Genomic DNA, 57,114 nt, shown 5'->3' with positions numbered 1-57,114 from the left:
AAGCCAATGGCGGTCCAAACCCATCCACCTGTGCGGCGCTTGTGGAAAAGTTGCCGCACTGCTTGCACGGTATCTGCGTGTGTATAAGTAGCTTTGGAAGGTGTGCCGACAACTGCAGTGCTTGCAGCAGGTTGTTGTGCAAGGGCGCTAGTGCCTAGTCCTAGAGCTAGGCAAGTAATAAGTACTTGTTTTTTCATGCTAATGACGCAGCGCTAAGACAGCCACTGCGCAGTGTGCTTAAATAATTGGAAAAAAGGACAAAATTCAGATCAAATCTACTATATACCGCCGACTTTATACTATTCTAATTTAATTGTCCTATTTATTTAAGTATAGCAGTCGTCTTGTATAAGATCTTGTCAAAATCTAACTCATCAGTGCGGAAGAAAATCAATCTGGGTTGCTCATAAAGGCTGTTAAGCGCACTCTCATTAGCTAACTGCCGTAGTATGAGCGCAGTGAATAGGTAAGCAGTGGCTCAAACCTGTCAACTGGTTCCGAGTTTAGGAGTACTATTACACACGCAGATAGTGCCATTCTTGTTTGGTTACTTCCTGCTGATGCGCGTATAGGTAGCAGTCTGATTTGTTGGCCCTTAACCTCCCCTTCTATGTCCCACTCTTTCTCTTTCAACCCAATTAAACGGTTTGCGCTGCCCCGAATCATTCGCTTAGCAGTTGTAGCAGTAGGTATTGGTGGTTTGCTGCCCGGTTGCGTTGACGATGATGGCAACATTTCCTTCCCTATTGCACCTTCCAGAATCAGAGTAGCGCAAGCTGGCGTATCGCCTGAAGGAGTGCAGTACGATGAGTTAAACCGGCGCTTTCTGGTTAGCTCTCGCACCCGCGGACGTATTGGCGCCGTGAAAGACGATAGTACCTATACCGTGTTTGCAGATGATCCGCGGCTGGTTTCTACCATCGGCCTGAACCTCGACCTCACACGTAATCGGCTGCTGGCGGCGGTGTCCGACAATGGAGCTAACACCACCCGCTCCACCCCTGCCACTCTTCGTCGTTTGGCAGGCCTGGCTATTTTCAACTCCAACAATGGCAACCTCACTCGGTACGTGGATCTTGGCGCGTTGCGGCCCAACCAGAACCACTTCGCCAATGACATAACCGTCGACTTGGAAGGCAACGCGTACATCACCGACAGTGCTTCGCCTATTATTTACAAGGTTGATCCGCAGGGAAATGCAACGGTGTTTCTGGAAGACCCACAGTTGAGCGGCGGCACTGGTTTCGGCTTGAATGGCATTGTGTTTCACCCGGCGGGTTTCTTACTAGTGGCCAAGTCCAACGACGGCACCCTCTTCAAGGTACCACTCAACAACCCTGGCGGCTTCACCCGGGTAACCAGCAACCAGAATTTGGTAGGCGCGGATGGCCTATTGCTGCTTGCTCCGCAAACGCTGCTAGTGGTATCGGGTAGCCAAACCAGCGTGTTCCGGTTGGTTAGCAACGATAACTGGGCTTCGTCTTACAACTCGGGCACTTTCGCTACGGGTCCCGTCAGCCCAACTACCATCACGCGCCGCAACCTGACGGATGCCTACGTGCTGTATCCTTACCAAAGCACCTCCCCTTTCTTCGAAATTGTCAAAGCCCGCTTCTAGTCAACCTTCTTTTTCGGCCTGATATACTAGAAAGCTTAGCCGACTACTTCTTTCGTACTAGTCATAGCTAACACCGAGAAGCCTCTTCAGTTACCTACTGAAGAGGCTTCTGCTTTTGATTTCTGCTGCCGCTTGGTGGAATACTATCTGCGTTCATGACAACGCACTCTGCACAGTTGGGCATATGAAATCAAGCCAACCCTACTTGCTTGGTCTAAACTCACTAATTGCAATCAGCAAAAGGGCTGACGGCTAGCTCTGCCGGGGCTTTATTATTTCAACCTAAGAATGCTTGCCACTGCGGCGTCCGTAGCTCGACCTAAGTGAACTTGCTTGGCTTGTGTAGATTTGCGCCATGTCGGTATTTCAAACCTACCTCCAGCTCGGCTTCTACCACATCTTCAATTTGCGGGCCCACGACCACATCGTGTTTCTGCTAGCGCTGTGCGCACCATACGTACTGCGCGACTGGCGGCGGGTGGTGGCGCTGGTTACGAGCTTCACGGTTGGCCATTCGCTCACGCTGGCGTTGGCTACTATGGGTTTCGTGCAGTACAACCCCAAGCTGATCGAGATATTGATACCGGTGACCATTCTGCTCACCTGCCTGCTGAACACCACAGAGCTGGGCCGCACTGGGGAGCGGTTGCCTACCCGCCGGCGGCCGGAGCCTATCGTACTGGCGTGGCCTAACCTACTGGCAGCTGTATTTGGGTTGATTCATGGCTTAGGTTTCTCTAGCTATCTGCGCGAGTTGCTGGGTCGGCAGAGCCGGCCGGTGCTGGAGCTTCTGGCATTCAATGTGGGCGTGGAGCTAGGGCAACTACTCATTGTCAGCATCATCTTGTTGCTAGGCTTTGTGGTGTTGCGCATTGTCGGGGCGGCCCGCCGCGACTGGCTGCTGTTCGTGACCGGTGCTGCCGCCGGCATTGCCACCGTGCTGCTGCTAGAGCAACTAACGTCGTGATGCCGGGCGTCAGTTTATTATGCTGGCGAAGTGAATTCCTAGGCGCACGCTACTGTTGCTCCCAGCAATACGCACTGAGTTGGGTACCAAGCTAGTGCATCCAACCATGATACTCTTGTGCAACGCCAAGCTTGGCGTTGAGTCCTTGACGAATCGGGTGGTAGATTTCTCGTAAATTTACTTTTCGGTCACTTGCACTACCGTCTTCTGCAACTACACTTAACTTATGACCAAAATCTTACTGCCAGCCGCCAGCCTTGCTTTGTTGCTGGCCGGGCCGGCACTGGCTCAGACCACCAACTCCGGCACCGATAAGTTCGCGCAGCTTGGCACTGAGTTGCCTACGCCCAACTCGTATCGTACGGCTTCGGGCGCACCTGGCGTCGATTACTGGCAGCAGCGCGCCGACTACAACATCCGCGTAAAGCTCGACGACAACACCCAGTCTATTACGGGTTCCGAGGATATCACCTACACCAACCTCTCGCCGGATGTACTGACTTACCTGTGGGTGCAGCTCGATCAGAACATCATGGACAAAAACTCCATCACCACGGCCACGCAGGTCGGGCAGATTCAGGAGCGGATGTCATTTCAGGCACTGGATTACTTGCAGCGCAGCGAGTTTGACGGCGGCTTCAAGATCACGAAGGTGGAGTTGAAAGGTGGCAAGGCGCTACCGCACGTTATCAACCACACCATGATGCGGGTGGACTTGCCCACGCCCTTGCGGCCCCGGCAGTCGGTTACGTTCAGCTTGGCGTGGAACTACAACATCAACGACCAAACCAAAATCAACCAACGTAGCGGCTACGAATTTTTCCCCGAGGACAAAAACTACCTCTACGAAATAGCGCAGTTCTACCCGCGCATGGCTGTCTACTCCGACAATCAGGGCTGGCAGCACAAGCAGTTCCTTGGCAACGGCGAATTTGCCTTGCCCTTCGGCGACTACCGCGTGAGCATTACGGCCCCTGCCGACCACATAGTGGGTGCTACGGGTACGCTGCAAAACGCCTCGGAAGTGTTGTCAGCACGGCAGCGGCAGCGGCTGGCCCAAGCGGCAAACGCCAAGAAGCCAGTGCTGATTGTGACGCCGATGGAAGCCGAGCAGGCCGAGCAGAGGCGCGCCGGTGGCACCAAGACTTGGACCTACACTGCCAAAAACGTGCGCGACTTTGCCTGGGCTTCGTCGCGGAAGTTCATCTGGGATGCCATGGGCATCAAGCAGGAAGGCGTGCCCGTGATGTGTATGAGCTACTACCCGAAAGAGGGCAACCCGCTGTGGGGCAAGTACTCGACGGAGGTAGTGGCGCACACCATCAAAACCTACTCGAAATTCACGATTCCCTACGCTTACCCCGTGGCTATTTCGGTGCACGGGCCAGTGGGCGGCATGGAGTACCCCATGATTTGCTTTAACGGCGGCCGCCCCGAAAAAGACGGCACCTACACCGCCGACCGGAAATACGGAATGATTTCGGTGATTATCCACGAAGTGGGCCACAACTTCTTTCCGATGATTGTGAACTCCGACGAGCGGCAGTGGACCTGGATGGACGAAGGCCTGAACACCTTTGTGCAGTTCCTTACCGAGCAGGAATGGGAGCGCAACTATCCTTCGCGCCGCGGCGAGCCCAAGAACATTGTGGACTACATGCGCACCGGCAAAAACCTGCAAACCCCGATTATGACCAACTCGGAATCGGTGTTGCAGTTCGGACCAAACGCCTATGCCAAGCCCGCTACTGGCCTCAACATTCTGCGCGAGACCATCATGGGTCGTCAGCTTTTCGACTATGCGTTCAAAGAGTATGCGCGCCGCTGGGCCTACAAGCACCCTGAGCCCGCCGACTTCTTCCGCACCATGGAAGACGCCTCCGGCACCGACCTCGACTGGTTCTGGCGCGGTTGGTTCTACACCACCGACCATACCGACCTGGCCCTGGAAGCTGTGAAGTGGTATAAAGTTGATTCCAAGAACCCGGAGCTGGAAAACACTGCCAAGCGCCAACAGCTCAACAGCGCGCCGCAAACTCTCTCGCAGCAGCGCAACCTTCAAGACATCAAGAAAACCTTGGTGGACGAGAAGCCCGACCTGAAGGACTTCTACAACAACTACGATCCGCTGGCCACCACCGATGCCGACAAGCAGCGTTACCAGCAATTTGTGAAGGCTCTCTCGCCCGAGCAGCAGCAGCGCCTGAACGCTGGTCTAAATTTCTATGAGCTAAGCCTGAAGAACTTAGGCGGCCTCACGATGCCTGTCATCGTGCAGATGACCTACGAAGATGGCAAGCAGGAAGTGGTAAATATTCCGGCCGAAATCTGGCGCAAAAACAACGCCGAGGTAACCAAGGTCTTCATCACCGATAAGCCTGTAGTAAGCTTCGCGCTGGACCCCTACCTGGAAACTGCTGACACCGACCTAAGCAACAACTCCTGGCCGCAGAAAGCCTCGCCTTCGCGCTTCGAGTTGTTCGAACAGCAGCAGCGCAGTCAGCCAAACCCGATGCAGCAGCAAACCTCTATGCAGCAAAAGGAGCAGAAGCCCGGCAGCAGCACCAGCGGTGCCGGTGGCACCAACTAAGCAAACGAATTTCAAGATTCGAGCTAAAAGCGCCTGACCGTGGTCAGGCGCTTTTTTATTGTCTGTATTGCAACCTTACTGTGCGTGCACTGCTCTCCACATAGAGTCCTGAACTTACTTATCCCATGAAAAAAGCTCTCCTCATTATAAGTACGGTGCTTCTTGCGCTTGGCAATCAAAGCTGTGAAAAGGAGGTCGATACGCCCTGTGTGGCAGGCACACTGCTAGGCACTACTTGCACTGGCGGATATTTAATCCAAGTAGACACCACTTCTCAGCATACTATCGGTGAGGCAGTTGCCTTCCAGGGCGATTCAGGAAGTAAGCTACCAGGACCGGCAGCCAAGTTTAGAGTTTATAATAACGTGATTGTGACGCACACCGCTTTGCCGGCGAATATGCAACGTGGACAAAGGTTTTACTTTCAGTACGAGCCTGGTTCAGATGCGAATTTTGGAGTCTGCACAGCCAACGTCTATTGGTACCAAGCCCCTCAATACAATGTGCTTGGCATCTCAGATACGTCTTGCTCAGGGCTTCTGCCAGAATAACTTTTATTGTAGCTTGTCGCCTCCAACAAACCTCTTTCAGTATGGGACTACTCGACGGCTTACTCGGCAACGCGTCTGAAAACGACGCCCAAGAAATTCAGCAAGAATTGACGCACCTATTGGCCAATGGCGAGCGAGTGGAGAAAGCCTACTCCGTTATCCGCGACTTGCTGGTGTTCACCAACAAACGCCTGATTCTGGTAGACAAACAGGGCGTAACCGGCAAAAAGGTGGAGTATCTCAGCGTACCCTACCGTAGCGTAGAGCGGTTCTCGATGGAAACCACCGGCCACTTCGACCTGGAGTCGGAGTTGAAAATATGGGTCCGCGGTCAAACCGACCCCATCAGCAAAAACTTCCGCGACGACAAGAGCATCCGTGACGTGAACCGTACTTTGGCCGACTACGCTTTGTAATTGCTGGAATAGGCTTGCAACTTTTGAGGCCAGAGCGGCATCTTCCAAGTAAATGCCGCTCCCTCTTTTCAAGCTTATTTATGCTATTCCATCGTATTAGCAGCTATCTATTCTGCACCCTGCTTTTGTGTGCTTGGCAGTGCGAAGACTCCGAGCCGGAACCGACGCCTGACTGCATTCAAGCAAACGTAATAGGACCCGATTGCCATGCTGCCAGCGGCCGTATGGGCTACTATCTGCGCTTGGAGCGTCCTGTGGCGGAATCGACTACGCAGGTCAACCCCACAACTGGTGCTACGGAGTACATTATCAAGGCTATCAATGTGCCTGCTACCTATCAGCAAGCCGGCGCTACCTTTTTCTGCACGGTACGCCAAGCCACAGATACGGAGTTGGCGGCTATAGGACCCCGAACTGCCATTTGCTCGCAAGCTGGCCCGTTTGCGTATCTGGAAAACGTCAGTAATACTGCTTGCACTACCAAATAGTTACTTCCTGTTCAGCAAAAAGCGCCGCAGTTGAAGTCAACTGCGGCGCTTTTGTTTTTGGTGTTTCAAGATCATCCGACTACTTGCGCGTCCGGAGCAGGTACGGAAGGATTGTACTGCGGAGTTTGGGCGTTTTGCTCGGCCGTGACTTTGCCTTTATCTTCTTTGAAGTCGGAACGCTTGTATGGACGGATAATCAGACGCAGAGCCCGGTCGGAGCTGGCATAGCTGAAGGCCCAGTCGATAAGCGTCACAACTTTGTTGCGGAAACCAACCAGCGTCATCAAGTGCACAAACAACCAGGTCAACCAGCCCAAAAACCCACTGAAGTGCTTGCTACCGGGCAAGTCAACGACGGCGCGGTTGCGGCCCACAATGGCCATACTGCCTTTGTTGAAGTACTTGAAATCCACGGGTGCTTCGCCGCGGAGCAGCCGCTTGAAGTTGTCGGCTAGCTGCTCGGCTTGCTGGATGGCTACGGGCGCAAGCATGGGGAAGCCACGAGGCATGTCGTCGGTGACCATGCTAGCCACGTCGCCGATGGCGTACACGTTGGTTTGGCCTTCCACGCGGTTCCAGCGGTTCACCTTGATGCACTTGTTGCGGGCAATAACGTCGCCCGGCAGGCCGGGCACTTCGTTGCCGTTCACACCGGCGGCCCAAATCAGGTTTTCGGTTCGAATGAACTCCGTGTCGGATATATAGGCCTTGCAATCCTCGAAACGCTTCACGGGTGTGTTGAGGCGTACGTGCACGTTCATGCTGTCGAGGTAGCGCTTGGCTTTATCCTGCGCAAACTTCGACATGGGCCCTAGCACCGCCGGGCCTGCTTCCATCAGATAGATTTCCATCTGCTTCAGGTCCAGCTCCGGATAGTCCTTGGGCAGCACATCCTTGCGCATCTCGGCCAACGAACCTGCAATTTCAACACCGGTCGGGCCACCGCCCACAATCACCACGTTGAGCAGCGCCTGCCGCTCTTCAGGATTTTCCTTCAGCAGCGCTTTTTCGAAGTTTTGGAACAGATAGCTGCGCAAGTTCAGCGCGTTCGGAATGCTCTTAATCTGCATGGCATTCCGCTCGATGCTCTCAATACCAAAGAAGTTGGTGAGCGAGCCGGTAGCCAGCACGAGGTGGTCGTATTGTATCTCGCCGATGCTAGTCACCACGATGTTACGGGCCGTATCGACGCGTTGCACCGATGTCATGCGGAAAAAGAAATTCTTCTGGGCCGCAAAAATCTTCCGGATTGGGTAGGCAATACTATCGGCCTCCAAGGCACCGGTGGCTACCTGGTAGAGCAACGGCTGGAAGTTGTGGTAGTTGTTGCGGTCGATGACCACTACTTGTACGGGGGCATCCGCGAGGTCTTTGGCGAGCCGCAGCCCGGCAAAGCCGCAACCCACAATAACAATGCGCGGCTGCGAGGTCTGAGGTATGTTAGTATCCATTTCGAGTAGACAAAGTCAAACACTTGCTTTACCGCGAAACGGAGCTTGGGGTTGCCTAAAGTGTGTAGCTGAACAGCTGAGTATCTGCACGAAATAGCCCCTGGCCCGGATGCATGTTTCGTCCGAGCCAGGGGCTATTTCGTGCAGATGCGAAGCGGCTACCTAATAATCCTCGCCTTCCTTCTTCTTGAATTCGCCGTCCTTCACCTGCTTAATGAGTTGCAACCAGCTAAAGGGGTTCAGCAGCGGGTTGTTGCTTTGCAGCGAAGGCCCCAAGCCCATGCGCCGCTGCTGCTCTAGCTGCTGCATCTGCATGGTCTGGCGGTAGTTGCCCATGCTCGTAACCGGGGCGTTATTGAAGATACGGCGCAGGATGTCTTCGTTCAGGTTTTCGGCGGCACTGGTGCCCCGCTCTTTCGGCAGCTTCAGCGCTAGAAAAGCCTCCTTAAAGGCTTTTTCGGTGGTATAAGGGAAGATGCGGACTTCGGGCAGTACGGTGGCGTCTTCGCGCAGCGTCACAATAATAGAGTAACTATCGCGCTGGTAATCGGGCGGAATAACCACGTACTGATTGCGGTAGCCCAAGCTGCGAATGATGATGCTGTCGCCCGTTAGCACGGGTATCGAAAAGTAGCCGTACGCGTTAGTGGCGGTACCACGACCGGCTTTGGGTACAAATATGGTGGCACCGGGCACACCCAGCAGCGAATCGCCGGTGGCCACAATGCCCGTGAACTGCACCACGCGCGCCTGGCCCTGGGCCCGCGCAGCTGTCGGGGCTAGTCCGGCTAGGAGCAACAAGCAGATAGCCAGTGAAAAATAAAAGCGAACTACTACAGACATACAACGAATTACAGACTACAAGTATACGGCTTCTTTGGGGGTCGCTGCCGCGTTTACCGTAAATTTGCTACGGCCCACGACGGGCCGCTTCCCCTGCCCCTCGTCTAAAGATGCGCCTCAAACACTTCAGCGTTGCATTTGGCCACCAACTATTTAAAGCTTTTGGCGACGAAAGCCGGGTGCGCATTCTGCACTTGCTTTGGCGCAACCAAGAAATGTGCATCTCCGACCTGGAACAGGTGCTTGACTTCACCCAAACCAAAACGTCGCGTCAATTATTGTACCTCAAAAATGCAGGTTTGGTGAACTTCCGGCGTCTCGACAATTGGATATTCTACTTCATTGAGGGCGAAGGCACCGAACTGGTGCAGCAACTGTTAGGCTACATGGAGCGCGACCCCCAGCTCGTGCGCGACCAGCAGATTTATCAAACGCTCTGGTCGAACCGGGAGTTGGCTGCGTATAAGTTGCAAAACCGCCGCTGGACTGGTACTCCGACTGAACACTAACTGCTCTAGGTGGTTTGTCTAGGCATCTGTTCTACCAAATTTCGGCCGGTTCCGTTCCCACCATCCGTTGCTTACCCGTTAGATGTCAGTGATTCATTTGTTTGTGTGCAATGCCCAAAAAACCGAAGTCGGCAAAGAAGTAGCTCGGGCCCTAAAGATTGAGCTGAAGAAGCAGGACCTGAAGTCGGTGGTGCGCAAGGGCGAGAAGCACAAAACCCGCGTGCAAACCTGCAGTTGTCTCGACCAGTGCAAACACTGCAAAAAGGGCTCCGGCGCGGCCATGGTCATCTACCCGGAGGGCATTTGGTACGGCGTCGTAAAGCCCAAAGATGCCGCCGACATTGTGCGCGAACACCTCGGCGAAAACCACCCCGTCAAGCGTTTGTTGCTAGACGGGATATAGGCTAAGTCAAGCAAGCGACGTATCGCCCACTCTTTTATTAATACCTCTGCCACGTGAAACCGTACCGCCACCTCTTCTTCGACCTCGACCATACGCTGTGGGACTTTGAAACCAATGCCAACGAAACGCTACGGCATTTGTACGAGCACCACGACATGGCTCGTTTCGGTGCGTTCACGGTAGACGAGTTCATCCGGGTGTATAGTGACATCAACCACGGCTTGTGGCGGTTGTATCAGAGCAACAAAATCACGCAGCAGCAACTGCGCGCCACCCGCTTCCCGCGCACCTTCGTGAAACTAGGTTTGCAGGAAGCCGATGCGCCGACGGGACTTTCCGAGCAGTTCACCGATATTTTGCCGCAGAAGTCGGCTGTGTTTCCGTTCACGTTTGAAGTGCTTGACTATTTGAAGCCGAAGTACGCGCTACACCTGATTACCAACGGTTTCCGCGACATGCAGTACACCAAGCTCGATTCGGCGGGCCTCACCAGTTACTTCAAAGAAATTATTACCTCGGAGTGCTGCGGCCACCTCAAGCCTGACTGCCGCATTTTCGAGCACGCTTTGGAGCGGACCGGCGCCAAAGCCACCGAGAGCTTGATGATAGGTGACAACCTGGAGTGCGACGTGCTGGGCGCCCACAACGCTGGCATCGACCAAGTATACTTCAACCCTGAAAAGCGCCGCCACTTCGCCCAAACCACCTATGAAATAAGCTGTCTAAGTGAGTTAAAGTCGTTTTTGTAAGGGTTGCAATGCGCTTAGCCAATTGAAATCTGCTGACTTTTGCCGCCGATGATACAGTTGATTGGCTTTTCGGGTCGCCGGGGTAGCGGCAAAGACACAGTAGCACACCTGATACAACAGTTGCAACCGGAGCGGCAGTGGCACATTCGCTCGGTAGGCGAGCCAATCAAGGCGGTTTGTGCTGCTCTGGCGGGCGAAGAGGTAGCGCCTTACTTCTCCCAACAAGGTAAAACGGAGCTTCTTCCTGCTTTCGGCCGTACCCGCGGCGAGATGCTCCAACAAGTAGGCCTGGCCCTACGGCAATGGGAGCCCGATATTTGGGTGCAAGCCTTCTTCTCGCAATTGCCTCCCAATCAGTACATTCTTATCCCGGATGTGCGCTTTCCCAACGAAGCAGACCTAATCCGTAGTCGTGGCGGCCTGATGGTTCGTGTTGAAGGCGACCCACTGCAACAGCGTGGCGACGGCACCCGCGACGACAGCCACCCAAGCGAAACAGCGCTGGACCATTACCCATACTTTGCCGCTTCCTTGCACAACACAGGTTCGTTTACCGACTTAGAGCAGCAAGTAAAGGAATTGTTAAATCTTTTATAGGTTAAATCGAGCGGTTCGCAGTACATGCCGGCCGGCTTAGATTTCACCCAAAAGTCTCGTTAAGCACTATAGCTGATATAATAAGCTGATTTTGTAATTCTTATAGAGGAGCCGCATCCTGCTTTTCACTCTATTATCCACTGTATTTCCTTATAAAGCACTTTGAGGCTTTCATCAAAGCTATTGGTTATGGATTCCAAAAAGTGAGCATTTTCCTTAATAGGTAGGGAAAGGAAGCTTTGCTCCTACTTGTTTGCTTGATTTTGATAATTTCTATAAAAAATATGGCCCATTAATTGAGGGCATTCTATTCATGCTACTATTAGTTCTCTGCAAACTCAAGAGTAGTTGCATTTTTCATATTGCTTACTTCTACTAAGAGCAACTTATCGAAGTAGATAGTAAGATGCGTTTTCAAGTGAAATGCGTTTGTTAAATTTCTTAGATCAGATATACTTTTCATGCAGCTTTTTATATGTAAAACATTGTATGTCAAATTATAGGATTTAGCTTTCCTACCAACAAATAGTATTCTTGCACTTCTATGATATAACATAAAGAGTATTCATTAAATCTTCATAAAAGCGTTTCGATATAGCAAACCCTTAATAGCTCCACGATATATGTATAATTATTTTAATAATATTGATATTTTTGGCAATGAGTACTTGAAATCTCACAAATTATCTTCTATTTTTAATAAAAATTAAACCGTGTTACATAATAGCTCTTATCTACGTATTAGCACTGTTTGCTTCCTACTACCAACACGAACTTCCTAATACCACACTTTCCTACTTCTACACCTGTTGCCATGGTATCATCCCTTTTAGCGGGCGAATCCACTGCCCGCGTTCGGAAGAAACGCAGTGCTATTATCTCCTCACCTGTAGAAAAATCTCTTGTAACCATTGTTATTCCTATCCATAAGGAAGAGCCGTCGGAACTAGAAAAGATTTCACTGGCGCAGGCGTTGTCTGTGTTATCGCAGTATCATATCACGTTCATGGCCCCTACCTGGCTCAACACAAGCTGGTACGAGGCCTACTGCGAGGGCAAAGCACAAGTGTTTTTTGAGCGATTCGAGTGGCGCGGCTGGCAGGCTTTCGCTGAACTGATGGTTGCCCCAGTATTCTACCAGCGTTTCCTAGCTTACGAGTATATGTTGCTTTACCACCTCGATGCCTTCGTCTTCCGCGACGAGCTCGAGGAATGGTGTGCCCTCGACCACGATTATATCGGGGCCGTTATTTACAATGAAGGTTATATCCGACCTAAAACGTTTCTGCGGGGCATTATCGGCTATAATTGCCCAAGTTATGTGGGGGCTGGTGGCTTCTGCCTGAAGAAAACGAGTACGTTCTACCGCATCACCTCCGAGCACAAACGCTACATCGATTTTTTCCTCTGGCTCAACAAGAAGCGTAACCGCATCTTCCTCGACGACTTGTTCGTCTCGATGCACTTCCCTAAGCTCGAGGCTAATTTCAGCATTCCTTCCAACGAAGTAGCCGAGCACTTCGGGGCCGACTACAACAACTGGGAAGAAGACAAGCTGCCGTTTTCTAACCAAGACAACAGCACCCTGCCCTTCGGCGTGCACGCCTGGATTCAGTACAACCCTGAGTTCTGGAAGCCTTGCATCCGTCGCTACGGCCATGTGCTATAAGTGACTTTTATAGGAAACCGGCTTGCTAAGATTGAGAGGATATTAGACAGCAACTAGTATAAATTTCTAAGTACCTATCAGATTAACTTTACCCACAGCGATACGCACAGCATCTATTCTTAGCCGTGTATACATGATTATGGCATAGCAGACAGCGCTATATATACTGTCTGCTATGCCATAATCATGTATACACGACAATACGTATTGCTCTCACTGCTTCTTGTTAGCCAAAACAATAGCTGAGTTACCGCTCCACTACGCCCTATTACCAGCAACAGGAGCTACTTGCGGCTCGAAAGAGGGAGTACCACCACTTACTAATCGAGGCCAGCCATCCACATACTCTAGGCGGTCCAGCAGCATGATTCGGCGAGAATATCCTTGGTCTGCATCAATTGCATCGAACTTGGGCTGCCGGGGATCAATAGCGTGGTAAGCCAGCCAGTCCTGCCCGGCATCGTCCGTTACGACACAGTTGTGCCCTGGGGCGTGCCAATGTTCGTTGCCTTCGAGTAGCATAGCGTAAGGATCATCGAGAGCTTCGGCTAGAGTCTCGAAGGGCCCGGTGGCAGCGCGGGAGCGAGCTACTAGCACCCCATAATGGGCATCGTCGCCGCAGCAGTTGTTGCCGGAGTAAAAGAGGTAGTACCACCCGTCGCGCAATACCACCCAACTCCCCTCTATCAATTGGTCATAGCGTTTGGGGTCGCCGGCACCGGCTGGCTGTATCAGGATATGCGTTTCACTGTTGGCAGCAAAAGAAATTCGGTCTTCCGCTAGCTCACGCACCATCAACGGCCCGAAGCCGGAGCCCCAATACAGCAGCCGCTTACCGGTTGCCGGGTCGTCTAAGGCCATGGGGTCGATGTTGAGGAAGCTAAGACCACAATGCAGCGGGTGGCCAATGTCGGTGAAGGGACCAGCCGGCGAATCGGCGGTAGCTACGGCTAAGCAAAGGCCCTCATCGGCATCGGGCAGAGCAGAGTAGTATAGGTAGTAGCGGCCTTCATGCTCGCTTACATGCGGGGCCCAAAGTTTTTGAGTGGTGCTGGCCCATGCGGGCTTTACCGGCAATGCATCATTTAGATACTCCCACAACACCAAATCAGCGGAGCGGGCTACTTGCATGTTGATGATGGCCCCTTGGCGCTTAGTTTGGGTACCATAGGCGTAGTACCAGCCGTCGGAAGCACGAATGATGGTAGGGTCTGGAAAATCGTCGTCCCAAATAGGATTGGTATAAGTGGCTGTGGGCATACTGGCTATTGTGGTGTCAGGTATGCTGAAGAGTACGGATAGTGTATTGCCTAAGGTTGAGACAAACGATAAGCACAGGTTGAAATACACATCATAGCTTGCTGCGCGTATCATTTCTGCTAGGTGGCTACCTTTGCTGCCCCCTCCTTGTCAGAAACCACAAATCAGCAACTAGCAACACCACCCATGTCGAACGCCTTTTTCAACGTCCCCGCGCCCGTCAATGAACCCGTTAAAGGGTACGCGCCCAACTCGCCGGAGCGCCTAGAGCTACTCAAAGCCATAAAGGAGCTCAAACAGGTGCAGCGCGACATACCCATGTACATTGGTGGACAGGAAGTCCGCACTGGCAACACCAAAGACATCAACCCGCCTCACGACCACCAGCATCTGCTCGGTCAGTTTCATGAAGGCGACGCCTCGCACGTGACGCAAGCCATTGACGCTGCTCTAGCTGCCCGCGCCAATTGGGCAGAGATGCCGTGGGAGCATCGGGCTTCTATTTTCTTGAAAGCGGCTGAATTGTTGGCAGGTCCTTACCGGGCCCGCATCAACGCGGCTACCATGTTAGGGCAAAGCAAGAATGCCTACCAGGCAGAAATTGACGCGGCTTGCGAGCTGATCGACTTTTTCCGCTTCAACGTGCATTACATGCAGGAGATTTACAAGCAGCAACCCGCTTCGGCGCCGGGCATGTGGAACCGCCTGGAGCACCGGCCGCTGGAAGGGTTTGTATTCGCCCTCACCCCTTTCAACTTCACGTCTATTGCCGGCAACCTGCCTACTTCGGTGGCTATGATGGGCAACGTGGTGGTATGGAAGCCTGCGTACACGCAAATCTATTCGGCGCAGGTACTGATGGAGCTGTTCAAAGAAGCGGGCGTGCCCGATGGCGTTATCAACCTAATTTATGTGGACGGCCCCGTAGCTGGCGACGTTATCTTCTCTCACCCCGATTTCGCCGGCATTCACTTCACGGGCTCGACGGGTGTGTTCCAGCAAATCTGGAAAACCATCGGCCAGAACATCAGTACTTACAAGACCTACCCGCGCATCGTGGGTGAAACGGGCGGCAAAGACTTCATCTTGGCTCACCACTCGGCTCATCCGCGCCAAGTAGCCACTGCCATTACCCGCGGCGCTTTCGAGTTTCAGGGGCAGAAATGTTCGGCCGCCAGCCGGGCCTACATCCCGAGCAATATGTGGGATGAGGTGAAAGGCTACCTGCAGGAAGATTTGAAGTCCTTCAAAATGGGCGACGTCGAAGACTTCTCAAACTTCATCAATGCCGTTATTAGCGAAGCGTCCTTCGATAAGCTAGCTCGTTACATTGATGCCGCCAAGCAAGACGAAAGCCTCGACATTATTGCCGGCGGCAACTACGATAAGTCGAAAGGCTACTTTATCGAGCCCACAATCATCGTGACCAAAAACCCGCAGTACGTGACCATGTGCGAAGAGCTATTTGGCCCCGTCCTCACGCTCTACGTCTACGACTCGCAAGACTTCGAGAAGACACTGGACCTGGTGGATGGCACTTCACCGTATGCCCTGACCGGCGCCGTCTTCTCGCAAGACCGCTATGCCATCGACCTAGCGTCGAAGCGCCTTGTGAATGCAGCCGGCAACTTCTACATCAACGACAAGCCAACCGGCGCAGTAGTTGGCCAACAGCCCTTCGGTGGCGCCCGCGCTTCCGGCACCAACGACAAAGCTGGCTCTATCCTGAACCTGCTGCGTTGGGTGTCGCCGCGCGCTATCAAAGAAACCTTCGTGCCACCCGTTGATTACCGCTATCCTTTCATGGGTGTGGAAACTGGCGAAAACCTGAACGTCACGGGTCAAGGCGGATTCTAAGTTGTGAGTTGATAGGTAGAGAAAGCCGCTTCAGATTCCTGAAGCGGCTTTTTTCTTTATGTCATTTCTCCAAAAACTGGCGGCGGTGCTTCTAATTGAACCTCTATTGGTTTGCTGGCGTCAGGTATTCACCGACTAGTTAACGGCATGTTCAGGCCCGAACTTGTTCTATAGCAAACTGACTAGGTTTCACTGTAGAAAGCATCCTTTCCGTTGCTGCCTGATTTCACCTTTGTTCCGCCCGCTTTTCGCGTTACCTTTGCCCTTCAACGCCGTTCTCGAACGGCCTTTTCCCGTTGATGTCTATGCTTCTCGCTGTAACTACCAATTATCAGCCGCAGGACTTTCTGCCCATCATCGTGCAGTTTGGGCTAGCGGTTGCTTTCGTGGCCTTTGCCATGATTACGTCTCACCTGTTAGGTCCGCGCCGCAAGAGCGTGGTGAAGGATGAAGCGTTTGAGTGCGGTATCGAATCGGTGGGCAATGCCCGCACCCCGATTTCGGTGAAGTACTTCCTTACAGCCATCCTGTTTGTACTCTTCGATGTGGAGGTCATCTTCATGTATCCTTGGGCGGTGAACTTCCGGGCCTTGGGTTCCGACGGCTTCATTGAAATGGTGGTGTTCCTGGCACTGCTATTGGCGGGCTTCGGCTACGTCATCAAAAAAGGTATTTTACGCTGGAACGAGGCGTAAGCAAGCAAACCTTTATTGGCTGGCTGGTGTTGGCAAAGAGAGGTTTATGCTCCTTTAATCTGACTTTCACTCATGGATAATAGAGTTCCTGAAATCAAAATGACGGATGCGCCGGATGGTCTCGAAGGAGCCGGCTTTTTCGCTACGTCGCTGGAGAAAGTAGTGGGTATTGCCCGCGCCAACTCGCTCTGGCCCCTGCCCTTTGCTACCTCATGCTGCGGCATCGAGTTCATGGCCACTATGGGTGCCCGCTACGACATTTCACGCTTCGGTTCGGAGCGTCCAAGCTTCTCCCCCCGGCAGGCTGACCTGCTGATGGTGATGGGTACGATTGCCAAGAAAATGGCGCCCATCGTGAAGCAGGTGTACGAGCAGATGGCCGAGCCCCGGTGGGTACTGGCTATGGGTGCTTGCGCTTCCTCAGGTGGTATCTTCGATACCTACTCAGTGCTGCAAGGCATCGACCGGATCATTCCGGTTGACGTGTACGTGCCCGGTTGCCCACCCCGCCCCGAGCAAGTGCTCGACGGCTTGATGCGTGTGCAGGACTTGGCTAAGAACGAATCTATCCGCCGCCGCAACTCGCCTGAATATCAAGCCCTCCTGGCTTCTTACAACATCAAATAGACCACAGACATTGCGCATAGAAAGGCGAGACGCTTGCAATCCTTTGCTTACCCTCGCCTTTCTGTGCTCACTTCTACCGCTAAATGGCTGACCCAACCGTAGAATCACCCGACGCTCAGGAAACCGCTGCCGAACTTGATCCGGCTGCGCAGAAGAACAAGCAGTTGCTTGACCTTCTGTATCGTTTGTTTGGACAAGACGCTTTCACTGATGTGGAAGAGCCCTACGGCTTCCTGACCGTCACGACCGCGCGGGAGCGAATTCACGACATCATTGCCGGCCTACAGCAAGACCAGGAGTTGCAGCTCAACTTCTTGACTACCATGTGTGGCATGCATTGGCCGGAACGCAAAGACCAGGAACTAGGCATGGTGTACATGCTGCACAGCTTGGTGCACAATATCCGCCTGCGGTTGAAGATCTTCTTCCCTATCGGCGACCCGCACGTGCCCACTATGACCGACCTCTACTCCACCGCCAACTGGATGGAGCGCGAGGCCTTCGACTTCTTCGGCATTATTGCGGTTGGACACCCCAACCTAATCCGCATTCTGAATGTGGAAGACATGGACTACCACCCCATGCGCAAGCAATACGCGCTAGAGGATGGTACCCGTGAAGACAAAACCGACTTATTCTTCGGCCGCTAGGCCCCGGATACCTATATCATGGCAGTAAACGACACGCTGGAAGGCACCCGCAAGATTGTTGAAGAGGCCGAAGAGCAACGGCCCAATCTTCATCCGCTTGCCCCAACTGTTAACGATTTCAACCAAGAGCTAACCACGCTCAACCTAGGGCCTACCCACCCTGCTACCCACGGCATCTTCCAGAACATTCTGCAGATGGACGGGGAGCGGATTGTGTCGGGGGTGCCTACCATCGGCTATATCCACCGCGCTTTCGAGAAGATTGCGGAGCGTCGGCCGTTCTACCAGATTACTCCCCTCACCGACCGGATGAACTACTGTTCGTCGCCCATCAACAACATGGGTTGGCACATGACAGTGGAGAAACTGCTCGGCGTGACCGTTCCGAAGCGTGCGCAGTACATGCGCGTGATTCTGATGGAACTGGCCCGCATCACCGACCACCTCATCTGCAATGGCATTTTGGGCGTGGACACGGGCGCTTTCACTGGCTTCCTCTACCTGATGGACGAGCGGGAGAAAGTGTATGAGATTTACGAAGAGGTAAGCGGCGCCCGCCTGACCACCAACATGGGCCGCGTAGGCGGTATGGAGCGCGACTTTACGCCGGTAGCTATTCAGAAGCTACGGGCTTGGTTGAAGTCGTTCCCGGCCGTGATGCGCGAGTTCGAGAAGATGTTCAACCGCAACCGCATCTTCATGGATCGGGTAGTGGATGTAGGCGGTATTTCTGCCGAGCGCGCCCTCAACTACGGCTTCACGGGCCCCAACCTACGCGCTGCCGGCGTCGACTACGACGTGCGGGTGATGAACCCCTACTCCAGTTACCAGGATTTCGACTTCGAAATTCCGGTAGGCACCAAGGGCGACACCTACGACCGGTTTATGGTGCGCAACGAGGAAATCTGGCAGAGCTTGCGCATTATCGAGCAGGCCTTAGAGAACTTGCCCGAAGGCCCATACCACGCTGATGCGCCGCACTTCTACCTGCCTCCCAAGCAGGCCGTGTACAAGAACATGGAGGCGCTGATTTATCACTTCAAGATCATCATGGGCGAAATTGACGCCCCAGTTGGTGAAGTGTATCACAGCGTGGAAGGTGGCAATGGCGAGTTGGGCTTCTACCTGGTTTCTGATGGAGGCCGCACGCCCTACCGCCTGCACTTCCGCCGTCCGTGCTTTATCTACTACCAAGCTTACACAGAAATGGTAGTGGGCCAGACCCTCTCCGACGCCATCGTGACCTTGTCGTCGATGAACGTAATTGCTGGCGAGCTGGACGCGTAGTTTTTGTTGATTTCAAGTAAGTACATGGAGACGACGAGCGTTAAGCCGCAATTTTCCGAAGCCGCTAAAGCGGAGATTGAGCGCATTTGTAAGCAGTACCCACCGGAGCGCCGCAAGTCGGCGTTGCTGCCGGTATTGCACATTGCGCAGGCCGAATTTGGCGGGTGGGTAAGCCCCGAGGTGCAGGATTTAGTGGCCGAGGTTATCGGCATCAAGCCGATTGAGGTGTACGAGGTGTCATCTTTCTACACCATGTTCAACCTCAAGCCAGTGGGCAAGCACGTGCTGGAAATCTGCCGTACGGGTCCCTGCATGCTACGTGGCTCCGACGAGCTGACGGCTCACTTGGAGCGCATCACCGGTGCCAAAGTGAACGGTGCTACTTCTCCCGATGGCCTCTTCACGCTTAAAGAAGTGGAGTGCTTGGCTGCTTGCGGCTTTGCCCCCATTGTGCAGGTTCGGGAGAAGTACTACGAGCAGCTTGATACTCCGGCCGCAGTAGATGCTATGCTCACTGAGCTGCGCAACCAGGTGCATCGCCCGGCCTTGCCGTGGGAAGAAACCGGCTTGCCGAACGCCCTGGCTAACAATTAACGTCTTTCAGCCAACCGCTACAACCTATGGGACGCAAACTGCTGACCGAACATATTAACGTTGAAGGCATCGACACCTTGGAGGTGTACCGCAAACATGGCGGGTACCGCTCGGTGGAGAAGGCGCTGAAGACGATGACCCCCGATGAGGTGGTGGAAGAAGTGAAGAAGTCGGGCCTACGTGGGCGCGGCGGCGCTGGCTTCCCTACCGGTATGAAGTGGAGCTTCCTGGCCAAGCCAGAAGGCGTGCCGCGTTACCTCGTCTGCAACGCCGACGAATCGGAGCCCGGTACTTTCAAAGACCGTCAGCTGATGTCGAAACTGCCGCACTTGCTGGTGGAAGGCATGATTACGAGTTCGTACGCGCTTGGCGCAAACACCTCGTACATCTACATCCGTGGCGAATTGTTGTACGTGCTGCGCATTCTGGAGAAAGCCATTGCAGAAGCCTATGCAGCTGGCTTCCTCGGCAAGAACATCTTGGGCTCGGGCTACGACCTAGATTTGCACGTGCACCCCGGTGGCGGCGCGTATATCTGCGGTGAAGAAACTGCCCTGCTGGAATCCTTGGAAGGCAAACGCGGCAACCCACGCAACAAGCCACCATTTCCGGCTGTGCAGGGCCTCTATGCCCGCCCGACGGTAGTAAACAACGTGGAATCCATTGCTGCTGTCGTACCTATCATTAATGATGGTGGTGAGGAATACGCCAAGATTGGCGTGGGCCGGAGCACCGGCACCAAGCTGTTCTCGGCTTGCGGCCACCTCAACAAGCCAGGTATCTACGAAATCGAGTTGGGTTTGCCGGTTGAAGAATTCATCTATTCTGATGAGTACTGCGGTGGCATCTGGAAAGGCCGCGACCTGAAGGCAGTTGTAGCGGGCGGCTCGTCTGTTCCGATTCTGCCGAAGGACTTGATTCTGAAAACCGCTGCTGGTGAGCAGCGTCTCATGACGTATGAGTCGCTTTCGGATGGTGGTTTCGTAACCGGTACCATGCTGGGCTCGGGTGGCTTTATTGCCATGGACGAGACGACCTGCATCGTGCGCAACACCTGGAGTTTCTCCCGCTTCTATCACCATGAGTCGTGTGGGCAATGCTCGCCTTGCCGTGAAGGTACGGGCTGGTTGGAAAAAGTGCTACACCGCTTGGAGCACGGCCACGGCCACATGGAAGACATCGACCTGCTGGTGAGCGTGGCCAAGCAAATTGAGGGCAACACTATTTGCCCGCTTGGCGAAGCCGCTGCCTGGCCAGTGGCCGCCGCCGTGCGTCACTTCCGCGACGAGTTCGAGTGGCACGTAACGCACGCTAAGGAAGCCGCCCAACCCGGCGCGGTCTACCAAAGCAAGTCCGTGCTGGTATAGGTTTTATCTGTCATGCTGAGGAACGAAGCATACTATCACCGCTGCATTCCTCAGGTTTCATAAACAATGTGGCGCGAGTGTGACAAGGTGCTTTTACCTCGCTTGATTCGCGACATGCTCAGGATGACAAATCTGAATAATGGCTAAAATAACTTTCGACGGCATCGAGGTGGAAGTTCCAGATGGAACAACCATCCTCAACGCAGCCCGCCAAATCGGTGGTAGCATTGTGCCTCCGGCCATGTGCTACTACACGCCGCTGAAGGGCTCGGGCGGCAAATGCCGCGCTTGCTTGGTGCGTGTAGCCGCTGGCTCCACCAAAGACCCACGCCCGATGCCTAAACTGGTGGCTTCGTGCGTAACGCCGGTACAAGACGGTATGGTGGTTGAAAACACCAAATCCGAACAGGTACTTGATGTGCGCAAAGGTATTGTGGAGATGCTGCTCATCAACCACCCACTGGATTGCCCTGTGTGCGACCAGGCCGGGGAGTGCGACTTGCAGAACTTCGCCTTCGAGCACGGTGTATCTACTACCCGCTATCAGGAAGAGCGCCGCACGTTCGAGAAAATCGACATTGGGCCGCTAATCCAGCTGCATATGACGCGGTGCATCCTGTGCTACCGTTGCGTGTACACCGCCGACCAGATTGCCAAAGGCGACCGGGTACACGGTGTACTAGGCCGCGGTGACGCAGCTGAAATTGGCACTTACATCGAGAACATCATCGACAACGACTTCTCTGGCAACGTCATCGACGTATGCCCGGTAGGCGCCCTCACCGACAAAACCTTCCGCTTCAAGCAGCGCGTGTGGTTCACGAAGCCCGTAAATGCGCACCGCGACTGCCCCAAGTGCGCTGGCAATGTAACACTCTGGTATAAAGGCAAAGACGTGCTCCGCGTGACGGCTCGCAAAAACGAGTACGGCGAGGTCAACGAATGGATTTGCAACGAGTGCCGCTTCGATAAAAAAGAAACGGCCGACTGGACCATCGAAGGACCGGCGCATATCGACCGTTCTTCGGTAATTTCGGCCAATCACTACGAGCTACCCGTGCTCAACCAGTCGGTAATAGCTGACTTGCCCGAAAGCACGCAGCGCGATTTGGAAAAGAATCCTCCACTGAAACTAGGCTAAGCGGCTTATACTAAAAAACGTCATGCTGAGCTTGCCGAAGCATCTCGCTAGTATGCTAATCAATAGATTTACTACCCTCGAGATGCTTCGGCAAGCTCAGCATGACTAACGTAAAATTGAAATGATTGAACTACCCACCCTTGGTTGGCAATCCATTGTCATCTTCGTCGTATTTGCGGTTTCGCTGCTGATTGCAACGTACTGCACGTACGCGGAGCGTGTTATTGCCGCCTTTTTGCAAGACCGAGTTGGTCCGGACCGCGCAGGCCCTTACGGTTTGGCACAGCCTCTGGCCGACGCCGTGAAGATGTTCACGAAAGAAGAATTTTTCCCCGGCGGCGCTAACAAGGCGCTGTTCGTGTTCGGTCCCTGCCTGGCCATGATCACCGCCCTGATGTCGTCAGCGGTTATTCCGTTCGGCAACAACATCAGCTTCGGCAACAACGCCTTTTTCCTGCAAGGAATCGAGGTAAACATTGGGATGCTGTGGGTGTTCGGGGTGGTATCGTTGGGCGTGTATGGCGTGATGATTGGCGGTTGGGCTTCCAACAACAAATTTTCGCTGCTTGGCGCTATTCGGGCCGCTTCACAGAACATCAGCTATGAATTAGCTATGGGCCTTTCGCTGATTGCGGTGCTGATGATTTCGGGTACGCTTTCGTTGCGCGAAATCACCTTGCAACAATCAGCGCCCGGTGAGTGGGCTATGTGGAACATCGTGCGGCAGCCTCTTGGCTTCATCATTTTCCTGGTGTGTGCCTTCGCTGAAACCAACCGCACCCCGTTTGACTTGCCTGAGTGCGAAACGGAATTAGTAGGTGGTTACCACACCGAGTATTCGTCGATGAAATTGGGCTTGTACCTATTCTCAGAGTACGTGAACATCTTCGTGGTTTCGGCCGTGATGAGCGTGTTATACTTCGGTGGCTTCAACTTCCCCTTCCAGTATGAGTTGCGCGACTGGTTGGCTAGCAGCCAGGGTTGGGAACTGGCTTCGGCCCAAAACCTGATTACAGCGCTCGGCACGTTGGGTCTATTCGCTAAGATCTTCGCCTTTATCTTCTTTTTCATGTGGATTCGCTGGACGCTCCCGCGCTTCCGCTATGACCAATTGATGCGTCTCGGCTGGACCATTCTGATTCCGCTGGCCGTTATCAACATCCTTATCACCGGCGGACTCATCACGTTCGGCGTGATTAAGTAACTGAACTGACTCATGCAGCCTCTCACCAATAGAGCCAAGAAACTAGAAAAGAAGCCGATGACCTTGGCGGAGCGGGCTTACTTGCCAGCTATTTTTCAAGGTTTGAGCATCACGATGCGCCACTTCTTCATGAAGAAGGCTACCGTGCGGTACCCCGAAGAGGTGCGTCCTTTTTCCCCTATCTTCCGCGGCTTGCACGTGCTTAAGCGCGATGAGCAGGGTCGGGAGCGGTGCACCGCTTGTGGCCTGTGCGCCGTAGCCTGCCCCGCCGAGGCCATTACGATGGTGGCGGGCGAGCGAAAAAAAGGCGAAGAAGGCCTGTACCGCGAAGAGAAGTACGCCATTAGCTACGAAGTGAACATGCTGCGGTGTATCTTCTGCGGCCTCTGCGAAGAAGCCTGCCCGAAAGCTGCCGTGTACCTGCAAGCTGATAAAATGGCTCCCCCACGCTTTGAGCGTGACGAGTTCATCTACGGCAAAGACCGCCTCGTAGAGCCTGTTGACCCAGCGAAACGTTCGGAGCGCGGCATCCAGCTCACGCCAGAGCAAGCCGAAGCTCTCCGCAACAAGATGGCTCAGCAACCGGCGTAACTACTACCTTTGTTGCCCTGACCACAGCAAAAAATTTGTAAGCTCAGGACAACAGAAAACACCCGAAATGTCTCCACTCTTCCTCTTTCTGTCCTTCGTAGCACTGCTAAGCGCACTAGGCGTAGTGTTCGCCAAGAATCCGATACACAGCGTGCTGTTCCTGATTCTGACGTTCTTTTCGCTCTCAGGACATTACTTGTTGCTGAATGCGCAGTTCTTGGCGGCCGTGAACATCATCGTGTATGCTGGCGCTATTATGGTGCTGTTCCTATTCGTGATTATGTTCCTGAATTTGAACATTGACACGGAACCGCACAAGCCTGCGTTGGCCAAGATTGCGGCAGCCATTGCGGGTGGCTCGTTGTTCCTCATCATGATTGTTGCACTGCGGGATATTCAACTCCCTGCTGTGAATGGTGCCACTTTCGACTCGCAGATTGGGATGGTTGACAAGCTCGGCTTGGTATTGTTTACCACCTATAAGTTGCCTTTCGAACTAGCTTCTATCCTGCTACTGGTAGCTATGGTAGGTGCCGTAATGCTAGGCAAACGCGAAACAGGAGAACGGCATTTCTAAAAATTCAGAACTTATTAGCCAATAAAAATGCGGCAGCTCTTGAGAATCCAGTTAATGGTTTTCGGAGTTGCCGCTTCGTTTTTAAGTGGTTGCGACTCATCACATGAAAAGGTTGGCTGGAACAACGAAAAGCAAATGTTTTTCGTTGTTCCAGACGATCCTGAAATGACAATTGCAATGAGAAACAGCCGCAAAACTGTTGGACAATTTCTCACCGCTCTTACAAGTGGTGACACGACTGCCTACAATTTTGGAATCAAAGCGGGATTCCCAACCGATGAGGGTTTTAAGGAACATATTTGGCTAAGCGAATTATCTGTGAATGGTGACACTATTTATGGAGTAGTTGACAACAAACCAGATTATACTAAAGCAGTGGTTTTAGGTCAAAAGGTGGCCATACACAAAGACTCTATAACTGATTGGAATTACACACAAAACGGAAAGCTAATCGGAGGATATTCTATTCGAGTAATTCGCAGTAGAATGTCATCTAAAGAGCAAGCTGCATTTGATCAAACAACAGGATGGAATTTTGATTAAAGAGAAGCGGCCCCTGATGCATCAGGGGCCGCTTTCGTTTTCAAACTACACTGAAACCTTTTGAGGCTCTTCTGGAGCAGAGCGACGCATCCAAGCGGGGCCACAGGTAGCACGCATTTTCTGCCGGAACTTCTCTTGTTCTTCGGGGGAGAGGTTAGCCATGCGAGATTCCATCTTTTCCCGCATCATTTTGCGGCGCCGGCTCCAAGCACTTGCCCGCCCGCTTTTATTGAAGCCGCCGAACAGAATGCGGGACAACAGCAGCAAGCCTAAGGTTTGGGGAAAGGTGATGTAAGGACCATTGAAAAGGTCGGGAACGAGCCAGTTCCATAGGCTCATGGTAAGGAAGCCAACAACGGTCACAAACAGGACCGCTAATACAGCGAATTTAAGGCCGCGGAGCAGCCAAGAAGAGGGATTCATAAGGTGGTATTTCTAAGAGCGTCGTACTGACGAAGGAAGCTTCTCGCTGGTGTGCAAATAATGAACGTTGGCATGCGAGATGCTTCTACAAGTGCTGACAACGTGTTAGGAGAATGTGCTAATCAGTGAACAGTTCGGTGTACAGTTTTTGCAGCCGCTTACGCAGGTGCTGCACGGCGTAGTGCTTACGGGAAATTAGCGTTTTGAGGGGCACCCCAGTTTCCTCTTCCATTTCGCGGAAGGTTTTTTCTTCCAACTCATGCCAGATAAAGACTTCTCGTTGGGCAGCAGGCAATTCTGCCAGCGCGTCGGACAAGGCTTCCATTAGCGTCTCGCGAAGCAGCCGGTTTTCGGGAGCATCGTCGGGGGCGGGCAGAATATCGGCGAGCAGCAGAGAGCTTTCCTCGTCGGCCGAGAAGTTGCGGGTTAGCTCGTCTTCGAGGGAAGTGGTCTTCTTGCGGCGGTAGAGGTCCGTTATTTTGTTACGGGCCACGCGAAACAGCCAGGCGGCAGCCTGCTCAACCGGTTTGAGCACGCGGTAGCTTTCTACGAGTTCGGCAAAGACGTCTTGCAATACGTCTTCCGCCTCGGCGGGGTCGGGGATGCGGCGACGGATGAACTGCAGCAGCCGGCCGCGCTGCGCGCGCACAGCCTCCTGTATCTGCTGGTCCTGGTGGCCGGCCGTCATCGGTAGCGTCATGGTGAGGGGTAGCGTTTCCATTCTGCTTGCACAGACGAACGAAGCTGGAAAATACTTCATTGTCACTGCTTTTTTTGAAAGAAAGAGTTGCAGCCTTTCCCTGCTTCACCTTAGCAGCAACTAGCTCTGTTGGCAATTACCTCAACAAGTACAACCCCATTGCCCTTTAAATACAGATTAAAAGCGTGCTAATCCTACAACTGTCTGGGTGTAGGACCTGATTTAAGGGTGGCGTTTTCCGATTTTCAGGATACCTTTGCCAGCCAATTCACTACGGCTGCGCTTCTGCGTGCCGCTTCGTTTCGCCGTCAACTGCCCCGCATGGATCAGAACATACCGCAGGTTATTCAAACGGTTCCTCTTCAGTACTACGTCTTCTTCGCTACGGCCCTGTTCGCCATTGGCGTGCTTGGGGTACTTACCCGGCGTAATGCCATTATCATTTTTATGTGCGTGGAGCTGATGCTCAACGCTGTAAACGTGCTGCTGACAGCTTTCGCAGCTTACCGCTCCGATGCGAACGGGCAGGTGTTCGTGTTTTTCATTATGGCCGTAGCCGCTGCCGAAGTGGCTGTCGGGCTGGCCATTATCGTCATGATCTACCGGAACCTGCAAAACACCGACGTCAATCTATTAAATCGACTGAAGTTTTAAGTTGATGGCTTAAAGGTCGACTTGTTAAATGGCTAGCCGTTCGACGGCTTATACCAATAGCCAACCATTTAACAGCTCACCCATTACGCCATTTAGCCATTACTATAGATGCAAGAAACCGTTCTTCCCGCCGCCAGCGCCCCGTACTCTACATTTCTGTACGTACTTATTCCGCTGCTGCCTTTCCTAGGCTTTCTCATCAACGGGCTGCTCAACAAACGTCTCTCCGGCACGGTAGCCGGCGCGCTTGGCAGCGCCACGGTCCTTGGCTCGTTCTTGATTTCGGTGTACCTGTTCCTGAATTTCCAGTATCAGTACACCGTCAAGCTGTTCGACTGGATTTCGGTGGGCTCGATGCAGATTCCCTTCACCTATCAAATCGACCAGCTTAGCCTGATTATGCTACTGCTTGTGACGGGCGTTGGGTTCCTGATTCACGTGTACAGTATTGGCTATATGCACCACGACGAGAACGTGGGCAAGTTTTTCAGCTTTCTGAACCTGTTCGTGTTCAGTATGCTAGTACTGGTATTGGGCGCTAATTTCGTGATTCTGTTCATTGGCTGGGAAGGTGTAGGGCTGTGCTCCTACCTGCTCATTGGTTTCTGGAATAAGCACACGGCCTTCAACAATGCCGCCAAGAAAGCCTTCATCATCAACCGCGTCGGTGACTTGGGTTTCCTGCTTGGCATCTTCCTGATTTACCTCACCTTCGATTCCGTACAGTACGCCGAGGTGTTTCAGAAGGCCTCCACCATGCAGATCGGTACGGGCGTAGTAACGGCTATTACGCTGCTGCTCTTCGTGGGTGCCATGGGCAAATCGGCACAGCTGCCGCTCTACACCTGGCTCCCCGATGCTATGGCTGGTCCTACTCCGGTTTCGGCCCTGATTCACGCGGCAACCATGGTGACGGCCGGTATCTACATGATTTTGCGCGCCAACGTGCTCTTCACGCTCGCGCCCCAAACGCTGGAAGTTGTTGCCATTATTGGTGCGGCTACAGCGCTGTTTGCCGCCACCATCGGCTTGGCGCAGAATGACATTAAGAAGGTGCTGGCCTACTCCACCGTTTCGCAGTTGGGCTACATGTTCCTCGCTTTAGGCGTGATGGGGTACAGCACCAGCTTGTTCCACGTGTTGACGCACGCCTTTTTCAAGGCCCTGATGTTCTTGGGCGCGGGTTCGGTGATTCACGCCATGAGCAACGAGCAGGATATGCGCCGCATGGGCGGCTTGCGCAAAGCGTTGCCCATTACGTTTATCACCTTCCTAATTGGCTGCCTCGCCATTGCTGGTATTCCGCCGTTTTCGGGCTTCTTCTCGAAAGATGAAATCCTGCTGCATGCCTACGAGCACAGCAAGGTGCTGTATGCCGTGGGCTTGTTTACGGCCTTCCTGACGGCGTTTTACATGTTCCGTTTGCTGTTCCTTACGTTCTTCGGCGAGTTCCGGGGCACTGAGGAGCAGAAGCATCACCTGCACGAGTCGCCGGCTTCCATGACCCTGCCGCTGATTATTCTCGCCATTCTGGCAGCAGTTGGTGGCTTTATGAACGCACCGCTTGTACTCGGCCGCGGCTACCTCGCCGATTACCTTGCCCCTCTCTTTACGTACTCGCAGCGCCTCAATCCAGCGGCCTTCGGTGCGGAAGTTGACCACGCCACAGAGTATATGCTTATCGGTCTCTCCGTAGGCGCCGGTGTGTTGGGTATCATTCTGGCTTATGTGCAGTACGTGAGCCGCGGTGTGCGGCCAGCCGAAGACGACGCACAACGCTCGGCGCCCGAAAGCGTGGTTTATCACAAATACTACATCGACGAGCTTTACAATGCCTTGTTCGTACGCCCGGTTATGATCCTGTCGAACTGGTTTTACCGCTATGTAGAGCAAGGCGTTATTGACCCAATTGTAAACGGCTTCGGCCGCGTTACGGTGGGTGGCGGTAGACTCCTGCGCAACGTGCAAACCGGCTCGGTGGAAACCTACTTGATCTTGATGGTGATCGGTATTGCGCTGATACTGGCGTTGAATTCCGGTAAGTTTTAACTACCCGACACTACGCTATGAAGGGTATGCTGCTTTTTTTGGGAGATTTAGGAGCTAGCGAGCTGATGCTCCTTATGCTCATTGTCCCCTTAGGAGCTGTTCTTCATTTCTTGCCGTCCATCATAGCGTTCAAGCGCCCCGACAGGCTTCTAATTTTCCTTGTTAATCTCTTGGCTGGCTGGTCAATTATTGGGTGGTTTGTTGCCCTTTATCTTGCCCTCCGAAAAGCGCCAGTCCCTAAACCTTTCTCATTTTCCACTGCACCAGCAGGTACGTCAGCTATTTCCGTTGCTGACGAACTAGGCAAGCTGCGTGACTTGCGCAACCAAGGCGTACTCACGGCAGCGGAATTTGAGCGTCAAAAGAACAACCTGCTTAGCTAATGCTGACTGTCCTTCTCCTACTATGGCCCGTGGCGGCCGCCCTGCTACTGCACTTCTTCAAGGGTAGTACTGCCCGCGTGGCAGCGTTTGGTGCGGCGCTGATTGAATTCGCTCTAGCAATTTTCGCAGCCGTTACCTTCAACGGTGGCAACTCCGACCAATCCTCGGTAAACCTGCCCTGGATTGCATCAGCGGGAATCAACTTCCATGTAGGAATGGACGGCCTAAGCTTGTTACTGGTGCTGCTTACTACATTTCTGGTGCCGCTTATTTTGCTGGCGTCGTACCGCCGCAATTTCGAAAATGCCTCGGCATTTTATGCGCTGGTGCTGTTCATGGAAACTGGACTGGTGGGTGTATTTACGGCCCAGGATGCTTTCCTATTCTACTTCTTCTGGGAAGTAGCCCTCATTCCGATTTACTTCCTGGCTGGTGTGTGGGGCGGTGTAAACCGGGCCCGCGTTACGTTCAAGTTTTTCCTCTACACGATTGTCGGCTCACTGTTTATGCTGGCCGGCTTCGTGTACCTCTACTTCCAGACTGGCCCGGCTGCCAATGGTCTTGCCGCGCACAACGCTGACCTCGCTTCGTTCTATAACCTGAACTTGAGTGCGCAGGAGCAGTCGTGGTTGTTCTGGCTGATTTTCGCGGCCTTTGCCGTGAAGATGCCCATCTTCCCGTTCCACACCTGGCAGCCCGACACGTACACCGAGTCGCCGGCTCCGGCCACCATGCTGCTCTCGGGTATCATGCTGAAAATGGGTATCTATGGCTGCATGCGCTGGCTGCTGCCGGTGGTGCCGCTCGGTGTGAGCCAATGGCAGAACCTAGTTCTAATTTTGTCGATTATCGGCATCATCTACGGCGCTGTTATTGCAATTCGTCAGGAGGACGTGAAGCGGCTTATTGCTTACTCTTCTCTCTCCCACGTAGGGCTGATGGCGGCTGGTGTTTTCTCGCTCACGCAAATCGGCTTGCAAGGAGCTAGCATTCAGATGCTGGCACACGGCGTGAACGTGGTGGGCATGTTCTTCATTGCCGACTGCATTGAGCGCCGCACCAACACCCGCATGATTCCGGCCTTGGGTGGCCTCACCCGTCAGACGCCTATTCTGAGTGTATGCTTCTTGGTGCTGCTGCTTGGCACAGTCGCGCTGCCGCTCACCAACGGCTTTGTGGGTGAGTTTCTGCTGCTAGGGGGCGTGTATCAGTATAGTGCCTGGATGGGTGCTGTGGCTGGCATCACTATTATCTTGGCGGCTGTGTACTTGCTGCGCATGTTCCAGCGCGTTATGCTCGGCCCAGATTCGTCGTTTTCCAACACTATCACCGACCTGACTGGTGCAGAGCTAGTAGTCTTGGTGCCGCTTATCGTGTTGGTCTTCTGGATTGGCTTGTTCCCGAATACGTTTCTGCACCTATCAGAAGGAAGCGTGATGAATATTTTAAGTGAGGTGGTGAAGAGGTAACGCCAACTTTAAGTTGGCCGCCTGGCTCCCCTATCCGCTCAGGCGGCCACGACATAGTTTCATGATTCACCAACTTGAAGTTGGTGTTACAGTTTGACCATGATTTCAATCGTTCTTCTTTCTGTTTTTGGCCTCGGCAACCTGTTTTTAGGGTTTCTGCGCTCCAACCGGATTCTGCTGCCGGCAGCTATGCTCATGCTGGGCACGGTGCTGACCGTCAACTTCACCGACTGGAACGGCGGACCACAGTCGTTTTTCCACGACATGCTCGTGGTCGATAACTTCTCGGTGGCCTTCACAGGCATTGTGGTGTTGACGGCACTGCTGCTGATTCCTTTCTCCGAGAAATACGTGCGCGACGGTCAGGCCAACCTGGCCGAGTACTACTCGCTGCTGATCTTTTCGCTGGTTGGGGCCATCATGATGGTAGCATACAACCACCTGCTGATGCTGTTCTTGGGCATCGAAATCCTGAGCGTGGCCATGTATGTGGTAGCCGGCGCCGAGAAAACCAACCTGCGTTCCAACGAAGCAGCCCTGAAGTACTTCCTGATGGGGGCATTTGCTACGGGCATCCTGCTCTTTGGTATGGCGCTGGTATACGGCGCCACGGGCACTTTCGAGCTGAAAAACATCAGCTTTGCCGTGCAAAACCCCGTCAATGCTTCACTCACGCCGATGCTCTACATCGGGATGCTGATGATGCTAATTGGCATTGGCTTTAAAGTATCGGCTGCCCCTTTCCACTTCTGGACTCCGGATGTTTACGAGGGTACCCCTACCTTCTTCACGGCTTTCATGAGCACCGTAGTGAAAACGGCGGGCTTTGCAGCGTTCCTGAAACTGCTGGTGCAGGCTTTCCCGGCTGCTTCAGCTCAAGGGTTGTGGTTGCCTACCTTAACGGCCATGTGCGTGCTCACGCTGGCCATCGGCAACGTGGGGGCGGTAGTACAGACCAGCGCTAAACGGATGTTGGCCTACTCCAGCGTGTCGCATGCTGGTTACTTACTTATTGGACTGGTAGCCTTCAACGGACAACTGGAAGGGGCTTCCGCCAATGGCATTTTCTTCTACTCGCTGGCTTATTCGCTGGCAACGGTGGCCGCTTTCGGGGTGCTGAAACAAGTGTCGGAGCAGCGCAAGCGCGAAGACTACGATGGCCTGAATGGTCTTGCAAAAACCAATCCGCTGCTGGCCTTCGTGATGACCGTGGCCATGCTTTCCCTGGCTGGCATTCCGCTAACTGGTGGCTTCTTCGGGAAGTTTTTCATCTTTTCGGCGGCTGTAGAGAATGGGCACATCGGCTTAGTAGTGTTTGCCGTGGTTATGTCGATGATCAGCATTTATTACTACCTGCGCCCCGTTATTGCCATGTACATGCGCGACCTTGACGCCGACACCAGTGAACCAATACAAATAAGCGGGTTCCAGTCGGCAGCCTTGCTGCTACTAGCGCTGCTAACGGTGGTGCTCGGTGTGCTGCCAGGAATTTTAAGTGGCATCTTGTAAGCAAAACGATTCTTAACAGAAAAAGCGGCCTTCGAGCCGCTTTTTCTGTTACTATACCAGACAAAACGCATACGCCAATGAGGCAACCAGCTTGGATAGGCCGTTTACTATGGGGGCTAACTATCCTCTGGATGGTGCTAGGCTCAAGTATTGCTTATGGTGGTCCATTCATTGGTCCGGGTGCTTACCTTTTATGGTTGGCCAGCTTCTACAGCTTGCTAACTAACCGTCCTTGGCTAACCTTCTCTTCCATAACTCGGTCTAGTTGGATTGCCTATTTAGCGGGTACTGCAGGTTGTGTTGTTGCTCTCTGCCATTTCGCCGCAAGTCCAACCACATACGCTTTTTGGTTTGCTGGAGTGTTGAGCGTATTTGCGCTCTTACTCGCTCAGCAAACTAAAGCCGGAGTTGTAGCCCTCTTTGTTACTGGCGTATGCTTGGTCTTATTCCCGTGGGTTGTGGTCCGTCATGTTAGCTTGCAGCCCTCTATTGAAGCAGGTAATGTAGCGCATGTGCGTTTGCTGCTTTTGTGTGGTGCTGATCCTAACGCGCTACACCAGCACGACACTCCGTTGATAGCGGCTGTGCGAGGCTGTCGCCTTGATATTGCACAAGAACTATTGCGTCACGGTGCCGACCCCAATGGCAGGAGCAGTGCCTTTATGAATTCCACCTCCGCACTCTTCGAAGCAGCACGAACTCAGTGTGGTGTCTCTACCCTTGGCCTACTGTTACAGTATAAAGCTGACCCAAACCAACGCAACGGTAGCGGTGAAACTGCCCTGTTCCATGCCATACATTTCTGCCAGCTAGAAAACGTCCGGCTGCTTTTACAAGCAGGAGCCTACATCAATCTTAAGGACAAAAGCGGCAATACACTTTTGAGTGTTGCACATCAAACCAAGTTCGAGCCAGTCGAAACTCTTCTCCAGGCCTCAATTTCCCATTCTAAGTAATCATGCTCTGGCGTAATTATCAGTAGTACTACAGCTGAGATATTCTAGCTAATAGCTGGTGCTGGCTCCACTTGATAGTCAAACGCGCCGCATCAGCACGGAGGCTTCATCTGCGTACACGACAGCTTCATCCGTAAATGGCTCTTCGCCCCTGAACTTCAGCAGCAGGCGGGCGGTGGTAATGACGTCTTTCTGGCAGTAGTGTACAATACGCGGCAGGTCTTGGTCTTCGTAGTAAACACGGGCCACATCGGCGCCGGTGATGTCGTCTTTGGGGGTGGGAATGCCGAACATAGCAGCCAGCAACGACAGGGAGGTGAAGGATTTTCGGTCGCCGAATTTCCAGAGTTCCAGCGTGTCGAGGTGGTTTATTTCCCAGGGTCTTTTGCCGGCCGTATCGAGTTGCGGTGGCAAGCCGAGGCCATTGATGAGTAAGCGGCGCGAGATGTAAGGGATGTCAAACTCCTTGTTGTTGTGGCCGCAGAGCCAGTGCTCGGGTTTCTTTTCAAGAATAGCTGAGAACTCGCGCAAGAGTTGGGCTTCGTCGTGGTTGGCGAAGGACTTCACATAGAAGCGTAGCCGCTCCTGCTTGTCGTAGTAGAAGCAACCAAGCGAAATACAGACGATTTTACCGAACTCGGCGTAGATGCCCGCTTGCTCGAACAAAGCAGCAGCGTGCAGATGATCCGGCAACGGGTCGATGTGCGAGGCGTGCGAAATCCAGCCTTTCTCACGGCGCAGGGCATGACACTTATGCTCCCACAAATGCTGCAACATTTCCGCCAGGTCGTCGTGACAACCAACGCAGGGCACAGTTTCAATATCGAGCACGAATACCTGGTCGAGCGAGAGGTTGCGGAGCAGGCGCATAAGCGGAATGAAAAAGCCGAGGGATGATGCCGAAGATACAATTTCCGGCCACATAGGCGGCTCTTTCCTTACATGGACTTGCACCTTAAGTATGATGCTGAAGACCCGACTTCTGTTTCTTCTGTCAAGCCTTACTCCTCCTAGTGTTGCGGACAGTTGGTAAACAGAATACCGTGCTTTATCTGGCAAGCAGATGCTAGATAAAGCACGACGAGCAAGTTTGAACTGGAAACCCTCTTTCCGTTAACTAAACGCGCAGCCTGGCAGAAGCTAAGTTTAGACGAATAGTACCCTGGCACTATAGCAGAGCAGAAGAATAAACTTCCTTCATGTTAGGCCTTCGCGCAAGGCTTTGCTCACAGCTTCGGTCATAGAGCGAACATGCAGCTTCTCGTAGATTTTCTTGATGTGCGAGCGGACCGTATCAATGCTGATACCTCGGTCGGCGGCTATCATCTTGTAGCTGTATCCTTCCACCAGCAACCCCAGTATTTCCTGTTCACGGGCACTCAGGTTGGCATGCGATTCTTCGGCGGGGCGGCGGGGCGGTACTTTCGGGAACAAGCGCAAAACTTGCCGCGCAATAACCGGGGTCATGGGGGCACCGCCAGCCCGCACTTCTCCAATAGCGTCGAGCAAGCGAACAGGGGAAGTTTTCTTCAACAAATACCCGTCGGCACCAGCGCAGATGGCATCAAACACCCGGTCGTTTTCCTCGAACACCGTCAGCATAAGCACATTAATTTCCGGGGCAATGGCCTTGATACGGCGCAAGCCCTCGATACCCGTGCAGCCTGGCATATCAATATCCATGAGCACCACATCGGGCCGGAGACGTTGCATGTCGGCCTCGGCCTGGGTGCAGTTGCCTAAGGCGCCCGCTAGCTCCATTCCCATCGAGCCCGACAACAACTGGCTCAGGCTCGTGCGCAGGTCAATGTTGTCTTCGTAAATCAGTACGCGAGTAGCCGTTTCCATTTGCCAGGGATAGTAGGGTATCGAATACATCTAATATACAAGTTGAGGACACCTAATCAGACCACATGATAATGTGAGGCTGCACGGTAATGGCTACCGGTTTACTAATCATTGTGCTTTAGGCTTTAAGCGGCATGCTCAGGTGCAGCTTGGTGCCTTTACCGGGAGCAGTATCGATGGTGAGTTGGCCGGAAAGGTTGGCGGCTCGGGCGCGCATATTCGTTAACCCATTACCGCCCCCCTGCGCCGGGCTGTTTGGGTCAAAGCCGACGCCATCGTCCTCGACGGTGAGATGCAGGCGGCCGTGGTGGTAGGCAAGCAGAATGTTGGCGTGCTCACACTGCGCGTATTTAGCCAGGTTGTTTATGGCTTCCTTGAACAGCAAAAAGAACTCACGACGAGCTTCCATGCCGAGTTTGAGGCCCTGTACTGAGGGGTCGGCGCGGAAAGTGAATTCGATGCCGCGGGCTTCCAACACATCCGAGGCAAACCGACGCATACGGGCCGTCACGTCGTCCAGCGAATCATGGGCCGGATTGATGGCCCACACAATATCATCCATAGCATCGAGCATGCGGCGCGAAGACTCCCCAATTTGCTCTAGGATGGCCGCCGCCAGTTCAGGCCGCTGCTGGCGCTGGTGGTTGCAGGCAATCTGGCTCAGGATGGAAATGCTGCTTAGCGTGGAGCCCATATCATCGTGCAAGTCGCGGGCAATGCCGTGCCGCACCCGCTCTAGGGCCAGCAACTGCCCCACCCGAACCCGATAGGCTAGAAAGAGCAACCCAAATACCACCCAACTTAATCCCACCTGAAACCACCACGTCCGGTGCCAGGGCGGCTCTATGATGATGTTCAACGCTACCCCGCGCGGGTTCAGCACCCCATCGTTGTTGGTTGCTACTACCCGAAAAGTGTACGTGCCTGGGTCGAGGTTGGTATAGGTGGCTTCGCGGCGGTTACCGGCCGGCACCCACTGTTTGTCGAAGCTTTCGAGCTGATAGGAGTAGCGGTTTTTCTCGGGCAAATTGAAATTGAGCGCCGCAAATTCCAGCGAGAAAACCTTGTCCTCGGGCGAGAGGCGCAGCACCCGCCGCTCGGTGATAACGGTATCAGACAACTCGACGGGCCGGTTGAACTTGCGGAATGCCGTCAAGACCACGGGCGGCGGCATTGGGTTGGTGTGCACAGCCTCTGGTCGAAACGCAACCAGTCCATTGACTCCGCCAAAATAGAGGACACCCGCGGCGGAGCGGTGACAAGCGGCGGCATTAAACTCGTCTTGCAACAAACCGTCGCGCTCATCGAACGTGTGAAACTTCTGGGTGCGGGGCGCAAAACGAGCTAGGCCTTTGTTGGTGGCAAGCCACAGGTGGCCTTGCTTGTCTTCCTGCATGCCGTACACCACATCATTTGGGAGCCCATCGACTTCCCGAAAGGTGGTGAAGCGGCCTGCAATGGGGTCGTCCACTCGGGAGAAACCACCGCCTTCTGTGCCAATCCAGAGTGTGCCTTGCTGGTCTTCTAAAATGGAGCGAACCGAATTGCTGCTCAAACTACGTGGGTTGCGCCCATCGGCCCGGAAGGTGGTAAAAGCCCCGGTGCGGGCATCGTAGCGGGAGAGACCACCACCGCCAGTGGAAACCCAGGTGCGCCCTTGGCGGTCCTCGTACACCGTTCGCACGTAGTTGTTGGGCAGGCTCCGCGGATTGCTCGGGTCGTGGCGGAAGGTGGTGAAGCGGTTGGCAACCGGGTCATACAGACTAAGCCCACCGCCATTTAATCCCACCCACAACTTGCCCCGCGGGTCTTCATACACCGATAGAACAAGGTCGTCGGCGAGGCTGTTGGGCTGCTTTGGATTGTGGCGGTAATGCACAAAGCGGGAGCTACCGGGCTCCAAACAATCGAGGCCCTGGTCTTGGGTGCCGACCCATAATCGGCCGCGCTTATCAAAGCACAGAGCCCGCACGTGGTCTTGAGCCAAACTATTCGGGTTGGCCGGGTCGTGGCGGAACTCCTCACGGCGGCCAGTAGCAGGGTCGTAGCAAATCAAGCCGTGCTCTTCGGTTCCCACCCACACCCGCCCCGCCGCGTCGGACGTTACGGCCCACACCGGTCCGGGAGCCCCAGTATCGAGGCTGCCAAAGGCCGTGGGACGCAGGTTAGCGCAACTCAACCCGGCTTCGGTGCCCACCCACAACAGCCCCGACCGGTCCTGACCCAGCGCTTGCACCGTATTTTCGGGAAGGCTGCGGGGGTTGCGAGGCTGGTGTTGCAAACGACGGAAAGTGCCCGTGGCGGCTTCGTAGCGGCACAAGCCTTCGGTGGTACCCACCCATATCGTGCCGCCCTGATCCTCCAGTATAGTCTTGATCCGACCAACCGGCAGGCTACCCAGCTGCTTGCCGGGCACAAAGCTGCGCACCGCGCCGCCGGCTGCTGGCAAGTAGCGTAGCCCCTGGGTTTCGGTGCCTACCCAAAGGCCGCCCACGCGGTCGGCACACAGGGTGGTGATAGCGCTGGATGGCTGCAGGCGCGCATCCGGCAATAGCTGTTTCGTATTAGGATCGAAGCGGCTAACCCGGCCTTCTCCAGTGCCTACCCACACGGTGCCGGCTCGGTCTTGGGCTAGAGCGCGCACCGCATTGTAACGAATGCTAGTGCCTGCCGACGCCTGATGCCGAAATAGCGTGAAGCGCTGAGTAGTGGGGTTAAAAAGGTGCAAACCACTCTCGGTACCGGCCCACACCCTCCCCTGCCGGTCGCAGAGCACGGCTCGGACATAATTGTCGGATAGGCCACTGGAATCGATGGGAGCGGCGCGGTACGTGCGGAACTGGTTGGTGCGGGGCGTGTAGCAGGATAGGCCCCCACCCGTGCCCGCCCACAAGTTGCCAGCCTGGTCTTGGCCGAGCGCAAGCACATAGTTGCTGCCTAGGCTAGTGGGGCGTTGAGCGTCGTTGCGGAAGGTGCGAAAGCCTACGCCGTCGTAGCGGCACAGCCCATCCTGCGTGGCCACCCACAGAAATCCTCGCCGGTCTTGGATAACGGCATACACGCTGTTCTCCGCCAGCCCATCGGCCGTGGTTAGTGTGCGGAAGGCGGGCGAGGAGGCGGTGCTTGCCGCGAATGACAAAGATTGTGCGCCGGCTTTGACGTGCAGCAGTACGAGCAGCAAGGCCAATAGCACCCTGTACCGCCTCACGGATAATGTTAGCTCGTCGGTATAACAAATAGCATCCTCCACCTTCATCCAAGAAATATTCCACAGCTCTAATTTACTGAAGTTCAATTAGGGTTATGTTGCTGAGCAACTGTTAGCTTGCCAATAGTATCTATAGCTTCATATATACTTGTTGTAACGCCTTTAACTTCTTGGCGATACAGCAAGAGCTAGTTGCTATGCCATGCTAGACTTGCCAAGCTGCTTGTCTTCGCTAGCTCATTGCCAAACGCTCTTCGGGTGCCTGCACCAACTAGTGAAGGGCCTTTCTACCGAGTTGCTTATACTTTCTCCCTTCCACTTCTACAGCTTGTTTGCATGCCGTTACTTATCGAAAACTTATCGAAGACCTACCCAAACGGTACGCAGGCCCTGCGCAACGTGACCCTAACCATCCCGACCGGTATGTTTGGCCTGCTAGGACCCAACGGCGCGGGCAAGAGCAGCCTGATGCGCACTATTGCCACTTTGCAGGAACCCGATAGCGGCAGCATCATGCTCGATGATTTGGATGTGCTGCGCGAAAAAGACAGTGTACGGCGCGTACTGGGCTACCTACCGCAGGAATTTGGCGTGTACCCGCGCGTATCGGCCGAGGAACTGCTCGACCACTTGGCCGTGCTCAAGGGCATCGGCAACGCCAAGGAGCGCAAGGAAGCTGTGGAGGCCCTGCTCCAGCAAACCAACCTCTGGGAAGCCCGCAAGAAAAACCTGGGCGGCTACTCGGGCGGCATGAAGCAGCGCTTCGGCATTGCCCAGGCGCTACTCGGCAACCCGCGCCTAATTATTGTGGATGAGCCCACCGCCGGCCTCGATCCGGCCGAACGCAACCGCTTCCACAACCTGCTAAGCGAGATTGGCGAGAATATTATCGTGATTTTGAGTACGCACATCGTGAGCGACGTATCGGATTTGTGCCGCAACATGGCCATCATCAACAAAGGCCAAGTACTGCTCGCCGGCGACCCACTAACCGTGATAGAGCAGTTGCGCGGCCGGGTATGGCGCAAGCTGGTCGAGAAAACCGAGCTGGCCGCCTTGCAGGCCCATCACAATGTTATCAGTTCCCGCCTGTTCGCCGGCAAGACCGTAGTGCACGTGCTGGGGGAAGAACGGCCCGACAGCGGCTTCGAGGAAGTAAACCCGGATTTGGAGGATGTGTACTTCGCTGAAATCAATGGCCGGAAAGTAGTGGCCGCCGCTGAGGTATAGGCGTCCGCGCGTGACAGAAAATGAATGCCACGTCAAGCAGAGTTAAAGCATATCTAGTGCTTCGTTGCATCGGCATTGCGGCATCAACAGACCAGGTGCTTCGCTTCTGCTTGGCCTGACAAGCTAGTTGGGTTGCTTCCACAGCGCGGCGCCCTCTCCCTTACTTTCCCCTGACCAAGATGTTTCTACCCATATTCCTTTTTGAACTAAAATACCGCTTCCGGCGGCCGGCCACCTGGATTTACTTCGGGCTGTTTGTGCTAATGGCGTTTCTGCTGGTAACAGCAGCGGGCGGTGGCTTTCCCGGCGCCAACGTCAGCATTGGGGGCAATGCCAACGTGAAGCTAAACGCGCCGCACACGATCAGCACTATTATTTCGGTACTGAGCTGGATTGGCGTGCTGGTGGCGTCGGCCCTGATGAGCAATTCGGTGTACCGTGACTTCGAACACCGCACTCACTCGCTGTTTTTTACTACGCCCATCAGCAAGTGGGGCTACCTGGGCGGCCGCTTCTGGGGCTCGTTTGTGGTGGCCGTGGTGGTGTTTACCGGTATCGGGCTGGGCTTCTGGCTAGCCACCCTTATGCCTTGGATCAAGCCCGAGAAGCTTGGCCCCACGCACCTGAGCTACTACGTCTGGCCTTACCTGGTGATTGTGCTGCCGAACCTGCTGTTTTCGGGGGCGGTGTTCTTTACCATGGCCACGCTCACGCGCAACATCCTGAGCACCTACATCGGCTCGGTGGTGCTGCTGCTCAGCTACATCGTGGCGCAGTCGTACCTCTCCGACATGGACAACGAGATGCTGGCTTCGGCACTGGATGCCTTCGGGGCAGGCGCCATCTACTTCACCACTCGCTATTGGACGCCGGCCGAGAAAAACACCTTGCTGCTACCACTGAGCAATTATGTGCTATTGAACCGACTGGTGTGGGCCGCCGTGGGCGTAGCGCTGCTAGCGTTTTGCTTTGCCCGGTTTCGGTTCTCGGTTTTCTCTTCCGACGCCAAGCCTAGCAAGCGCAAAGCCGCTGCTCTGGCTGCCGCTTCCGAAGTAGCAATGCCCGCACCTACGCAACTGCGGCTACCGAAAGTAACCCAGCTGTTTACCGATGCCATGAACTGGCGACAGTGGTGGAGCCTCACCAAAATGGAATTTCGGGGCATCGTCCGCAGCGTGTATTTCATTGCCATTGTGGCCTCGGGCACCATTTACTTGCTGGTGATTGGCAGCCAGGTAGGCAAAATGTACGGCACCACTGTGTTTCCCGTCACCAACGAAGTGCTGGATACGCTCGGTGGCAACTTCGCCTTGTTCATCCTGATTATCATCACCTATTACGCTGGCGAGTTGGTGTGGCGGGAGCGGGAATCCAACATTGCCCAGATTACGGACGCGCTGCCGGTGCCCAACTGGGTGCCGTTTTTCTCTAAGCTCACCGCGCTGAGCTTGGTGCAGGTGGTGTTGTTGGTAGTGGTGCTGGTGTGCGGTTTGTTGGTGCAAACGGCCAAGGGCTACTTCCACTACGAGCCGCTGCTGTATCTGAAAGGCCTGTTTGGAGTGCGCCTGGTTGATTTTCTGCTGCTGTGCGTGCTGGCCATGCTGGTGCAGGTGCTGGTCAACAACAAGTACGTGGGCCACTTCGTGATGATACTCTACTATGCGGCCAATATTTTCCGCGAGCAGCTAGGCATCAACCACCACCTTCTCGACTACAGCGGCAACCCCAGTATTCCGTACTCGGCTATGAACGGCTACGGGCATTTTGTGGAAGGCTTTGCGTGGTTTAAAGTGTACTGGGCGGCGTTTGCGCTGCTGTTGGCCTTGGCTTCCAACCTGCTGTGGGTGCGGGGCACCGAGGCTGTGCCCCGCTGGCGCTGGCAGGAAGCTGGCCGCCGGTTCCGCCGCCCGGCTTGGGCTGCGGCCGGCCTGGGGTTGCTGGTTTTGTTGGTATCAGGTGGTTTCATCTTTTATAACACCAACATTCTCAACGAATATCGCACGCCCAAGGCTCTGGAGCAGGCGCAGGCAGCTTTCGAGAAGAAGTACCGCCGCTACAAGGATGTCGCGCAGCCGCGCATTACGGCCGTGAACCTCAACACCGACATCTTCCCGCAGGAACGGCGAGTGCACTTCACCGGCTACTTCGTGCTGCAAAACAAGACCAGCGGCCCGCTAGACTCAGTGCATGTAAGTGTGCCGCGCTTCGCCAAGATCCGGCAGCTTGACTTTGGCCCCGGAGCCCGCCTCGTGCTCAACGACTCAACCTACTTGTACCGTATCTACCAACTCGGTCGGCCCCTGGCCCCCGGCGACTCGCTGCGCCTGAATCTGGACGTAACGTACCACGAAAAGGGCTTCCCCAACAGCGGTTCCAATACCGAGGTGGTCTACAACGGCACATTTTTCAACAGCAGCTACCTGCCTTCGCTAGGCTACGAAGAAGGCCGAGAGTTAAGTGATGATGATGTACGAAAGCGCAACGACTTGAAGCCCAAGCCGCGCATGGCCTCGGTTAACAATCTGAAGGCGCGGCAGAACACCTACATCAGCCACGACTCCGACTGGATTCGCTTTGAAACTACCGTCAGCACCTCGCCCGACCAGATAGCCATTGCGCCCGGCTACTTACAGAAGGAATGGACCCAGAACGGCCGCCGCTACTTCCGCTACAAGATGGACCGGCCCATGCTCAATTTCTATTCTTTCCTCTCGGCCCGCTACGCCGTTAAGAAAGACCAGTGGACCGACACGGTGGGTGGGCGTACCATACCCATCGAAATCTATTACCAGCCCGGCCACGAGTACAACCTGGACCGAATGGTGCGGGGCGTGAAAGAATCATTGAGCTATTTCTCGCGCAACTTCAGCCCCTACCAGCACCGGCAGGTGCGCATTCTGGAGTTTCCGCAGTATGCCTCGTTTGCCCAGAGCTTCGCCAATACCATTCCCTTCTCCGAGAGCATCGGCTTCATTGCCGACGTAGACGATAAAGACCCCGAAGACATCGACTATCCGTTCTACGTGACCTCGCACGAAATAGCGCACCAGTGGTGGGCGCACCAGGTCATTGGCGGCGACGTGCAGGGCTCCACGCTCATGTCCGAGACAATGGCCCAATATTCGGCGCTGATGGTGATGAAGCACCACTACGGTGCCTACACCATGCAGAAGTTTCTGAAGTATGAACTCGACCGTTACCTCGGGGGCCGTTCGGCAGAACGCAAGAAGGAAGTGCCGCTATCGAAAGTAGAAAACCAGCCCTATATCCATTACCGCAAGGGCTCGGTGGTGATGTACGCCCTAGCCGACTACATTGGGGAAGCCAAGCTCAACGCTGCGCTTAAGGAGTACGTGCAAGCCGTGGCTTACCAGGGCCCGCCCTACACCAATTCCACGGAGTTTCTAGGCTATATCAAGCGGGCCACGCCCGACTCATTGCAGTACCTGGTGAAGGATATGTTCGAGAACATCACGCTCTACGACAACCGCCTCACTGCCGCCTCCGCCCAGAAACTGCCCGATGGCCGCTACAAAGTCAAGATGACCATCGAGGCGCGCAAGTTCTACGCCGATAGCCTCGGCAACGAGCGGGCCGCGCAGTTCCAGGATTGGGTGCCGGTGGCCGTATTCCCGGAGCCCGGCAAAGATAAAAAGCCCGTATCTCCGCTGGCTCTCACAAAACGCCGCTTACACGCCGGCACCAATCAGCTGGAATTCATCGTACCGAAAAAGCCCGCCAAAGCCGGCGTCGACCCGTATCATGAGTTGGTAGACCGCACATTGGAAGACAATACCAAGGCGGTAGAGTTGTAAAACCATACTTCACAAAACTGCCCCAACAACAAGAGCCGCCCGATGAGGGCGGCTCTTGTTGTTATCTGCTCAAAATGGTTTCAGCTATTCTGCCTGAATAGCCTGCATTTCCTTCTTGTACAGCCAATACGAATACCAATACACCACCCCAACCGACGCAAATACACCTACTAGCAGCGCCACCGTAGCCACTTGCACCGGGAACACCAGCGCCAGCACCGCACTCAGCAAACCACTAGCAAAGAATAGCCGTCCGCCTAAGCGGTGCACGCGCGTCCAGATGCGCGGAAACTCCAGCGCCCAAGGCGTCTTGAAGCCCACGAAGTAATTGGGCTGCACAGTAGTGAGGTAGTTGCCTACCAGCGCGAAAAACAGTCCCAATACCACGGCCATTCCCTGCCCGGGCTTCACGGCCGGATGCAAAGCCACATACAAGCAATACATGCTAATTCCACTCAGCAGCCCTACAAAAGCCAGCATCAGCTTATGATAGTTGGGGTTGTTGGCATCGAGCCGTCGCTTAGGGTCGAAGCGAGGAATGAACAGGAATAACAGGTAGGTGCTCAGCGGCAAGAAGACGCAGATTATCCAGATGTTGACCTTGTCTGTGTAGCCATTGGCGTTGCCACCGATGTCGAAGTGCGTCGGGATTTGCGCCGGCAGCGCCTCCCAGGTGTATACCAAATACAAAGCAGGCAGCACCAGCGCCAACAGCGTAAGCAGGTGCCAAATAGAGAAGGAAGCTTTCATGTTGTGGGAACGCACGTTAAATCATGACTTGAATTGCAGCAGCCATCCTAGTAGTTCGTCCATCACGGTCATATTGAGCGTGTAGGTCACGAACTGGCCTTGCTTGTCGCTGGACACAAGGTCGGCTTGGCGGAGTAGGTCAAGGTGGTGGCTTATGGTGGGCTTCGAGAACTGAAAGTGTTCGGCTATTTCCCCGGCCGTGCGCGGCTGTTCACGGAGCAATTCCAGAATGGCGCGCCGTGTGGGGTCATTAAGGGCTTTAAATAGAGCGTTCAAGACTGGTTAGTTATTTAGACAAATATCTAAATATTTATTCAAGATAGCAAGGAGTTTATAAGACTTTACTACGCCTTATCTATCTGGCTCTGTAATCCGATGTAGCCTTTAAGCTCTGAATGAAGTCGGCTTCTTTTGCAACAGGATAAATCTTTAACGACTCCGGAGATACTGTATTAACGATTGATAGCAGCGCTACTAACTCGGGCACATAGTTGTTATTCCAGAATAGCTCGGTTGTTTTTCCGTCTTTAGCTAACGCTACTTCCACCTGAAATCCATCATCGGCTGCCACATTGTTGCTCCGTAAAACCAAAGAATCTAGATTAGAACGACGCAAAACTTGCCGGAATACCCGAGCCTGTTGAGGACTTATAGGGTTGCTACTTATGCGGATAGGTGTAGCTCCTGACTTATAAGCTGTTTTGTACAGCACCAGCTCATGCCCGTTTAACACATAAGTGGCCCGATAGACGTCTATCAGATACTGCATAGGGCGCGAGAGCTTCACGGAATCTGAGCCGTACTCACGCCAGCCGTATTCTCTATGCGATAGGATAAACTTGACTTCGAGCCGTTGCTTATGATGCGTGCGGTGTTCGTTAGTATTAACACACGAGCAGAGGGCAAGCAAAATCAGCAAGCACAATTTGGTAGGCATAAGCACATCGTAGTTAACGATAGGGTAAAATTGATACCCTAATAAATCTAAAAGCGGCGCCTGATGCATCAGGCGCCGCTTTTAGATTTTTGCTGTTGCAGCAAACGTGTTAATTACGTTTATACTGCTGCAATAAATTGCTCAATTTTTCTGTGTGACCACTGAGTTCCCAGATAGGAATCACCTCAAGTTGCTCATTGGTTTGAGAATGCTTAATTATTAAGTACTCAAGTGAGCCAGCTTTGCCACCTGTAACAGACTTGAGCATCACTTGCATGTGCTTCCAAGGGAGAAATCCAACCTTAGGAGTCCATAGGCCTGCACGCCCTAGTTTCAGAGCTGGTTTTGTATTGAATAAACCTTTGAAACTTACTCCTAGGAGAGCAATACCTACAAGCAGAGCACCAATTACAACCAAAACATTAAGAGGGCTTTGAATACTTCCCCACATTGCAAATACAATGCTGCATGCTCCCGTAAATAAACCGAAGTAGCTGTTTTTGGGGGAGGTATAAAAAACGTACTCGTAGTCTTCAGCCTGCATTTATTTTCCCAGTACCGCAGTCTTGATGCTGAGTTCTTTAAGCTGCACTTCCGAAATCTGGGAAGGTGAGTCAATCATGACGTCGCGGCCGGAATTGTTTTTCGGGAAGGCAATGAAGTCGCGGATGGAGTCAGCGCCGCCGAAGAGGCTGCACAGGCGGTCAAAGCCAAAGGCAATGCCGCCGTGCGGTGGTGCACCGTACTCGAAGGCGTCGAGCAGGAAGCCAAACTGCGCTTTCGCCTCTTCATCGGAGAAGCCTAATAGGCTGAACATGCGGGCTTGCACGGTCCGGTCGTGGATACGGATGGAGCCGCCACCTACTTCTACCCCGTTGATTACCATGTCGTAGGCGTTGGCCCGCACGTCGCCGATGGTATCAGGCGAATCGAGCAGAGCAATGTCTTCAGGCTTGGGCGAGGTGAACGGGTGGTGCATGGCAAAGTAGCGGCCTTCCTCCTCGTTAAATTCGAGCAGCGGGAAATCCACCACCCACAGCGCCGAGAACGTGTCTTTGTCGCGCAGGCCGAGGCGGGAGCCCATTTCCAGGCGCAGTTCCGAAAGAGCTTTGCGGGTTTTGTTGGGCTCACCGGCCAGCACTAGCAGCAAGTCGCCAGGTTGCGCATTAAAGGCGGCTTTCCACTGCTGTAGCAGCTCTTGTGAGTAGAACTTATCAACCGAAGACTTCACGCTGCCATCGGCTTCCACGCGGGCGTACACGAGGCCAGTGGCGCCAATCTGTGGGCGCTTCACGTAGTCGGTTAGCTCGTCGAGTTGCTTGCGGGTATAGGTGGCCGCACCGGTGGCGCAGATGCCTACTACCAAGCCCGCCGCCTCGAATACGGGGAAACCGTGGCCTTTTACCACCTCGTTCAACTCCACAAACGGCATCCCAAAACGCGTATCGGGTTTGTCGTTGCCGTAGAGGCGCATGGCGTCGGCGTAGGTCATGCGGGGCAGCGTGCCGATTTCGATGCCTTTCACCTCGCGGAACAGGTACTGCACCAGGCCCTCGAAGGTATTGAGGATGTCTTCCTGCTCCACAAACGACATTTCGCAGTCGATCTGCGTGAATTCGGGCTGACGGTCGGCGCGCAAGTCTTCGTCGCGGAAGCACTTCACAATTTGGAAGTACCGGTCGAAGCCCGACACCATGAGCAACTGCTTGAAGGTTTGGGGGCTCTGGGGCAGCGCGTAGAATTCGCCAGGGTTCATGCGGGAAGGCACCACAAAGTCGCGGGCACCTTCGGGCGTGCTTTTGATGAGCACGGGCGTTTCCACTTCAATGAAATCTTGGCCGTCGAGGTAGCGGCGGGTGGCCTGCGCCACACGGTGCCGCAGCATCAGGTTTTGGCGCACCACGTTGCGGCGCAAGTCGAGGTAGCGGTACTTCATCCGCAGGTCGTCGCCGCCGTCGGTTTCGTCTTCGATGAGGAAGGGCGGCAGCTTGGCTGGATTGAGCACGTCAATTTTCTCGACGCGGATTTCGATGCCGCCTGTCGGGATTTTGTCGTTTTTGGAGTGGCGCTCCGACACCCGGCCGGTTACTTGCAGCACAAATTCGCGACCGAGCTGGCGGGCTTGTTCGCGCACTTCGGCTGATTCAACGCCATCTTCCAGAGCCAACTGCGTGAGGCCGTACCGGTCGCGCAAATCAACCCACAGAATACCGCCTTTGTCGCGGGTGCGCTGCACCCAGCCGCAGAGTGTAACAGTTAAACCAACGTGTTCGGGGCGCAATTCGCCGCAGGTGTGAGTCCGGAGCATTCTGGTTTCTAATTTCTGGTTTCTGGTTTCTAGTTCTGGCGCGCTACAACTCGTGTGCTACAGGCCGCAACTTGAAACATGCCAAAGGTAGACAGGAAAAATTAGTAGGGTAGCTAAAAATCAAGTGGTTTGTTGTGAAGAAAACCACATTGATTTGTGATAAATGTTTGTTTTTGAAACGAATGGGGCCTTTTTCCTGGTCTTGTAGTAAGTTCGGCACGGAGTATGCAAACTGCCCACTCAATTACGACCTCAACCTACTCGACTTCTTTTTATTAAGGCTTCCATATGAAACGCTCCGCTCTTCTTGTTCTCGCTGCCGTTTTCTTCTCTTTCTCTTCGCAGGCGCAAACCAAAATTAAGACCAAGGCCAAGGCGGCTGACGGCACCGAAGTGAAAACCAAATCGGAGGCGGAACCCGTGACGCTGAACGGCCCTATCAAGCGCGTAGAGACGCTGTCGGGCATCGATATTTTTCCGGCTAGCGGCGGGCAGAGCATCATGCTCAGCTTCACGCAACAGTTCACCAAGCCCGGCACCCTGGTGATGACCAACTACAAAAACCAGCCGGTTTACACCACCGCCCTCGACCCCGCCAACAACACCGGTGCACCGGTTGACCTCGGCCGCATTCCGGCGGGCAACTACCTCATCGAAGCCAAAACCGGCAACTACGTGTACTGGAAGAAGGTGAAGGTAACGTATCCGGCACCAGCGGTAGCCAAGAAAAAGCGCCGCTAGTCTTTCTTGAAACTTCTTTCTGCAGCTCCGAAGTTATTCTACTTCGGAGCTTTGCATTTGTTGGAAGCTCTACCAAACTCCGGTTAATAAGCGTTCTAGCCTATGTTGGCCACGACGGACCAAGCTGAAGCTTGGCGTTACCTTGTACCTTTCCGCCCTGTATGAAAACCACTTTTCGCTTTTTCCGCTTTGCTCCCCTCCTGCTGGCGGTGCTGCTACTGGCGGCGTTTGCCGCGCCCAAGCTCAAAAAAACCACTGTCGGCAAGAACATTACGGTAGGGGTTCCCGAAGGCTTCCAAGCGCTGCCCGACGATGGTATTGCAGCCAAATATCCGGCCCCGCGCAAGCCGCTGGCCGTATTCAGCAATGCCAGTGGCCGCGTCGACTTCAGCGTGGCGCAGAAGCCGAGCACCTTCAGCAACCAAGATTACGGACTGCTGCTTAAGATCTACAAAGCCAGCATCCAGAATATGTATTCCAAGGTTGATTTCCTGACCGAGGATATTCGCACCATCAACAAGCGCGATTTTGTGGTACTAGAATTCGTGTCGTCGGTAGCCGATACGCGCCGAACCGGCAACCTAGCCCCTATCCGCCGCTACCAGATGGTGCAATATGCTATTGAAGGCGACCAGCTCACGGTTTTCACGTTTGTAGCGCCCGCCGACGAGCAAGCGCAGTGGCAGCCCACCGCCCGCGCCGTTATGCAAAGTATTTCAATGAAGTAGGGTTTTGAGAACGTCATACGACGTCATTCTTCATCTTGGACCCGCATGCCGAAGCATCTAGTGTGCTGACCGTACTGCCGTTCCTAACTCCAACCAGAACGCCCTACTGAGCATGTGGCGAATTAAGCTGAGGAGGCAACAAAGCCTCTCGGATGCTAACTAAACTCCAACCAGCCCGTCATGCTGAGCGCAGCCGAAGCATCTCGCTAGTGTGGTAAAATCAGATAGCATGGCAACATCAGCACGCGAGATGCTTCGGCTGCGCTCAGCATGACAATAGTATCACAACCTCAGCACGGTCAGCACGCGAAATACTTCGGCTTCGTTCCATCCCTGGCTTGGTGTGCCACCTGCGCAGCAGGACGGTTACGAAATAAAGGACCTACTATCTTGTCTCACAACTCTATGTCTGCTCATGAGCAATACATGCGCGAAGCGCTTAAGCAAGCGCGGTATGCTTTTGCAGAAGAAGAGATTCCCATTGGGGCCGTGGTGGTGCTGGACAAAGTGATTATTGCGCGGGGCTACAACCAAACCGAGCGGCTGCGCGACGTAACGGCTCATGCCGAAATGCTGGCTCTGACGGCGGCCGCCAATCACGTCGGCAATAAGTACTTGGCTGATTGCACGCTATACGTAACCGTAGAGCCCTGCGTGATGTGCGCCGGTGCTGCCGCCTGGGCCCAAATTCGGCGGGTGGTGTACGGGGCGGATGAAGTGAAAGTCGGGTTTCGGCGCTACGGCAACCTGCTGCATCCGAAGGCAGAATTGGTGCGGGGGGTGCTGGCGGCGGAGTGTGGAGCGCTGATGCAGGAGTTTTTCGCGCGGAAGCGGAAATAAGCTACTTTTGGCCGCTTCCGTAACCCTAGCCGGGCTACGGTGGTTATAATGCCCGGAACGTTCCACCACATAAATCCAAGATCATGGCTTTCGAACTGCCCCAACTGCCTTACGCTTATGATGCCCTGGAGCCGCACATTGATGCGCAAACCATGGAAATTCACCACACCAAGCACCATCAGGCCTACGTTACCAACCTGAACAATGCCATTGCGGGTACCGAGCTGGAAGGCAAAAGCCTCGAAGATTTGATGCAAAATATTGCGTCGGCTCCGGCAGCGGTGCGCAATAACGGCGGTGGTCACTGGAACCACTCCCTGTTCTGGACTGTGCTCGGCCCTAACGGTGGCGGTGAGCCTACCGGTGCTATTGGCGAGGCTATTACGCAGTCTTTTGGTAGCTACGAGAAATTCAAAGAAGAATTCACCAAGGCGGCTACCACGCGCTTCGGCTCGGGCTGGGCATGGCTGTGCAAGCAGGCCGATGGCTCGCTGAAAATCTGCTCGACTCCCAACCAGGACAACCCCCTCATGCCCGACGCCGGTTGCTCTGGCACGCCTGTACTCGGCCTCGACGTGTGGGAGCACTCCTACTACCTGAAATACCAGAACCGCCGCCCCGACTACATTGCGGCATTCTACAACGCCATCAACTGGGACGAAGTAAACAAGCGTTTCGCTGCGGCGGCATAGTTTTTGGTTGCTATCTGGGAAGCTGCCTTAGCGGTAGTTTTCCCGGCCTCTCATCGGTCGGTTTGGTGCCTTTTCAGGCATTGGGCCGACCGATTCATTGTTTTATACCTCTCGTTATATGGACACATTGCTCGTCGCGAAGTCTGCTGGTGCCTTATCCGATAAATATCGGTTGAACATTGTGCTGGCGCTAAGCCAGCAGGAGTCAATGCCATTTGCCGACGTGCAGCAGCTGACGGGCCTTTCGCAACCTTGCGTTTCGCACCACCTGAAGATATTGACCGACAGCGGGCTGGTGCAGACTCGCAGATGTGGCCGTTGCCTAAGCTTGATGCTCAACCGCGAAGCCATGGGCGAGTTGGCCTCCTTCTTAGGTAATCTGGGGTAAAAATTTTGTTGCTACCCATCTAAACATTTCAATCGGTTAATTCTTTATAAGCCCGTTGATCCCCTTTTAACAGCAACTTTTCTTATGGCCTCTACGATTTTTTCACCTGCACAGCTAGGCACCCTTACGCTTCAAAACCACTTGGCCATGGCCCCGATGACGCGCTGCCGTGCCCTCGGCAACGTGCCCAACGCGCTGATGGCCGAGTATTATGCCCAACGTGCGTCCATAGGCCTCATCATCACCGAAGGCACCTCGCCTTCGCCAAACGGGTTGGGTTATGCCCGGATGCCTGGTTTGTTTAACGCCGAGCATGTAGCGGGCTGGAAGCTGACAACCGATGCTGTACACGCCAAAGGCGGCCGCATTTTCGTGCAGATTATGCACTCGGGCCGGATTGGCCACGCCCTGAACCTGCCGGAAGGTGCTGAGGCTGTTGGCCCATCGGCCGTGGCCGCCGCGGGCCAGATGTGGACCGACCAGCAGCAGATGCAGGACCACCCTACGCCTCGCGCCCTTACGACCGAGGAAGTACGTGCCACTATCCAGGAGTTTGTGCACGGGGCCAAGCTGGCTGTGGAAGCTGGTTTCGACGGGGTGGAATTGCACGGCGCCAACGGCTACTTACTGGAGCAGTTTCTGAACCCCAATAGTAACCAGCGCACCGACGAATACGGCGGCAGCGTTGAAAACCGTGCTCGTTTCGTGCTGGAGACGGCCGAGGCGGTAGCCGCTGCCATTGGGGCCGAGCGCACCGGCATCCGGCTGTCGCCGTGGGGTACGGCCAGCGACATGGCGCACTATCCCGAAATCGACGAAACGTACGCCTACCTAGCCGAGGAGCTGCAAAAGCTGAATCTGGTGTATCTGCACTTGGTGGATCACTCCAGCATGGGTGCCCCCGCCGTGCCCGCCGAAACGGTAGCGACCGTACGCGAGAAGTTTACCAACACGCTTATTCTGGCTGGTGGCTACGATAAGGTAGAGGAAATGGAAGCTGCCCTTGAAAGTGGCCGCGGTGATTTGGTAGCCGTTGGCCGCCCCCTTATCTCTAATCCCGACCTGGTCGCCCGCCTGGAGCAGGGTGCCGAACTGGCTCCGTACGACCCCAACACCTTCTACGCCCCCGCGCCCGAAGGTTTCCACAAAGGCTACACCGACTATCCAGCTCTGGCCGAAACCGAAGCTGCGGCGAAGTAGCACATACGGCGAGTCAACTACGCAACAAAAAGCCTCTCCTGGTGCAGGAGAGGCTTTTTGCGTACATAGGAGCTTACATTTTACAAGCTAACCCCGTTTTGCAGGCTCCGAAATAGCACCGCCGTCAGGACCAATACAACCACCGCACCCCACGACCACCGGAATATTGCGGGGGCGACCGAGCCGGGTAGTTCTGGCTGGCGCATGGCGGCTCCCCAAGCGGTTCCTAGCACCATGCTGCCCATAGGTGCCACCAGAAAACTCGCAAAAGTGGGGAGGGGCCACGACAACAGTGTAATCACCACCGAACCAATCAGCCAAGGCCATGCGATGAGAGCCCGCACCATTCGGCCCTTGGCCACACGCGTGGCAGGAGTGGCTACCTCAGTTGGAACAAAGCGCATAAACAAAGGAGCCATGCGCCGGACACTGATGGTAAGGATGATACCCGCCGCCACTGCTACTCCAAGCAGCAAGAGTTGCGGCAGCTGCCAGCTGGCAGCTACCTGCCCAAAATCGCCATAAGGCACGAAGGGCGTAATCATGAGGTAGCCTAAGAAATTGATAACTCCGAAGGCGCCGAAAAACAGGGCAAACAAAGCCATTGGTCCGGTAGCCCGGCTTCTACGCAAAAAGGCCAATACCACCACACCCTGCACCAAGCTGAACACCGGCCCCGCCAGCGCCACAAGCACCTGCTTGGAATCGGCTAGGGAGTCGAGGTTGCGCACGGAGGTGTTGTAGAGCACCGGCTGCCCGCCGAGGACCACCGCCATCAGCGCATGAGCCAGCTCGTGCAGCAGTTCCGACAGCAGAAACGCCGTTATGTAAACGCAAGTAGCGTTCAGCACCAGCCGGTTGTATGGGTTGGAAACAGAGGGAGAAATCGTTGTGGACATTGAAGACAAGAGTTAATCTTAGTGCAAACACTATTTATAGGACGGCAAGCACAGCTATTTTAGCAGTTACCGACTGATTAAGAACATTGTATAAAGAGTTATTGCCAGGTTTTCACGACCCCGAAATACAGCAGGCGACGCTGGAAATATTCGGGGACGGATTGGGTGTAACCGGGGGTATAGGCGTAGCCACTCACATTGCGGGTGTTGAAAATGTTGCTGCATACGGCGTAGAGCACCAGCGTATTGCCGTTGGTTTGGCGCCGAATGAATTTGCTGGCCGTGAGGTCGGTGCGAAAGTAATTGGGCAGGTAGGAGGCATTTACTTCCGCTGGATATTGCGGCAGGACGCCGCCGTTGGTTGGGTCAGGGGCGGCACCGAGAACGGGCGTAAACGGAGCCCCGGCGCGGTATTGCGCAAAGGCACCTAGCTCGCCCCATTTGCTTACGAACTTGAGCGTGCTTTTCAGTTGAAACCGCACGTCGTAGCGACGTTGAGTTAAGGCTAGGGCGCGGGCATCGGGATTGGTGGCATCGTAGCGAGTGGGCGTGGCGTGCACGGTGGCGGCAGCCAAGTCGGCGCGTAGGCGGTTGAGGAAGGTGCGCTGCCCAAATATTTCAGCTCCCACTAGGTTGGTGCTCAGCACCGAGCGTTCCTGCTTAGCATAAACGGCCGCCGTGAGCGTAGCCCCATCAGCAGACGAGCTAACGGCGGAATAGTCGAGGGCTACTTGCCGGATGCGGGTGCGCAGAAAGCCGTAGTAGACTGGATCGGGCGAGGTGAAGGACGTGTACTGTCCGCCTGAGAGGTTGAGGAAACGGTGGGCGTTCAAGTTGCGGCGCACGTTGAGCTGGGCGCTGCCGTAGCCAACCTGCGCTGGCCGCGGCAGGGCGTTGAGGCGTAGCCCCGCCCCGAGCACCCACGCCCCGCGGGTGAGCTTGGTGTATTGATATGCTTCCCAAAGCGTACGGCCCTGCCCGAAAGCAGCAGCGTAGGTGGGTGCAGTAGCACTTAGCTCGTCGCGGCGCACCGGGAACTGCCCGGCTAGATGCAGACGCCGCTCGTCGTAGCTGAGGCCAGCGCGGGTGCTCAGGGTGGCAGTCCAGTAGCGGCGGTAGTGGATGGCGGCGTAGTAGTCGGAGGAGCGGCGGGTGGTGCGGTAGTTGCCCAACGCGTCGTGGGCGCGGCGGTTGCTAAGGCCGTGGCTTACGGCCAGGTCGGAATGGGCCCACGCTTGCTCGTAGCTCAGGGTATAGAAGCCACGCAGGTTGCGGTAGTGGTAAGTTTCGGGGCCACCGGTGACGGGGCGGTAGGCGTACCGCTCGCTCAGTCCGTAGCCAAATGCCTTGAGCGTGCCGTATTCGCCTATTTTAGTAGCGTAGTGCACCCCGCCATCCACTAGCCCAAACTGTGGCAGCTGTCGAAATGAACTTGGATTCACAGCCCGCAGCAACTGTCCGGCCTGCGCATTCACGTATGCCTTCAGCATGCCCCGCTGCCCCACCGGCCGCCCCGCCAGCACGCCTGAATTTGCCAGCCCCAACGAAGCCTGCACGAATTTGTCGCGCGGCCGCTCGTCGGTGCTCAAGCTAATCAAGCCGGCCCCTGCATTGCCAAATTCCAGCGGCGGATTGCTTGGAAACACCAAGACGGACTTTATTAGATCAACACTGAAAATGCCGAAGGTGCCGATACCCGTGAGCTGCGCAAACTTCACAGCGTCGTAGATGGGCACGTTGTTGAGGTAAATACCGGTCTGACTTGGGTCGGAGCCGCGCAAACTGATGCTGGCCGATTCGTCTAGCGTGGTAGCGGCGGGCAGGGTGCGCACGGCTAGCAGTGGGTCGGCCGCCGCAGCCGGATTGGTTACAATGGACAGGAAGTCCAACTCCCGCACAATAAACTCTTCGGCTATAGGACGCTTGGCCGTCACTTCCACCTGCGCCAGCGTGAGGCTGCCAGTTGGCACCAGCCGCACAGCTACGGGAGTTGTGGGTGCCGCTTGCAGCACCAGCCGAAACGGCCGGTAGCCCACGTAACTGACCACTAGCGTATCGGGGGTCCCGCCCACAAAAGGCAGCGCAAATGCGCCATCTAGGTCGGTAGCTGTGGCGCCGCTGGGTTGGCCGGCTAAGCGCACGGTGGCCCCTAATAGTTGCTCACCGGTGACTTGGTCGGCTACAGTGCCGCGCAGGGTTGTTGACGTTTGAGCAGTAGCCACGGCAACGGGTAGGCACAGCAGGGCCAGGCTACGCAGCAAACGCCGCGCGCGAAGCAAGGAGAAGAAGGCCATGAGTGAAGGGTTGGGAAGCTAGGGCAGCCTAACTAAGCAGCGGATGCAGTGGTTGGGAAAATGCAAACGGGTGACAAGTTTCCAGCAGGAATGCTTCGCTAGAGCCTCTCTTACATTTTAGCCAACAAGCCCTTTAGCCGACCGTGGTTGGGGTATTTGCTCAGCCCTTCGGTGGCATACTTGCGCGCCAAATCAAGCTGACCGGCGGCTTGGTAGGCTTGGGCTAGGTAGCAATAGGCATCGGCCTTGCCCCAATTAGGCGCGTACGGATTGGGGTCGGGCTTTTCGGGAGCGGCAATGGCCTTCTTGAGGTGCGCTACGGCCACTTTCCCGCCGCCGTACTGCTTGGGCGTGTGGAAGTCGTTGACGCCTCGCGCATAGTGGGCGCGCAGGTTATCAGGCGCCAGCGCTACTGCTTTTTCTGCGTTGTCTTTGGCGGTATTCGCCTTGAAAACTACGGTCAGGAAGCTTGCATATTGCAGGTTCAGGCCTTGCAGCAACGAGAGCAGCGCGTAGTGCTCGGCGGTTTTGGTGGGTGCGTCTTCCAGCAGCGCTATGCCTTTTACCAAGTGCTCTTCAGCTTCCGTTTTATTCTGCACGGCCCGGAAATACAAGTGATACTGCGTGTAGGCGCCCCAATAAGTAAGGTAGGCGTTCGGCTTAGTGGTTTGCAGCTCAGCTAGGGCTTTTGCCATCAGCTGCAAGGAGTCGACAGGCGTATGCCAAGTGATTTTCCGTTGAATGCCCGTTAGTACGTTCTGGCCGCGGGTTTGAGCCGCCAATTGGCCTGGTATCAACACCGCAAGCAGCAAGAATAGAAGCAGGTACTTCTTCATGGTGAATCAACTTAGAAACTAGGAAGGGAAAGGCAAGACGGTGCCCGACTGGTACGTAAAACGCGCCAGAGGCATTAAAACGAGGAAATCAGGGAGTGGAGCTAACTACTCGGGCTTAAGGTAGCGCTGCAAGCTGCTCACATAGTTCTCGAAGGCCTTGATGCCCTCCGGCGTGATGGCGCAGCGCGTGAGCGGATACGAACCGTTAAACTCCTTGGTCATAGTAAGATACCCGGCATCTTTCAGCTTGCTGATCTGCGCACTCAGGTTGCCGGCCGTGGCCCCGGTTTTTTCTTTCAAAAAATTAAACTCGGCCTCCCGTACGCTGAGCAGCAACGACATGACGGCTAGTCGCAGCTGCGAGTGCAGTAACGGGTCGAGGTCTTCAAACGGCGCGGCCACGGTTGTATTGATTTTTGAGCATGTGCCCTGGTATTACGTAAGCTACCAGCACGGCGGCCGCCACGAGTAGCAATTGGGTGTCAAACGCGGTTCTGAAAGCCACGGTAGCCAACAGCCAGCAAGCCGCGCCGCCCCACACCAGCGGCCGAAACCGCAAGGCGCCGCCCGTGGCAAAGGTACCCAATCCGTAGAGCGCAATAATGAGCGGGTATGCCTTGCTCCAACCGGAGACAATGCCCACGCCAATCAGCATAATCATCAGCACCCCAAAACCGCCCCACAAGTACACCATAAAATCGCCCAAGGCGGTCCGTACGCGTTGGCGGCGGCTCCGGCGGGCACCGTTCACGAAGGCCGCCACCGTGCCCAAACCCATCAGTATCGGCCAGGCTATCCAGGGCTTGCTGAAGCCGATCTGCAGCAGGCCGTAATGCAGCAGAGCGGCTAAGAGCACCAGCCAACCCCAAAGCAGCAAGTCAAAGGAATTGTCGTTCAAATCCTGTTTGGCCTCCTGAATCATGTTTTGAATCAAACGCAGGCTGTCGGAGGCGGACAACGGGTTTTCGGAGGTTTCCATGGTAGTAGGGACGTTACTTGTTCTAGTAATTCGA

55 protein-coding genes (1 of these 55 cut by a window edge) are annotated in these 57,114 nt (G+C 54.6%); 36 read left to right on the top strand and 19 right to left on the bottom strand.

From position 1 onward, the window contains the following. On the bottom strand, positions 1-197 hold the 5' portion of the coding sequence (locus P1X16_RS00515) for a hypothetical protein (RefSeq protein WP_277225340.1). 235 nt of this gene lie to the left of the window's left edge; the window shows 197 of its 432 coding nt (coding positions 1-197); its start codon is at positions 195-197; its stop codon lies off the left edge, out of view. A gap of 413 nt (positions 198-610) precedes the next feature. Here P1X16_RS00515 and P1X16_RS00510 point away from each other — a divergent pair, with 413 nt between their 5' ends. The 6 genes from P1X16_RS00510 to P1X16_RS00485 all read left to right on the top strand — a co-directional run bounded on the left by P1X16_RS00510 (position 611) and on the right by P1X16_RS00485 (position 6,630). Next, complete coding sequence (locus P1X16_RS00510; RefSeq protein WP_277225337.1) at positions 611-1,618, top strand: hypothetical protein; 1,008 nt, start codon at positions 611-613, stop codon at positions 1,616-1,618. Between the two features lie 355 nt (positions 1,619-1,973). Further along, on the top strand, positions 1,974-2,585 hold the full coding sequence (locus P1X16_RS00505) for a HupE/UreJ family protein (RefSeq protein ID WP_277225334.1): 612 nt from the start codon (positions 1,974-1,976) through the stop codon (positions 2,583-2,585). Between the two features lie 226 nt (positions 2,586-2,811). Then, positions 2,812-5,175 carry a M1 family metallopeptidase gene (locus P1X16_RS00500; RefSeq protein ID WP_277225332.1) on the top strand — a complete coding sequence of 788 codons (2,364 nt, stop codon included), beginning with the start codon at positions 2,812-2,814 and terminating at the stop codon, positions 5,173-5,175. A 125-nt stretch (positions 5,176-5,300) separates the two neighbouring features. Next, positions 5,301-5,726 carry a hypothetical protein gene (locus tag P1X16_RS00495; protein ID WP_277225330.1) on the top strand — a complete coding sequence of 142 codons (426 nt, stop codon included), beginning with the start codon at positions 5,301-5,303 and terminating at the stop codon, positions 5,724-5,726. A gap of 41 nt (positions 5,727-5,767) precedes the next feature. Continuing rightward, on the top strand, positions 5,768-6,142 hold the full coding sequence (locus tag P1X16_RS00490; RefSeq protein WP_277225328.1) for a PH domain-containing protein: 375 nt from the start codon (positions 5,768-5,770) through the stop codon (positions 6,140-6,142). A 224-nt stretch (positions 6,143-6,366) separates the two neighbouring features. Next, positions 6,367-6,630, top strand: coding sequence for a hypothetical protein (locus tag P1X16_RS00485; RefSeq protein WP_277225325.1), 264 nt, complete (start codon positions 6,367-6,369; stop codon positions 6,628-6,630). 71 nt (positions 6,631-6,701) lie between these two features. On the opposite strand, the gene P1X16_RS00480 is transcribed toward P1X16_RS00485, so the two are convergent. Both P1X16_RS00480 and P1X16_RS00475 read right to left on the bottom strand, forming a co-directional pair. Then, complete coding sequence (locus tag P1X16_RS00480) at positions 6,702-8,081, bottom strand: NAD(P)/FAD-dependent oxidoreductase (RefSeq protein ID WP_277225322.1); 1,380 nt, start codon at positions 8,079-8,081, stop codon at positions 6,702-6,704. 162 nt (positions 8,082-8,243) lie between these two features. After that, positions 8,244-8,924 (bottom strand): carboxypeptidase-like regulatory domain-containing protein, encoded by a 681-nt coding sequence (locus tag P1X16_RS00475; RefSeq protein WP_277225319.1) that lies wholly within the window; start codon positions 8,922-8,924, stop codon positions 8,244-8,246. Positions 8,925-9,034: 110 nt separating this feature from the next. On the opposite strand from P1X16_RS00475, the gene P1X16_RS00470 reads away from it, so the two are divergent. From P1X16_RS00470 to P1X16_RS00450, 5 genes are all read left to right on the top strand, one after another. Next, on the top strand, positions 9,035-9,433 hold the full coding sequence (locus P1X16_RS00470; protein ID WP_277225317.1) for a metalloregulator ArsR/SmtB family transcription factor: 399 nt from the start codon (positions 9,035-9,037) through the stop codon (positions 9,431-9,433). Positions 9,434-9,515: 82 nt separating this feature from the next. Beyond that, positions 9,516-9,836 carry a (2Fe-2S) ferredoxin domain-containing protein gene (locus P1X16_RS00465; RefSeq protein ID WP_277225315.1) on the top strand — a complete coding sequence of 107 codons (321 nt, stop codon included), beginning with the start codon at positions 9,516-9,518 and terminating at the stop codon, positions 9,834-9,836. A 53-nt stretch (positions 9,837-9,889) separates the two neighbouring features. Beyond that, positions 9,890-10,585, top strand: coding sequence for a YjjG family noncanonical pyrimidine nucleotidase (locus P1X16_RS00460; RefSeq protein WP_277225313.1), 696 nt, complete (start codon positions 9,890-9,892; stop codon positions 10,583-10,585). A 48-nt stretch (positions 10,586-10,633) separates the two neighbouring features. After that, positions 10,634-11,182 (top strand): hypothetical protein, encoded by a 549-nt coding sequence (locus P1X16_RS00455; protein ID WP_277225311.1) that lies wholly within the window; start codon positions 10,634-10,636, stop codon positions 11,180-11,182. Between the two features lie 814 nt (positions 11,183-11,996). Then, a complete protein-coding gene (locus P1X16_RS00450) occupies positions 11,997-12,851 on the top strand; it encodes a DUF5672 family protein (RefSeq protein WP_277225309.1) in 855 nt (284 codons plus the stop codon). 258 nt (positions 12,852-13,109) lie between these two features. Here P1X16_RS00450 and P1X16_RS00445 read toward each other — a convergent pair whose 3' ends face one another. After that, the gene (locus P1X16_RS00445; protein WP_277225308.1) at positions 13,110-14,111 is read right to left on the bottom strand and encodes a glycoside hydrolase family 43 protein; all 1,002 of its coding nucleotides are present in this window, start codon (positions 14,109-14,111) and stop codon (positions 13,110-13,112) included. Between the two features lie 186 nt (positions 14,112-14,297). On the opposite strand from P1X16_RS00445, the gene pruA reads away from it, so the two are divergent. The 12 genes from pruA to P1X16_RS00385 all read left to right on the top strand — a co-directional run bounded on the left by pruA (position 14,298) and on the right by P1X16_RS00385 (position 25,244). After that, positions 14,298-15,968, top strand: coding sequence for an L-glutamate gamma-semialdehyde dehydrogenase (pruA, locus tag P1X16_RS00440; RefSeq protein ID WP_277225306.1), 1,671 nt, complete (start codon positions 14,298-14,300; stop codon positions 15,966-15,968). A gap of 305 nt (positions 15,969-16,273) precedes the next feature. Next, on the top strand, positions 16,274-16,663 hold the full coding sequence (locus P1X16_RS00435; RefSeq protein WP_277225303.1) for an NADH-quinone oxidoreductase subunit A: 390 nt from the start codon (positions 16,274-16,276) through the stop codon (positions 16,661-16,663). A gap of 72 nt (positions 16,664-16,735) precedes the next feature. Further along, positions 16,736-17,290 carry an NADH-quinone oxidoreductase subunit B gene (locus P1X16_RS00430; protein WP_277225300.1) on the top strand — a complete coding sequence of 185 codons (555 nt, stop codon included), beginning with the start codon at positions 16,736-16,738 and terminating at the stop codon, positions 17,288-17,290. Between the two features lie 83 nt (positions 17,291-17,373). After that, entirely contained in the window at positions 17,374-17,940 is a 567-nt protein-coding gene (locus P1X16_RS00425; RefSeq protein ID WP_277225298.1) for an NADH-quinone oxidoreductase subunit C, read from the top strand. 18 nt (positions 17,941-17,958) lie between these two features. Continuing rightward, complete coding sequence (locus tag P1X16_RS00420; RefSeq protein WP_277225296.1) at positions 17,959-19,227, top strand: NADH-quinone oxidoreductase subunit D; 1,269 nt, start codon at positions 17,959-17,961, stop codon at positions 19,225-19,227. Between the two features lie 24 nt (positions 19,228-19,251). Continuing rightward, a complete protein-coding gene (locus tag P1X16_RS00415; RefSeq protein ID WP_206983104.1) occupies positions 19,252-19,821 on the top strand; it encodes an NAD(P)H-dependent oxidoreductase subunit E in 570 nt (189 codons plus the stop codon). Positions 19,822-19,847: 26 nt separating this feature from the next. After that, positions 19,848-21,188, top strand: a complete 1,341-nt coding sequence (gene nuoF, locus P1X16_RS00410; protein ID WP_277225294.1) for an NADH-quinone oxidoreductase subunit NuoF — start codon at positions 19,848-19,850, stop codon at positions 21,186-21,188. A 139-nt stretch (positions 21,189-21,327) separates the two neighbouring features. Next, a complete protein-coding gene (locus P1X16_RS00405; RefSeq protein WP_277225291.1) occupies positions 21,328-22,329 on the top strand; it encodes a 2Fe-2S iron-sulfur cluster-binding protein in 1,002 nt (333 codons plus the stop codon). 124 nt (positions 22,330-22,453) lie between these two features. Further along, positions 22,454-23,533: an NADH-quinone oxidoreductase subunit NuoH gene (nuoH, locus tag P1X16_RS00400; protein WP_277229421.1), complete on the top strand. Its 1,080-nt coding sequence runs from the start codon at positions 22,454-22,456 to the stop codon at positions 23,531-23,533. Positions 23,534-23,590: 57 nt separating this feature from the next. Further along, entirely contained in the window at positions 23,591-24,124 is a 534-nt protein-coding gene (locus P1X16_RS00395) for an NADH-quinone oxidoreductase subunit I (protein ID WP_346771247.1), read from the top strand. 67 nt (positions 24,125-24,191) lie between these two features. Further along, the gene (locus P1X16_RS00390) at positions 24,192-24,701 is read left to right on the top strand and encodes an NADH-quinone oxidoreductase subunit J (RefSeq protein ID WP_277225287.1); all 510 of its coding nucleotides are present in this window, start codon (positions 24,192-24,194) and stop codon (positions 24,699-24,701) included. 27 nt (positions 24,702-24,728) lie between these two features. Continuing rightward, positions 24,729-25,244, top strand: coding sequence for a DUF2314 domain-containing protein (locus P1X16_RS00385; protein ID WP_277225286.1), 516 nt, complete (start codon positions 24,729-24,731; stop codon positions 25,242-25,244). 45 nt (positions 25,245-25,289) lie between these two features. Here P1X16_RS00385 and P1X16_RS00380 read toward each other — a convergent pair whose 3' ends face one another. Both P1X16_RS00380 and P1X16_RS00375 read right to left on the bottom strand, forming a co-directional pair. After that, a complete protein-coding gene (locus tag P1X16_RS00380; RefSeq protein ID WP_277225283.1) occupies positions 25,290-25,667 on the bottom strand; it encodes a hypothetical protein in 378 nt (125 codons plus the stop codon). A 118-nt stretch (positions 25,668-25,785) separates the two neighbouring features. Next, the gene (locus P1X16_RS00375; RefSeq protein ID WP_277225280.1) at positions 25,786-26,388 is read right to left on the bottom strand and encodes a sigma-70 family RNA polymerase sigma factor; all 603 of its coding nucleotides are present in this window, start codon (positions 26,386-26,388) and stop codon (positions 25,786-25,788) included. Between the two features lie 300 nt (positions 26,389-26,688). Here P1X16_RS00375 and nuoK point away from each other — a divergent pair, with 300 nt between their 5' ends. From nuoK to P1X16_RS00350, 5 genes are all read left to right on the top strand, one after another. Continuing rightward, a complete protein-coding gene (gene nuoK, locus P1X16_RS00370; protein WP_243799860.1) occupies positions 26,689-27,021 on the top strand; it encodes an NADH-quinone oxidoreductase subunit NuoK in 333 nt (110 codons plus the stop codon). A gap of 108 nt (positions 27,022-27,129) precedes the next feature. Beyond that, complete coding sequence (gene nuoL / locus P1X16_RS00365; RefSeq protein WP_277225278.1) at positions 27,130-29,070, top strand: NADH-quinone oxidoreductase subunit L; 1,941 nt, start codon at positions 27,130-27,132, stop codon at positions 29,068-29,070. Positions 29,071-29,096: 26 nt separating this feature from the next. Beyond that, positions 29,097-29,453 carry a superinfection immunity protein gene (locus tag P1X16_RS00360; RefSeq protein WP_277225276.1) on the top strand — a complete coding sequence of 119 codons (357 nt, stop codon included), beginning with the start codon at positions 29,097-29,099 and terminating at the stop codon, positions 29,451-29,453. Next, positions 29,453-30,922 (top strand): NADH-quinone oxidoreductase subunit M, encoded by a 1,470-nt coding sequence (locus tag P1X16_RS00355; protein ID WP_277225274.1) that lies wholly within the window; start codon positions 29,453-29,455, stop codon positions 30,920-30,922. Before P1X16_RS00360 ends, P1X16_RS00355 begins: the two co-directional genes overlap by 1 nt. 99 nt (positions 30,923-31,021) lie before the next feature. After that, a complete protein-coding gene (locus P1X16_RS00350) occupies positions 31,022-32,431 on the top strand; it encodes an NADH-quinone oxidoreductase subunit N (protein WP_277225272.1) in 1,410 nt (469 codons plus the stop codon). A gap of 1,034 nt (positions 32,432-33,465) precedes the next feature. On the opposite strand, the gene P1X16_RS00345 is transcribed toward P1X16_RS00350, so the two are convergent. The 3 genes from P1X16_RS00345 to P1X16_RS00335 all read right to left on the bottom strand — a co-directional run bounded on the left by P1X16_RS00345 (position 33,466) and on the right by P1X16_RS00335 (position 38,530). Further along, positions 33,466-34,257 carry a 3'-5' exonuclease gene (locus P1X16_RS00345; protein ID WP_277225269.1) on the bottom strand — a complete coding sequence of 264 codons (792 nt, stop codon included), beginning with the start codon at positions 34,255-34,257 and terminating at the stop codon, positions 33,466-33,468. A 327-nt stretch (positions 34,258-34,584) separates the two neighbouring features. After that, a complete protein-coding gene (locus P1X16_RS00340) occupies positions 34,585-35,235 on the bottom strand; it encodes a response regulator transcription factor (protein WP_277225267.1) in 651 nt (216 codons plus the stop codon). 118 nt (positions 35,236-35,353) lie between these two features. Further along, the gene (locus tag P1X16_RS00335) at positions 35,354-38,530 is read right to left on the bottom strand and encodes a sensor histidine kinase (protein ID WP_277225264.1); all 3,177 of its coding nucleotides are present in this window, start codon (positions 38,528-38,530) and stop codon (positions 35,354-35,356) included. Between the two features lie 249 nt (positions 38,531-38,779). Here P1X16_RS00335 and P1X16_RS00330 point away from each other — a divergent pair, with 249 nt between their 5' ends. Beyond that, entirely contained in the window at positions 38,780-39,673 is an 894-nt protein-coding gene (locus P1X16_RS00330) for an ABC transporter ATP-binding protein (RefSeq protein ID WP_277225262.1), read from the top strand. 179 nt (positions 39,674-39,852) lie between these two features. Next, positions 39,853-43,488 carry a M1 family aminopeptidase gene (locus tag P1X16_RS00325; protein ID WP_277225260.1) on the top strand — a complete coding sequence of 1,212 codons (3,636 nt, stop codon included), beginning with the start codon at positions 39,853-39,855 and terminating at the stop codon, positions 43,486-43,488. Between the two features lie 84 nt (positions 43,489-43,572). On the opposite strand, the gene P1X16_RS00320 is transcribed toward P1X16_RS00325, so the two are convergent. The 5 genes from P1X16_RS00320 to aspS form a co-directional block, all read right to left on the bottom strand. Beyond that, positions 43,573-44,238 carry an SdpI family protein gene (locus tag P1X16_RS00320; RefSeq protein ID WP_277225258.1) on the bottom strand — a complete coding sequence of 222 codons (666 nt, stop codon included), beginning with the start codon at positions 44,236-44,238 and terminating at the stop codon, positions 43,573-43,575. Positions 44,239-44,259: 21 nt separating this feature from the next. After that, a complete protein-coding gene (locus P1X16_RS00315; RefSeq protein ID WP_245121535.1) occupies positions 44,260-44,514 on the bottom strand; it encodes an autorepressor SdpR family transcription factor in 255 nt (84 codons plus the stop codon). Between the two features lie 79 nt (positions 44,515-44,593). Beyond that, entirely contained in the window at positions 44,594-45,175 is a 582-nt protein-coding gene (locus tag P1X16_RS00310; RefSeq protein ID WP_277225255.1) for a hypothetical protein, read from the bottom strand. Positions 45,176-45,284: 109 nt separating this feature from the next. Then, positions 45,285-45,719 (bottom strand): hypothetical protein, encoded by a 435-nt coding sequence (locus P1X16_RS00305; RefSeq protein ID WP_277225253.1) that lies wholly within the window; start codon positions 45,717-45,719, stop codon positions 45,285-45,287. Beyond that, a complete protein-coding gene (aspS, locus tag P1X16_RS00300; protein ID WP_277225251.1) occupies positions 45,720-47,483 on the bottom strand; it encodes an aspartate--tRNA ligase in 1,764 nt (587 codons plus the stop codon). It lies immediately after the preceding gene. A 288-nt stretch (positions 47,484-47,771) separates the two neighbouring features. Here aspS and P1X16_RS00295 point away from each other — a divergent pair, with 288 nt between their 5' ends. The 6 genes from P1X16_RS00295 (at position 47,772) to P1X16_RS00270 (ending at position 52,072) form a co-directional block, all read left to right on the top strand. Next, positions 47,772-48,224: a hypothetical protein gene (locus P1X16_RS00295; RefSeq protein ID WP_277225249.1), complete on the top strand. Its 453-nt coding sequence runs from the start codon at positions 47,772-47,774 to the stop codon at positions 48,222-48,224. A gap of 161 nt (positions 48,225-48,385) precedes the next feature. Continuing rightward, complete coding sequence (locus P1X16_RS00290) at positions 48,386-48,952, top strand: hypothetical protein (RefSeq protein ID WP_277225246.1); 567 nt, start codon at positions 48,386-48,388, stop codon at positions 48,950-48,952. A 405-nt stretch (positions 48,953-49,357) separates the two neighbouring features. Continuing rightward, the gene (locus P1X16_RS00285) at positions 49,358-49,792 is read left to right on the top strand and encodes a nucleoside deaminase (RefSeq protein WP_277225244.1); all 435 of its coding nucleotides are present in this window, start codon (positions 49,358-49,360) and stop codon (positions 49,790-49,792) included. 83 nt (positions 49,793-49,875) lie between these two features. Beyond that, a complete protein-coding gene (locus tag P1X16_RS00280) occupies positions 49,876-50,484 on the top strand; it encodes a superoxide dismutase (RefSeq protein ID WP_277225240.1) in 609 nt (202 codons plus the stop codon). Positions 50,485-50,602: 118 nt separating this feature from the next. Further along, a complete protein-coding gene (locus P1X16_RS00275; protein ID WP_277225238.1) occupies positions 50,603-50,872 on the top strand; it encodes a metalloregulator ArsR/SmtB family transcription factor in 270 nt (89 codons plus the stop codon). A gap of 84 nt (positions 50,873-50,956) precedes the next feature. After that, entirely contained in the window at positions 50,957-52,072 is a 1,116-nt protein-coding gene (locus tag P1X16_RS00270; RefSeq protein WP_277225237.1) for an alkene reductase, read from the top strand. Positions 52,073-52,152: 80 nt separating this feature from the next. On the opposite strand, the gene P1X16_RS00265 is transcribed toward P1X16_RS00270, so the two are convergent. The 5 genes from P1X16_RS00265 to P1X16_RS00245 all read right to left on the bottom strand — a co-directional run bounded on the left by P1X16_RS00265 (position 52,153) and on the right by P1X16_RS00245 (position 57,080). Further along, positions 52,153-52,971, bottom strand: a complete 819-nt coding sequence (locus P1X16_RS00265) for a hypothetical protein (RefSeq protein ID WP_277225235.1) — start codon at positions 52,969-52,971, stop codon at positions 52,153-52,155. 98 nt (positions 52,972-53,069) lie between these two features. Further along, positions 53,070-55,265: a carboxypeptidase-like regulatory domain-containing protein gene (locus tag P1X16_RS00260; protein ID WP_277225234.1), complete on the bottom strand. Its 2,196-nt coding sequence runs from the start codon at positions 55,263-55,265 to the stop codon at positions 53,070-53,072. A gap of 110 nt (positions 55,266-55,375) precedes the next feature. Beyond that, on the bottom strand, positions 55,376-56,101 hold the full coding sequence (locus tag P1X16_RS00255; protein WP_277225232.1) for a hypothetical protein: 726 nt from the start codon (positions 56,099-56,101) through the stop codon (positions 55,376-55,378). A gap of 105 nt (positions 56,102-56,206) precedes the next feature. Continuing rightward, a complete protein-coding gene (locus P1X16_RS00250) occupies positions 56,207-56,503 on the bottom strand; it encodes a transcriptional regulator (RefSeq protein ID WP_277225230.1) in 297 nt (98 codons plus the stop codon). Then, positions 56,487-57,080, bottom strand: a complete 594-nt coding sequence (locus tag P1X16_RS00245) for a hypothetical protein (protein WP_277225229.1) — start codon at positions 57,078-57,080, stop codon at positions 56,487-56,489. Before P1X16_RS00245 ends, P1X16_RS00250 begins: the two co-directional genes overlap by 17 nt. Positions 57,081-57,114: the final 34 nt, after the last annotated feature.

This window comes from Hymenobacter sp. YC55 (assembly GCF_029433095.1).
Taxonomy (GTDB): domain Bacteria; phylum Bacteroidota; class Bacteroidia; order Cytophagales; family Hymenobacteraceae; genus Hymenobacter.
Note: the sequence above shows the minus strand (reverse complement) of the source record. Positions and strands in the feature narration are given on the sequence as shown.

Excerpts from the sequence above, each read along its gene's own strand:
- P1X16_RS00510 (WP_277225337.1), top strand. The coding sequence starts at position 611 with ATGTCCCACTCTTTCTCTTTCAACCCAATTAAACGGTTTGCGCTGCCC.
- P1X16_RS00505 (WP_277225334.1), top strand. The coding sequence starts at position 1,974 with ATGTCGGTATTTCAAACCTACCTCCAGCTCGGCTTCTACCACATCTTC.
- P1X16_RS00500 (WP_277225332.1), top strand. The coding sequence starts at position 2,812 with ATGACCAAAATCTTACTGCCAGCCGCCAGCCTTGCTTTGTTGCTGGCC.
- P1X16_RS00495 (WP_277225330.1), top strand. The coding sequence starts at position 5,301 with ATGAAAAAAGCTCTCCTCATTATAAGTACGGTGCTTCTTGCGCTTGGC.
- P1X16_RS00490 (WP_277225328.1), top strand. The coding sequence starts at position 5,768 with ATGGGACTACTCGACGGCTTACTCGGCAACGCGTCTGAAAACGACGCC.
- P1X16_RS00485 (WP_277225325.1), top strand. The coding sequence starts at position 6,367 with ATGGGCTACTATCTGCGCTTGGAGCGTCCTGTGGCGGAATCGACTACG.
- P1X16_RS00480 (WP_277225322.1), bottom strand. The coding sequence starts at position 8,081 with ATGGATACTAACATACCTCAGACCTCGCAGCCGCGCATTGTTATTGTG.
- P1X16_RS00475 (WP_277225319.1), bottom strand. The coding sequence starts at position 8,924 with ATGTCTGTAGTAGTTCGCTTTTATTTTTCACTGGCTATCTGCTTGTTG.
- P1X16_RS00470 (WP_277225317.1), top strand. The coding sequence starts at position 9,035 with ATGCGCCTCAAACACTTCAGCGTTGCATTTGGCCACCAACTATTTAAA.
- P1X16_RS00465 (WP_277225315.1), top strand. The coding sequence starts at position 9,516 with ATGTCAGTGATTCATTTGTTTGTGTGCAATGCCCAAAAAACCGAAGTC.
- P1X16_RS00455 (WP_277225311.1), top strand. The coding sequence starts at position 10,634 with ATGATACAGTTGATTGGCTTTTCGGGTCGCCGGGGTAGCGGCAAAGAC.
- P1X16_RS00450 (WP_277225309.1), top strand. The coding sequence starts at position 11,997 with ATGGTATCATCCCTTTTAGCGGGCGAATCCACTGCCCGCGTTCGGAAG.
- P1X16_RS00445 (WP_277225308.1), bottom strand. The coding sequence starts at position 14,111 with ATGCCCACAGCCACTTATACCAATCCTATTTGGGACGACGATTTTCCA.
- pruA (WP_277225306.1), top strand. The coding sequence starts at position 14,298 with ATGTCGAACGCCTTTTTCAACGTCCCCGCGCCCGTCAATGAACCCGTT.
- P1X16_RS00435 (WP_277225303.1), top strand. The coding sequence starts at position 16,274 with ATGCTTCTCGCTGTAACTACCAATTATCAGCCGCAGGACTTTCTGCCC.
- P1X16_RS00430 (WP_277225300.1), top strand. The coding sequence starts at position 16,736 with ATGGATAATAGAGTTCCTGAAATCAAAATGACGGATGCGCCGGATGGT.
- P1X16_RS00425 (WP_277225298.1), top strand. The coding sequence starts at position 17,374 with ATGGCTGACCCAACCGTAGAATCACCCGACGCTCAGGAAACCGCTGCC.
- P1X16_RS00420 (WP_277225296.1), top strand. The coding sequence starts at position 17,959 with ATGGCAGTAAACGACACGCTGGAAGGCACCCGCAAGATTGTTGAAGAG.
- P1X16_RS00415 (WP_206983104.1), top strand. The coding sequence starts at position 19,252 with ATGGAGACGACGAGCGTTAAGCCGCAATTTTCCGAAGCCGCTAAAGCG.
- nuoF (WP_277225294.1), top strand. The coding sequence starts at position 19,848 with ATGGGACGCAAACTGCTGACCGAACATATTAACGTTGAAGGCATCGAC.
- P1X16_RS00405 (WP_277225291.1), top strand. The coding sequence starts at position 21,328 with ATGGCTAAAATAACTTTCGACGGCATCGAGGTGGAAGTTCCAGATGGA.
- P1X16_RS00395 (WP_346771247.1), top strand. The coding sequence starts at position 23,591 with ATGACCTTGGCGGAGCGGGCTTACTTGCCAGCTATTTTTCAAGGTTTG.
- P1X16_RS00390 (WP_277225287.1), top strand. The coding sequence starts at position 24,192 with ATGTCTCCACTCTTCCTCTTTCTGTCCTTCGTAGCACTGCTAAGCGCA.
- P1X16_RS00385 (WP_277225286.1), top strand. The coding sequence starts at position 24,729 with ATGCGGCAGCTCTTGAGAATCCAGTTAATGGTTTTCGGAGTTGCCGCT.
- P1X16_RS00380 (WP_277225283.1), bottom strand. The coding sequence starts at position 25,667 with ATGAATCCCTCTTCTTGGCTGCTCCGCGGCCTTAAATTCGCTGTATTA.
- P1X16_RS00375 (WP_277225280.1), bottom strand. The coding sequence starts at position 26,388 with ATGGAAACGCTACCCCTCACCATGACGCTACCGATGACGGCCGGCCAC.
- nuoK (WP_243799860.1), top strand. The coding sequence starts at position 26,689 with ATGGATCAGAACATACCGCAGGTTATTCAAACGGTTCCTCTTCAGTAC.
- nuoL (WP_277225278.1), top strand. The coding sequence starts at position 27,130 with ATGCAAGAAACCGTTCTTCCCGCCGCCAGCGCCCCGTACTCTACATTT.
- P1X16_RS00360 (WP_277225276.1), top strand. The coding sequence starts at position 29,097 with ATGCTGCTTTTTTTGGGAGATTTAGGAGCTAGCGAGCTGATGCTCCTT.
- P1X16_RS00355 (WP_277225274.1), top strand. The coding sequence starts at position 29,453 with ATGCTGACTGTCCTTCTCCTACTATGGCCCGTGGCGGCCGCCCTGCTA.
- P1X16_RS00350 (WP_277225272.1), top strand. The coding sequence starts at position 31,022 with ATGATTTCAATCGTTCTTCTTTCTGTTTTTGGCCTCGGCAACCTGTTT.
- P1X16_RS00345 (WP_277225269.1), bottom strand. The coding sequence starts at position 34,257 with ATGCGCCTGCTCCGCAACCTCTCGCTCGACCAGGTATTCGTGCTCGAT.
- P1X16_RS00340 (WP_277225267.1), bottom strand. The coding sequence starts at position 35,235 with ATGGAAACGGCTACTCGCGTACTGATTTACGAAGACAACATTGACCTG.
- P1X16_RS00330 (WP_277225262.1), top strand. The coding sequence starts at position 38,780 with ATGCCGTTACTTATCGAAAACTTATCGAAGACCTACCCAAACGGTACG.
- P1X16_RS00325 (WP_277225260.1), top strand. The coding sequence starts at position 39,853 with ATGTTTCTACCCATATTCCTTTTTGAACTAAAATACCGCTTCCGGCGG.
- P1X16_RS00320 (WP_277225258.1), bottom strand. The coding sequence starts at position 44,238 with ATGAAAGCTTCCTTCTCTATTTGGCACCTGCTTACGCTGTTGGCGCTG.
- P1X16_RS00310 (WP_277225255.1), bottom strand. The coding sequence starts at position 45,175 with ATGCCTACCAAATTGTGCTTGCTGATTTTGCTTGCCCTCTGCTCGTGT.
- P1X16_RS00305 (WP_277225253.1), bottom strand. The coding sequence starts at position 45,719 with ATGCAGGCTGAAGACTACGAGTACGTTTTTTATACCTCCCCCAAAAAC.
- aspS (WP_277225251.1), bottom strand. The coding sequence starts at position 47,483 with ATGCTCCGGACTCACACCTGCGGCGAATTGCGCCCCGAACACGTTGGT.
- P1X16_RS00295 (WP_277225249.1), top strand. The coding sequence starts at position 47,772 with ATGAAACGCTCCGCTCTTCTTGTTCTCGCTGCCGTTTTCTTCTCTTTC.
- P1X16_RS00290 (WP_277225246.1), top strand. The coding sequence starts at position 48,386 with ATGAAAACCACTTTTCGCTTTTTCCGCTTTGCTCCCCTCCTGCTGGCG.
- P1X16_RS00285 (WP_277225244.1), top strand. The coding sequence starts at position 49,358 with ATGTCTGCTCATGAGCAATACATGCGCGAAGCGCTTAAGCAAGCGCGG.
- P1X16_RS00280 (WP_277225240.1), top strand. The coding sequence starts at position 49,876 with ATGGCTTTCGAACTGCCCCAACTGCCTTACGCTTATGATGCCCTGGAG.
- P1X16_RS00275 (WP_277225238.1), top strand. The coding sequence starts at position 50,603 with ATGGACACATTGCTCGTCGCGAAGTCTGCTGGTGCCTTATCCGATAAA.
- P1X16_RS00270 (WP_277225237.1), top strand. The coding sequence starts at position 50,957 with ATGGCCTCTACGATTTTTTCACCTGCACAGCTAGGCACCCTTACGCTT.
- P1X16_RS00265 (WP_277225235.1), bottom strand. The coding sequence starts at position 52,971 with ATGTCCACAACGATTTCTCCCTCTGTTTCCAACCCATACAACCGGCTG.
- P1X16_RS00260 (WP_277225234.1), bottom strand. The coding sequence starts at position 55,265 with ATGGCCTTCTTCTCCTTGCTTCGCGCGCGGCGTTTGCTGCGTAGCCTG.
- P1X16_RS00255 (WP_277225232.1), bottom strand. The coding sequence starts at position 56,101 with ATGAAGAAGTACCTGCTTCTATTCTTGCTGCTTGCGGTGTTGATACCA.
- P1X16_RS00245 (WP_277225229.1), bottom strand. The coding sequence starts at position 57,080 with ATGGAAACCTCCGAAAACCCGTTGTCCGCCTCCGACAGCCTGCGTTTG.